The sequence below is a fragment of the Mesorhizobium loti R88b genome (assembly GCF_013170845.1).
GTDB classification, from domain to species: Bacteria; Pseudomonadota; Alphaproteobacteria; order Rhizobiales; family Rhizobiaceae; genus Mesorhizobium; species Mesorhizobium loti_B.
The window spans coordinates 3,441,149-3,497,269 of sequence record NZ_CP033367.1; the positions used below are offsets into that span (position 1 = coordinate 3,441,149).

Sequence of the window (56,121 nt, forward strand, 5' to 3'; positions counted from 1 at the left end):
CGCCGGCGCTGCCATGTCTGGGGCGAAGGAGGACCGCGTCGGCAGGCGGACGCCCGATGAAATGGTGGCGCAGGCGTTTGGGGACGACCTTCCGCAAGAAGAACAGGCCGCGCTGACCCGACAGGCACAGGCGGCCAGTACCGCTCAGCAGGTTGAACTTCGCACCAAAATCGGTCTCGCCGAACGGAACGCACCGGACGCCATCGCACGGAATGGCGCCTACGCCGGCAAGATGCCTGGTCGGGATGCGTTCAGGATCGCCTACGGCCTCGACGAGGGCGACAAACGCTTCCAGGATTTCGATTGGCGAGCGGAGGTCGGCAGGCAGGTTTTCGGCATGCGCACCATGCCGAGCCAGGCGATCCACGCAGCGCTACGCGATGCCGACCCCGGACCAGGCAGTTCCGAGGAAGAACGGGCACGATTTCGGACTACCGCTGCTGCCCTCAAAACACTGGGCATGAGGCGGGCAGACCCTGCTGGCTATGTTCGCGAGATCTTTCCCAATGTCGATGCCGCATGGAGTGCGGCGACGCGTCCGGACAGCAAGCCGGAGAATGGCGATGCGGAGGCGTACAAATGGGCCATTGCCCTCTCCGTTGCGGCCCAAAGGCAACTGGGCGTTGAAAATCCCCAACCCCTGCCAAGTGCCGTTCTCCAAAGCCTAGTCGAGGCCTTCGGCAACGAAGATGTCTCGCAGGCTGAAAAAGCGGGCGTCCTGCATGACCTTCTGGCAGCCGCGCGTGATCCGACAATTCGTGACGCCCTGTCTCAGCAATTCGATCAAGCTGGCCTTGCTGGGTCGGCTCAAGTCGACCCGATCGTCACAGCCGCGACAGGACGGCCTCCGTCAGCGCCGCCTGGCGAGGCCCGGTCTGCTTTCCAACAAGTTGCGGAGGACTTCGGCGACTATCTGAGCGAGGGGTTCGAGTCCTTAGGCCGCATCCCGCATGACATTAGGCTGGGTCTCCAGGATCTGCGCGATTCCCCTTGGGGCTTCCTTGAGCAACTGCCGGCTACCCCCGGCTCGGGGGCGGCTGCTGAAGGGCGCTTAGCATTAGAGGCAGTCAGCGAAGCCGTTGCAAAAGGCTTGGCCATAGTCCGTGGCGGAACGGGCAGGTTTGCCAAGCCGCTAGAGGAGTTTGCAACCAGCGGTTCGCGCGCAGCATCGGACCTCTCGGCAGAAGGGAGCGTGGCGCGCCAGGCTGTCGATGCGGAGTCTCGTGCAATAAATGCAGCAAATGAGGCCGCCTACCGCCTGAGTACTGGCGTAAAGGCCGACAAGGCTAAGCTTCTTGAGATAATAAAGTCAATCTCGAGAGACCCTTCAAAGATAAAATATGCAGGAGCATCGTTTGGCAAGTCTCTTTCAAAGAATTACCGCAAAACATTTCTCGACGCGAACCCGAAACTGGAGGGTGAAGTTGTGGTTCACCACGCGGCTGAGCAGCAAATCTTACACAGATATCTCGGGGTCGTGACCGAAGAGGAGATGCACTCACTTCAAAATCTGCGGGGAATTCCTAAGAATTTGGACAATCTTTTGCACAACAAAATTTTTTGATTCGAGTGGGACGAATTTTATGCGTCGCATCCTAAGCCCACTCGTCAACAGGTGCTGGACTATGTTGCGTATATCGACAAAAAATACGGACATCTGTTCAACCCTCCAATAGGTGGATAATGCAGTATTTCTATATCAGACCTGATGTGGCTGGTGGGCTTGGCAAAAACACCGTTTTGGACCCCAGTGTCCATCCTCCAATTGTGACCAAGCTTCATTATGTGGTAGAGGGCTGGAGCGGTGATGTGCTGATTACGACGTTCCCGTGTTACCTCGTAACCGAAGAAACACGGCGCGCATTGCGGAAGATAGGCTTTTCAGGTGCGACGTTCGCTGAAGCCGAAGTGACGACATCCGAAGAGTTTCATGAATATCAACCTGGGCAGGAACTTCCACCTTTCGTCTGGTTGAAAGTGAATGGGAAGGCTGGCCGCGACGACTTCGGGATCGCAGCAAACTATCGCCTTGTCATCTCGAAACGCATTCTCGATTTGTTGGAATCAATGGGGATACCGTTTGCTGTGGTCGAGCCTTACCAACAGTAACGAGATCGCGCTTTTGTTGTCGCGGCGACACAGCACTGACCGGCGTCTCCAGCGAAGTTTTGCGGTGGTTCGATCGACGCCTCCAACAAGACCTTTCTGCCTCGCGATGTTCATCGATAACAGGCTACGCCATGGTGGAAGCAGTTGCTGAAGTACCTGGGAGGATAGCAGTGGGATCTCGTTTGACCGAGGGCCAGTTCGATCCACCGGCTGAAGCTGCAATTGTCGATGGCCTGTCCGCAAGCCTGGGAGTGACGCTGCCCAAGGATTACACCGATTTCCTTAGGGAGCATAATGGAGGTGAAGGCTTCATCGGCGACAACTATATCATTTTTTTCAAAGCCGAAGAGTTGGCAGATTTCAATCGAGAATATGAGGTTGAGAAATACGCACCAGGCATCCTGTTGTTTGCGTCAAATGGAGGAGGGGAGGCCTATGGCTTCGACACCCACGATGTGGAAATGCCAATCGTGCGCATCCCTTTTGTATTTATGGAACGGCAATCCGCCGAGACGATAGCGCGAGACCTAGCCGACCTATTTGCTACGCTGGAGGACTTGAAATGAGCGTCCAAGATACAGATTCGCGCTCCAAGGGCATGGAATTGTTCGAGGTCAAACCGATTGCGGTTGGCGGCGATCCAGTCAGTTTGGAGAATAAGATCTGGTTGACCAGACAAGAGCATTTTCAAGTGGTGCGCTTCTGGAATCGAACTATTGAAACTCAGGGTAAGGCTGCGCAAGAAGGAGCGGCTCGGGCAGATGGATAAGGCGCGGAGAGCGCCGACGATGCGTTTTGGTTGATCGTTGCGAAAGTCTACGAACACCTAGTTTGATGCAACTCATCCCTAGATGTCGCCGCGACTAGGGTCGAACCAAATAAACTGACGGTTGGAAAATAGTGCGATTTCACTGTAGTCAGGGCCGGCCACATAAAGCGGCATAAGGATGCCGGTGACCACTCACGCTTGGCCAGACAAAGGTGGCAAGGGAGTTAGCCTGGAAAACAATGCCAAACCCGACTTGAGCAGCGTCACACGCCTGCCCCCGGCCAATATCAGCACCGGTGACGATGAGCTTGATTCTGCCCGGCTCGAGGCGCGCCATTATCTCGAATTCTACACCTGGGTGTTGTCCATCAAGGGCGAGTATCTCGGATATGGCGCTGAAGGCATTGTCTATATTTTTCTGTTCGAGATTGAGCCGGGAAGGCCAGACGTGCCGGAATGGATTTGGGTGATCGTGGGCGATGTGCCTCCGACATATATCCCGGCCGACGACACCAGGACGCCATTTGAGGCGTTGGATGGCTATATCGGCGCCCTTGAAGATTGGGTCGAAGCTGCACGCCGCGGGAAGTCCGTGGCGAAATTGATACCAGTCAATGTCGACGCGACGCCCGCCAATGCCGAAATGCTGGCCGGTCGCCTCAGATTTCTCGACGAGAAAATCTTGCCGGAGCTCAAGAGATAGGACGCACGGATGCGGCAGTTCTATCCAGACGTTTCCTAACCCCAAGCCTCGCTTTCGCGGGGCTTTTTTTCACGGAGCATAGCCCGCCCCGTGAGTGCCGTGCGGGGCGGACATCAAGGCGATCCAGTACGGCTCGCAGCTGCGCCAGAACAATCTCAACACCCAGGCCGCCATCTCGCGCTTCTCCGGCAAGCAGGCGGTGACGGCGTCGATCTTCAAGGCGGGCGGCAATCTCGTCGATGGTCTGTCGAAAATCTACGACCCATCCAAGGCGTCCGTGACCGGCTCCAGCGCCATCGCGGGCCGGTCGGTGATCTTCGGCAACTCGCCCCTGCGGGCTCCATGGGCAGGGAATAACTAGATGGCGACCAGCCCTCTTCAGCTCGCCCAGCGTCGGCTCAATGCGGGCGATGCTGTCTCCAATCTCCAGGAATCGCCTGTTGGCGACAGACCGCGAGCCGGTTTCGGCGGGCGACGAGACGACGCGCATGGTTGGCACGCGACGCACGGCGCAGCGGCAGCTGCATCGCCGCGGCCCGCTTCCCGACATGCACTAGCCGGTTCGGCCGGCCACTAGCGGTCCGTGAACGCTGGATCCTTTGAAGACCGCGACCCCACCAACAATCCGCCGATCCACCCTCGGGCTTCTCGATCGCGCTCCGCAAGGAGCGTGTCCGCGCGCGCAACCAACGGTGCAAAGCACTTGACCATTTTCACCGAAACCACATTCCGACGCCCGCCGCAGGGCGGGATGTACGCAGATGCGACAGGGCCATTTGCCGGAGCGGCGATGCAGCGGCAGCCGATGCTCGGCGCGCAGCCGCCGCAATCGAATTCCCTCGCGGACGACCTGCTCACCAGGCTCGCCGGTCAGCGTGGAGCGGCGACGCAGGAGGGATCGGGGTTCTGGGGGATCACCAGCGCCGATGTACAGGCCGCCGCTGCTGCCATGTCTGCGAGGAGGGGTGACCGCGTCGCAATCGACGGAAGCGGCTCGACGACGCTGGATGACAAGACAGCCATCCCGCTCAATGCCATTACCTACCTGAAGCCTGGGGATGCCGCAGCGCTAAAGGATCCGGCCAACACCGCGACTGCGGCCCAGTTCGTCGGCGCGCGTGCGAGGGTTCAGCTTGCGGAGCAGAACGCGCCGGCTGTCATCGCGGCGACTGGCGAATATCCCGATGAGCAACCAACCGCACAGGATTTCGTCAACATCTACGGTGCCGAAGAGGGTTCGAAGCGTTTCGATCAGTTCAGGACAACGGCCGGCGTCGCCAAGTCTTTCTTCGACATGTATCGGGCGCCGAACCAGGCGATACATGCCGAGCTTCGGGATTTCGAACCTGGCCCCAACGGCTCGCCGGAAGAGCGTGAACGATATGAAATAAGAGCCGGCGCCGCTCAGCTGATCCTGGGCGCCCGCGATGCCGATCCTGTCGCCTACATCAGCCAGATATTCCCGGGCGAGGCTCCGGACTGGAGCAAGGTCTCAACACCCCAGGATTTTCAAGCCGCCATCACTTGGGCCAGGGCTGCTCAGCAGCAGATGGGCTTCGGCAGGGTTTTGGCGGTTCCCCAGGCGCTCTCGGACAGCCTCGGGGCGAGATACGTCGATGAGAGCGTGCCGTTGCAGCAGCGCATCATCGACCTGAGCGAGGTTCTCAAGGCCGTGCGCGACCCGAAGGCGCGCTTCGTCTTGGCCGGACAGGTTTTCCAGTCCGCCCTGGATCGGTTGCGCCAAAACGCGGCAAACAACCCGAAGATCACGCCGGCGGAGCTGGAAGCCCAGGGAAAGGTCCTCGAGGCTAGCTTGATCGAGATGGCCCAGCACCCTGCACGGGTGCGGTTCAATGCCGGCTCATGGTGGCAAAAGCCGATTGCGGCAGTGAACGACAGCGTCAGGCTCGTGGCCAACGGCGCGACATTCGATCAGGCCGACAAGTTCGCCGCGGGGATGAATTGGCTCTTCTCCGACAAGAGCTACGACGAGTTGCTGGCGGCCGAACAAGCCGAAAGCGAGGACGCGGAGGATCGTGCCGGCTCGGCTGGCTCGGCCGCGAAACTGCTCGGCGCATTCGCCACCGGCCATGCCCTTACCTTCACGGGGAAGTTCGGAGCCGAAGCCCTGGAGGGTCTGCCAGGGCTCGTCGCGCGAAGCGCTGGCATGGCTGCCGATGGCGCGGTGTTCGGCGGTGTCGATGCGGCACTCAACGGCCGGGATATCCTGCGCGACATCGGCACTGGCGCGCTCTTGGGGGCGGGCGGCAATGTTTTAGCCGAGGGCCTCGGTGCCATTGGCCGGCAAGTGTTGGCGAGGCTTGCCGAGCGTTCCGCCGATGCAAAAATCTCCACCAGAAGAGATGCCGAAATGTTGCCCGCCGGACAAGCGAGCCACGACGGGTATGTCCCGGGGGCGGGTGAAATCCCTGGTCACCGTCAGGGAGTCGATGAAGTCACTGCTGACGCCGGGACAACTGGCGACATCGCTGACGGCCACGTCCTGCATCTTGTGTATATGCCTCATTGGACCGCGATTCAAAGAGCAGCGGCTGACCTTAAAGTCGCGGCATTGAATCAGGTTGATAAGATTGTTAGCCCTTCGGTTCGTGCGAAGACGTCGGCCAGCACCACCTATAAACGGGCCGGCAACGAAGTGCCGACCGGCAATGACGTGGATCATGTGCACGATTTGCAACTGGGAGGGTCCGAAGGGATATCCAACATGGCTATACTGGATAGAAGCGTCAATCGCAGTTTGGGACCTCAGATACATCACCGAATAAAGCACCTGCCGCACGGAACGAGAATCACCAAGATTACGATCGGAGATCGCTAGTGTTCGAGACATTTCGTAGAAATTTTTCTGTGGACCCGGGGCGTAGACCAGGCACTGTCAATCTTGCTAGCGATATCCCTGGATTGAACGAGTTGCTGGCAGATTTTGGCGGAGCCTCGTTCAATCATGGCTTGTATAGAATTGTCTCTGCGCAAGATGTAGGAGCCTGGAACGCGAGGGTCGGCCTGGCTTTCTCGGAGTTTGCTGGGCGAATTACGTGCTTCGGTTATGATTGGCTGGGAAGAACCTTCGCGGTCGACAAAGGAAGGATCGAAGAAGGTGAACCGGGGATTTTGATGTTTGAACCCGGTACCGGCGAGGCGCTCGAGATACCTGCTAATATCAAGACTTTCCATGATGTCGAACTTAAAGAAAACCCAGATGCGGCATTGGCTTCTAGTGTTTATGCGGAATGGCGAGAGACAGGTGGCGGCGAGCCTGCCTATGATCAATGCGTCGGCTACAAAATACCGCTTTTCCTGAACGGGAAAGATGAATTCGAGAACTTGGAATTGTCGGACCTGGAGGTCTATTGGCACATCATGGGCCAGCTTGTAGCCAAGGCAAAAGGCTTGCCCCCCCGGAACTCCTGTTAACCTTTGAGGTTGACTGGCGTATTTCCTTCAAGGATTGTCGTGTCCGAGGGATTACCGGCGGAAATACGAAGCTATGGGCAAGGAATCTCGAAATCGCTCACGATAACGACGTAACACTGTCTCCACAGAAATTTTCCGAGATGTTCGTCGACGAAAATTTCGGAATTTGAGTGCTGTTTTATGGCCGACGTGGTTGGCCAAGTTGGCCGGCGCGCCCGTCCCGTCAGGCCATCGCCACCCCGCAACAGACCAGACACTCCAAGCCTCGCTTTCGCGGGGCTTTTTTCATGGAGCCCGCCCCCCGTGAGTGCCGTGCGGGGCGGACATCAAGGTGATCCAGTAGAGTTGCCGCGTCCGCTGCGCCTGTCCACGGCCGCGGTCGATGCGCTGTCGGACGCCGAGGTCAAGGCGCTGCTGGCGCATAACCGCAAGGGCGAAAAACTGTGCGGGTGGAAGCCATGACGGTCGTGGCACTTCCGCTGGACTCGGCCATGCTGCTCGCCGGGCTGGTCATTTTCGGCGCCGGATCGGTCTTTGGTTTCCTGATTGCAAGGACGATGAAGTGATGCACGACCTCTTCGATCTGCTCGGCATCAAGGGACCGGTCGTCGTCGCCGGCCTTGCCGGCGGTGTCCTGCGCGCCCTGTCGCGGCACCGCTACAAGCTGCGCGAAATGGTGGCGTCACCGATCTGCGGCGCGCTCGCCGCCGCTTATCTGACGCTGCCCGTGGTCCAGTATTCCCGCGCCACCGGCCTGCCGCTGGCCAATGACGACACGACAACGCTGGCGGCGGCCTTTCTCATCGGCGTCTGCGCCATGTGGATATCGGATATTCTGTTCGAGGTGATCGTGCGCAAGTTCAGGCCAGCCCCGGAGGACTAGTTCGAGACCTTGAACTGTCGGGAAACTGCATGTGACAGCTCGATCGAGTTAAAGCCCGCCTCGGCTCACGCCGGGGCGGGCTTTTTTGCGTTTGTGGCTCCTGATCGGCCGCTGCTATATCCGGTGCAAGGCTGCCGCACTCGCGGTGGCGTTGATCCAGTCCGGGCTTATGAATGCTTATTGAACGATACGACGGAAACCGGGAGGCTTTGCGGCCGCTGTTTGTCCTGGCCGACGATTCCCCCATGCAGATCTCCAGATATATCGACCAGGGCGAGGTGCTCGTCGCGCGCGATGGCGGGAGGATCGTCGGCCATGTGCAGATCATCGAGACAGACGAGGGCGATGTCTACGAGCTCAAGAGCCTTGCGGTCCGTCCGGCAAGGCAGAGCGAGGGGTTGGGGCGTGCCCTTGTCGCGGCGGCAATCACCCGCTGCCGCGAGCGCAACGGCCGGCGCCTGATAGTTTCCACGGCAACCGCCGATATCGGCAATCTGCGGTTTTACCAGCGGCAGGGCTTTCGGATGTGCCGCATCGTGCAGGATGCTTTCGGGCCATCGACCGGTTACCCCGAAGGCTTGGCTGTGAACGGCATTCCGCTGCGCGACCAGGTGGTCTTCGAACGCGACCTCGGCGCGGACTGAGGAATCTTCCGCCCGCGCTCCAGTCGCAGACAACCCAATAGCCCGCTCCGGTTCGCCGCACGGGCTATTTTGCGTTTTGACCCTAAAGCGCGCTGCGTCTGAAGGGATTCCTGCGGCGCGCTTTAGGTCTTTGTTTTCATGCATGTCGCCCAAAACCGGGGCCACTTTTGGGCGACATGCACTAAGCCAGGATGTTGACGGCGCGGGCAGCGACCAGCGCGATCGTCAGCAGCGAGATCATCGCTTCCGCCATCATCAGCAGCTTGGCGCGCTGGGAGAGCGGCAAGGTGTCGGTCGGCGAAAACGCCGTCGCATTGGTGAAGGCGAGGAAGAAATAGTCGACGAAACCGGGCAGCCAGTGGCTAAGCTCGCGGTCATTCAACGTCATCTGTGCAAACAGGAAATCGGCCTGCGCCAGCTTGACGAGGCCACAGGTCGGCGGCCCGCCCCGGTCGGTGCTCCAGAACCACAAGGCGAAGACGATAACGTTGGTGACCCAGATGTTGAGGGCATCAATCAGCAGTGTCGTGCCGCTGTTGCCGGCATGGCCCTCCAGCAACGCTCGCACCAGCAAGACCAGCGAACCGCAATTCATGACGCTGATGATCGCGGTCATGGTCAAGGCCGTCCGGCGGATCATGACGCGAAACTGGCCGATCGCATGCCATTCGTGATCCTCGACCGCCTTTCTGGTGGCGGCCTGTGTCCAGGCGGTCGCCACCGATAGGGGCAACAGCAGCGCGGCCTCGAGCGCCGGGGCCAGCCAGCGCGGCCCGAAGGAGAGGTTGTTGATGACGAGAAGCTGCAGGCAGATGATGACGAGGACGGCCGCACGCGCCATCCAGAAGTCGAGCGCGCGGTAGTGAATGACGGCGTGCTGGTGACGCATGATGGATCCAGAGACTTGGGGGACAGGGGGTGACACAGGCTGTCTGCCTGAGCATGGCAGGAAGCGGCGAATGTCGTGCTCAATCTTGGCCCCGCAATGGCGGTGCAAGTATACATTTTCGTAAGCTTTGATATCGGCACTATTCGGAAAACCGGACGATGTGGTTTAAGCGCCGCATGGCCGGAATAGATGACTCCATGGATGGTTGGATGCCGGCAGGACTGCCTGCTTCCGGTGTTGACTCGCCATCGGCCTGGGCTGTCCTGCTTCGTCATCCCTTGTATTTGCTGGCGCTTTTGTGCCTTGCACAGATTTTTTGCTGGACGCTGGTGCCGGCGCTGGTCGATCCGGCACCGCCCGGCGATGTCGTGGAAGGCTTCATGTGGGGCCGCGAATGGGTGCTTTTGACCTACAAGCATCCGCAGCTCCCCGGCTGGCTGCTCGAGATCAGCCATCTCCTGACGGGGTCGTTTCGCTGGCCGCAATATCTGCTCGCCCAGTTGACGATCTCCTCAACTTTCATCCTGGTCTATCTGCTGGCCCGCGACATGCTCGGGCAAAATCGCGCGCTGGCCGCCGTGCTGTTGATGCCGTCGGTCTATTTTTTTGGCTGGCCCACCCCGCAATTCAATCATGATTATGCGCAGATGCCGTTCTGGGCGGCCATCTGCTGGCTGTTGTGGCGCGCCGGCCGTGGGAGCGGGCCTGGTTGGTGGCTGGCGCTCGGGCTGGTGTCGGGCGTCGGGCTCTATGCCAAGTTCTCCACCGGCTTGCTGCTTGTGTTCGGCGCTCTCTGGCTGCTGTCCGACGCGCGAGCGCGCAGCCGGCTCGCGACGCCGTGGCCATGGCTAGGCCTTGTCGTTTTTCTCGCCGTCGCCGCGCCGCTGGCCATCGCGCTCTACCGCCTCGACTTCCTGCCGCTGACTTATTTCGCCGACCGCGATGCATGGGTCACCGAGCACCGTGCGCGCCTTTATTATATCGGTGTCCAACTGGCCGGGCTCTCCGGCTTTCTCCTGGTGTTGGCAATATCAGGGCTGCTGCGACGTTCGCCGGCCCCTGAAAGGCCTGTCGAGCGCGGCACGCTCGTCTACCTCCTGTGGATGGGAATTGGGCCGGCGGTGCTCGTCATGGCGGCCTCGTTGATCACCGGCACCGGCGAGGCCTGGGGCGCGCCGATGTACAATCTTGTCGGTGTCGTGGTGCTGGCCGTGGTTGGCCACCGGCTCGGTGCCTCCGAAATGCGCAAGCTGGCAATCTGCGCCTTCATCTGCATCGTCACCATGTCAGGCGCCTATGCGGCCATCCGCTGGACGGACTGCAATCTGCGAGGGCGCATGGACGCCGTCTGCTGGCCGGCGCAGCCGATCTCGGACGAGGCCGAAGCGGTCTGGCACGCGGCGGCGCCCGGCCGGCTCGACATCGTCGGCGGCGATACCAATCTCGCCATGCTGGCCGGCCTCGATGCCTATGACAAGCCGTCGATCTTCACCGACCTCAACATGCGGTTCGCACCCTGGATAACGAGGCAGCGGCTGCTTGATCACGGCATGCTTATGGTCTGGTCGGGGCGCGGCGTGCCGCCGCGGCTGCGGGCATGGCTGGGCAACGTTCCGGTCAAGACCGTTCTTTTCAACTGGTCGCGCGAAGCGCCGCCTGTGCCAATCAGTTTTGCCGCCATTCCACCTGGTGTGCGCAACCTGCCGGCTGCGATAGACAGCGGGACCCGGGATCCGGGCAGCTGAAGTCAGCGCACGGTTCAATCCCGTCTCGCGTCATGATCGTTCCTTCCCGCATGATCGCCGGGCCGCCGCGTTTCGGGGCGACTGGACGAAACAGGCGACAATGCCCATTTATGGAAAGATCCAATTTTGTTTGCGAATTCCGGACGGGAAACCGATACACAGCTGGAATTGCTTTGTGAGGAGACGTGACATGGCGACTTCGACCGAACGCGCAGTGCTTGCCGGTGGCTGTTTCTGGGGCATGCAGGATCTGATACGGCGCTATCCCGGCGTCATCTCCACCCGCGTCGGCTATAGCGGGGGTGATGTGCCCAACGCCACCTACCGCAACCACGGCAGTCATGCCGAAGCCATCGAGATCAATTTCGATCCGGCGGTGATCAGCTTTCGCACGCTGCTGGAGCGCTTTTTCCAGATCCACGATCCGACGACGCGCAACCGCCAGGGCAACGATGTCGGGATGAGCTACCGCTCGGCAATCTACTACACCAGCGACGAGCAAAAGCGCGTTGCCGAAGACACCATCGCCGATGTCGATGCCTCCGGCCTATGGCCCGGCAAGGTCGTCACCGAAGTCGCGGCGGCCGGCCCCTTCTGGGAGGCCGAGCCAGAGCACCAGGACTATCTGGAGAAATATCCCAACGGCTACACCTGCCATTTCGTCAGGCCGGGCTGGAAGTTGCCGGTTCGCGAGAAGGCGGTGTCGTAACATCTAAACTGATCGCAGGGCTGTGACCTGGCACAGCTGTCCTGTTAACAAAAAGCCGCGGAGCAAATGCTCCGCGGCTTTTTTGCGCTTGGCACCAAGCTTACTTGCCGCAGTTGTTGTCATTCACGGTTGGCGCCGTCGCATTGCCGTTGGCATCGGACTGCGCGCCCTGCGGGTTGGTCGGACAATTCTTGTCCGCATTGGAATTCATGTCACCAGGCGCAGTGTTCGTGCTGTTGGTCGCCGACGAGTCAACGTTGTTGGGGTCGACTGTGTTGGGCGAAGCAGGGGTGGCCGGGTCTACCGTCACGGACTTGCCGCTCCCGCCGCTGCTTCCATCAGTGCCGTTCGCGCCTGTGCTTTGCGCCATGGCGGACGTGGCAAGAGCAACGGTGAAAGCCGAAGCTGCGAGGATTTTCATGAACATGGTCTGTCTCCATTTCTGTGAATTCGTCGCTTCGCGACTGGTGAGACAACCTCTCGGGTCGATGAAGGTTCCCGATAAAATTCGACGTCCTGAGGCGGTGCCCGGTTCGCGTCCAACGTCAGACCTGGCGCAATGCTTTTGGCATAGAGGCTTGAAAAAAATGCTTTCCCGATCGACCGAATGGTGCTTTAACGCGCCCATCCACAGGGGTGCTCCGTACGGTCGGGGCTGAGACGGGGGCGGCAAGCCCACAGACCCTAGAAGCTGATCTGGGTAATACCAGCGGAGCGAGGCGGGCGATGTTTTCAGGCGCACAGATTTCCCTATATCCCATGGCCGACGATTTCGTCGGCGTCATCCTTGGCGCGCTCGGTGCGCTCGATCCCTGGCGGGACAGGCTCAGGATCGAGACCGACGACATCTCGACCTTGCTGGTCGGCCCGCCCGAAGTGTTGTTCCCGGCTTTGCGCGACCTGTTCGTGGCGGCGGCGCGCAGCGGCAAGCATTGCGTGCTGTCGGCAACCATTTCGCGCGGCTGCCCGGGCGAGCCGGACGATCCGATCTGCCGCACCGATACGCTTGGCGGGCCTGTCGGGCCGCTTGGCCCGCGCAAGGAAGCCGCCATCACCGCCGTGCGCAATGCTGCTGCCACCGGCCAGCCGGCCGCGGCGCAGTTCTCGCTTTATGTGATGGGCACCGGCGACCACATGGACGAGATCTATGGCTGCATCGATTTCCTGAAGCAGTCCGGCGTCTACGATCGCTCCAAGAATTTTTGCACCAAACTGCGCGGCGATACGGGCGCGATCTTTTCGGCGCTGAATGAGGCCTTCTGCCGCTTCGGGCCGGGGGCCGGCCACGTAACCCTCGACGTCACGGTCTCGGCCAATAGCCCGTCGGCTGTCTAGCCGGCCGCGCTTGCGCGCGACCCGTCAAAGGTTATCCCCGTGGTCTCATCATCAGTCGCGTTGCGCCCGCTCGCGGGTTCCCTTGCCAAGGCAATACCCGCTGTCCTCTCGGTTGGATTGCTCCTTGTGGCGTGGGAACTCTACGCGACCTATTCCGGCATCAAGCCGACGATCCTGCCGGCGCCGTCACGCGTCTTCCAACAGGCGATGCTCAATCGTGAGGCGCTGATTGACAACGCCATTCCCACCATCGGCGCCACGCTGATCGGCTTTGCCTGTTCGTTGAGCGCCGCCTTCGTTCTATCGATGCTGGTCGATTTTTTCCGGCCGTTGCGGCGCGCGCTGTTTCCGGTCTTCATCGTCAGCCAGACCTTGCCGCTGGTGGCGATCGCGCCACTGGTGGTGCTGTGGTTCGGCTTCGGGCTGATGCCGAAGATACTGCTGGTGGCGCTGGTTACCTTCTTTCCGATGCTGGTAGCTCTGGTGCAGGGTTACGATGCGACGGAGGCCGAGATCGGCCAGATGCTGCGCGCCATGGGGGCAGGGCGTTGGCGCGTCTTCATGCTGGCGCGGCTGCCTTCGGCGCTGCCCTATTTCTTCGCCGGCCTGCGGATCTCCATCACCTATGCCGTGGTCGGCGCGATCTTCGCCGAATATGCGGGCGCGGCCAAAGGGCTCGGCATCTACATGCTCAACGCCAAGAACAATTTCCGCCCCGATCTGGTGCTGGCCGCCGTCGGTGTCAGTGCCGCGCTCACGCTCACCCTGTTCGGGCTGACCGCGTTTTTGCAGCGCCTCGCCATGCCCTGGGAGCGGGCCGGCCGGCAGCCTACGCGAAAGGGGCCGCGGCGATGAGCCGGCTCGAATTGCGGCATGTGCGCAAGGCGTTTGGCGGGCTCGATGTGCTCGCCGACATTTCGCTCAAAGTCGGTGCCGGCGAGTTCGTCTCGATCCTTGGGCCTTCGGGCGCCGGCAAGTCGACGCTGTTCCAGCTTCTGACGGGTGCGGAGCACGGCGGGGGCGAGATGCTCTTCGACGGTGCGCCGCTCGACGACCATGGCAGGCATTTCGCCTTCATGCCGCAGCGCGATGCGCTGATGCCGTGGCGGCGCATCCTCGACAACGCGACGCTCGGGCTCGAGGTGCAAGGCGTCAGGCGCAGGGCGGCTCGGGCACGCGTCGCGCCGCTGTTTGCCGAGTTCGGGCTTGCCGGCTTCGAGCGGCATTTCCCGGCGCAGCTTTCGGGCGGCATGCGCCAGCGCGCGGCGCTTTTGCGCACCGTTGTGCAGGAGCGCGACATGCTTTTGCTCGATGAGCCGTTCGGTGCGCTCGACGCACTGACCCGCACCGCCATGCAGCGCTGGCTCGAACAGATGTGGCGGGAGCATCGCTGGACGGCACTGCTGATCACCCATGATGTGCGCGAGGCGGTGTTCCTGTCGGACCGCATCTATGTGCTGTCGGCACGCCCGGCCCGTGTACTGCGTGAAATCCCGGTGCCGCTGCCGCGCCCGCGCGATCCGACGGGCGCCGCCACGCTCGAGGCCGAAATCCTCGACATTTTGCTCAACCCTCAACCATCCAAAGGACATGACCATGACTGACCTGACGCGCCGGCAGGCCTTGCTGCTTACCCTTGCCAGCGGCCTTCCGCTGGTTACCGGATCAAGCCGCTCCTTGGCGGCAACGCAAAAAGTCACCGTCGCTCTCGACTGGACTGTCAACACCAACCACATCGGGCTGTTCGTCGCCCGTGACAAAGGGTTCTATGGCGAGGCCGGCCTCGATGTGGATATCCTGCCCTACAGCGATACCGGTGCCGGCACGCTGGTCGCCAACCGCGTTGCCGATTTCGGCATCAATGGCACCATCAGCCTGTTCACCCAGAAGACCGCCGGGGCCGATTTGAAGGGCGTCTATGCGGTGGTGCAGTCCGAAACCGGCAGGGTGGTGTTCAATGCCGCGCGCAGCGAAATCAAAAGCCCCAGGGATCTTGACGGCCTGACCTATGGCGGTTTCGGCAGTGCCTGGGAAAACGCGCTGATCTCGACCATCATCCGTCACGACGGTGGCAAGGGCAATTTCGAGACCGTGACGCTCGGCACCTCCGCCTACGAGGCGCTGGCCAATGGCTCGGTCGACTTCACGCTCGAGGTCTCGACCTGGGAGGGTGTGGAGGCCGAACTCAAAGGCATCAAGCAGCGCAGCTTCGTCTATGCCGACTATGGCGTGCCCGACGAGCACACGACACTGATCTCGTCGAGCGAAGCGTATCTCCAGGCAAACCCGGAACTGGCGGCGGCCTTCGTCCAGGCAACGCGCCGCGGCTATCAGTTCAGCGTCGATCATCCCGGGGAAGCCGCGGCGCTGCTGATCGCCGCCAACAAGGATGTCCTGACCAATCCGACGTTGATCGAGGCGTCGCTGAGGGCGCTGATCGACGGGCACTATCTGCGCGGCGAAAACGGCGCCATCGGCACATTGGATCCGGCCAAGATGGACGCGATCGGCGACTACCTCTTCAGCGCCGGCATTTTGCGCGATGCTGACGGCAAAGTGCTGACGCAACGCCCGGATTTCGCGAAGTATTTCAGCAATTCAACTCTAGGCTAGGCATGGTGCTTCGACGTCCAGGCAAGCTGCGAGGTCGCTCGCGCCCAGGGCCGCGGCGTTCTTGTGTTAGCCGCTGCCCATTTGTGTTTGACCTTGGTTTCCCCGGTCCGGCTTGCTGTCTTGCAGGCCCGCGCCCGACAATGTCCGAGCATGATCGCATACCCGACGCAGATTCCGATTGGCATCATTCCGATCTTGCCGGTTAACCGCCCGGCAATGCTTGCATGCAATGGTCCTCCCCTGAGGACCACCGGGGTGTTTGCCTTGCTCATGCCAAAAAGTGAAACGCTGTCGCGCTCCGATCAGGTCGCGATATCCGAAGCGCGCAAGCGCGAGATCCTGGTCGATCTTCGCGAAGGTTTCTTTCGCGCCTGTGCCCTGGTGTGCGCGGGGCTGTTTGTCTATCGCGGCGTACACCAGCTGTTAGAGGATCCCACGCGGCTCAATGCAGCGCTGGCGGCGATGTCCGAGATTCTTACCTTCACCTGGCTGCTGTTGTCGCGGCGCCCGGTCACGCGTGACTGGAATCCGCTCACGGTCATCGTCTCCATCACCGCCAGTTTCGGGGTTGTGCTGATCAGCCTGGAACCCGGCACAGCGTTTGTTCCCGTCGATATTGCCGCGCCGCTGCAGATCCTGGCGCTGTTGTTCGTCATCTGGGGCAAGGCTTCTCTGGGCCGCTCCTTTGCTATCCTGCCTGCCAATCGTGGTGTGATGACCGGCGGCGCATACCGGATTGTGCGGCACCCGATCTATGCCGGCTATCTTGCCGGACACGTTCTCTTCCTGCTGTCGGCCTTTTCCTTCCACAATTTCGCGGTCTATGCCGTCATCACCTACATGCAGCTGTATCGTATCATGCGCGAGGAGGCGTTGCTGTCCTCGCTGCCCGAATATCGCGACTATATGAAGCGCGTGCCCTACAGGCTGTTGTACCGGGTTTTCTAAGAACGGCACGGCCGGCAAAAACAGGGGGGCCGTTCCGTGGCTTCGACTGGTTTGGGCAGTTTTCCCATCCAAGCGGTGTGCGGATTGCCGATTGCCAGCGGCATGCATGATATCGACCTGGTCTGACGAGAGCGATCACATAGCGCCCATGGGGACATCTCCAGGCCACCGCTGAGCGGCTTCAGCGCTATCCAGAGCTCACGACAAAGCGCCACAGCCGCAGACTGGCGTGCTCAAAGGCGCAAGAGAGTCAAAAAAACGTTTTTCTTATCGATAGGTATAATATATCGATTATTTTGGTATTCTCCGAATAATATTTTTTACAATTAAATTATACGTCTATTATTATTGTCATTTGTTAATTTCAACAATTAATACCATTAAATTATCCCGTATTGGACAATTTGAAACTGAATCTCTTCTGTTGCGTAGTTGAGTTTGCAATCGGCCGTGTGCCGACTGCCTTAGCGCAACGACAACAGGAGAGTGTTATGGCTTTTACCATCAGAACAGTCGCCAGTGTGTTGGCAGGTAGTGCAATAGTCGTCGTTCTGTCCTTGCCGGCGCAAGCTGCAGGGCTCGGTGTTGGGGTCGGTGCCTCGATTGGCGGCAGCGGTGGCGTCAATGCCGGCGTCGGTGCCTCGATTGGCGGCAGCGGCGGCATCAGTGCCGGTGCCGGCGCTTCCGTCGGTGGCAGCGGTGGCGTCAACGCCGGAGCCGGCGCCAATGTCGGCGGCTCGAACGGCGTCAGCGCCGGGCTCGGCGCCTCGGTCGGCGGCAGCGGTGGTATCAATGCCGGCGCCGGCGCCAATGTCGGTGGAACCGGCGGCGTCACCGCCGGGCTCGGTGCCAATGTCGGCGGCACGGGCGGCATCGGCGTTGGTGTCGGCGTGGGCATCGGTGGTGGCACCAATCCCAGCAACCCGTCGAACCCCAGCAATCCGTCCAATCCCAGCAACCCAAGCAATCCCAGCCATCCTAATCTGCCGGGCGTGGTGGCTCAGATGTCGGATGGCAAGATCGCGCGGATGAAGAAGCGCTGTGCCGACGTGCTCAGCAGCGAAGGCACCTATGATCGCGACCTGCGGCAGCTTTGCCTGCTGATCGCGAGGCGCTGAGGCCAAGAGTGCGGGGATCGGAAGTGCAACACCAGCCGTGAGGCTATGACCGCACTCTCCTGGCCTCCGGCCGGTCGGAAAGCCCGCCATTTCGGCGGGCTTTCTGTTGTCGATATCCTAGCAACCCGGACGCTGTTGCTGGGGTGTCGATCCGTTTGAAGGTTGCGGATCTGGCGCCTATCCGCTGATACCTCTCGATGGGTCCAATTGTCTCGAATTGGCCGGTATGCGGGTAACTGTACCAGAGGTTGTCAAATGTATTTTAGCAACCAATGATGGAGACCGAAGGTTGGTCATACAGCCGGTTTTCAAGTCCGGTTTGTTAGAACAACCCAGGGAGAGACTCATGTTTGGTATCGCAAAAAGACTTTCCAAGATCCTCGCGGGCGGTGCTGTCGTGGCCGTTCTATGCATGCCGGCCCACGCCGCTGGAATCGGCGTTGGCACCGGCGCCTCTGTCGGCGGCAGTGGCGGTGTCAATGCCGGTGCCGGTGCTTCAGTCGGGGGTGGTGGCGGCGTTAATGCCGGTGCTGGTGCTTCAGTTGGCGGCGGCGGTGGTATCAATGCCGGCGCCGGTGCATCGGTCGGTGGCAGCAATGGCGTCAATGCGGGCGCAGGAGCCAGCATCGGCGGCAACAACGGGGTCAACGCAGGCCTCGGTGCGTCAGTGGGGGGCCAAAACGGTGTTGGCGTTGGCGCGGGTGTCGGTATCGGCAATGGCATCGGTGCCGGTGTCGGCATTGGTGTTGGCGGAACAAATCCGAGCACGCCAAGCAACCCGTCCAACCCCAGCAAGCCTGGCCTGCCAGGCGTCGTCGCCGAGATGTCGGACAGCCAGGTGGCGCGGATGAAGAAGCGCTGCGTCGATGTGCTGGCCAGTTCAGGCGGCTACGACCGCGACCTGCGGCAGCTGTGCCTGCTGATCGCGCGCCGCTAAGGCGGTAAACGTCATGAGGCCCGCTGCCGCAAGGTGGCGGGCCTTCATTTTGCCGGCGAACGGTCTGCGCGCGCGCCTCGTCATAATCACGCGGAACGGTAAGGCTGTTCGAACGTTCTCGTCTTCGAAACATCGCATGCGACGATGTTCAAACCGGCGTGTCAGCGCCTACAGGAGCGGGAAAAACACCATGAGCATCGGCACCATCCTCATCATCATTCTTGTCATCGCGCTGCTGGGCGGCTTCAGCGGTCTCGGCGGCGGGCCGTTCTATGGCACCGGCTATTATGGCGGCGGCGGCCTCGGGCTTGTGCTGCTGATCATTATCGTCCTTGTCGTGCTAGGGCGCATCTAACAGTCCGCAAGTCGTCGGGACGATCGCAATCCCGTGACCGCGTTGAGATCGAAGCGCACCGGATTGTGATGGAAGCAAGCCGGCTTGTGATCCAGAATTCTGCGCGACTCTCGTATTGTGAATTCGGTCCACACCCCCCGTGGAAACAAGAGGAGAGGGTCCCACCCCTTCATCCTCCTCCAAGGCCCGCCCCGGCATGCCGGAGCGGGCTTTTGCGTTCAAGCCGACGGAACCGGCTTGCGTCGAGACAGTTGAGTTGCGGAAGGCTGCCCAATGCCCGCAACACTCAGAGCAACCCTGTGCGAAATTCGCGATGATCTTCACCTCCTTAGGCGGATGGTGGCGGCCCGCGGCCATATAGAGACCATCCAGGGTATCGACGCGCTGATCGGCATCGCGGAAGCCGAGGCCATCAAGGGCATCAGCCGTATCGATCGCCGCAGCTGAAGGGAAAGAGGACCGGATGAACGTCACGGAGATGACGCGGCAGGACTGCATTGCCCTGTTGAAGACGCAACGCCTTGGCCGGCTGGCCTGTGTGCGCGACCTCAGGCCCTATGTGGTGCCGATTCATTTTGCCTTCGGAGATGACGCCATTTTCAGTTTCTCGCTTCCCGGCAGGAAGGTCGAGTGGATGCAGGCCAACCCCCATGTCTGTCTTCAGGTCGATGATGTGGGCGGTGCTCATGGCTGGAAGAGTGTCGTCGTGGAGGGTCTCTTCGAGGAGCTGCCCAAAGGGAATGATCTGGATGACAGTGCCGCCGGTGTCGAAAGGATGATTGCCCCGGTAGACATCGACCGCAAATTTGCCTGGTCGCTTCTTGCAGCGCACGCGAACTGGTGGGAACCAGGCGCGCTGAAGCCGGACCATGCCGCGACGGTCTCAGGCAGCCATCTATTTTATCGGATCAGGATCGAGGCGATATCCGGAAGGCAGGCCTCCTGGTAGCGGTTTTTACGCAGCGCGCGGCACCCGTGAGGTGAACGTCGCGCGGGTCACCGACACGCTGGTGCCGTCGGTGTCGCTGATCGTTTCCACCTTGGCCTCCAGCTGTCTGACCAGTGCCTCCACGATGGCCGTTCCAAGCCCGGTGCTCGGCAAGTCGTTTGCGATCTTGCCAACGCCATTGTCCGATACCGTCAGTTTCCAGTCGCTGCCCGCGGTTTCGAAGGTCACCTGGATACAGGCGCCGGCCTTCTCCCTTGGGAAGGCATATTTGATGGCGTTGAGGACGAGTTCGGTGACGATCAGCCCCAGGCTAACCGCCCTTTGCGAATCCATTCTCCCGCCTTCGGCCGTGACATTGACCGTGATCGGCTGGGCTTCGCCGATCATGGATGATGCGAGGCTGCTGCACAATTTCGGCAGGTAGGAGCCGACATCGATCTCGTCGATGCCGACAGAGGTATGGAGGTGGCGTTGCACCTCGGCCACGGACAGAACACGCTGGTGGGCGTCCTTCAGATGCTGGCGCGTCTCTTCCGAGGTGACGGAGCGTGCCTTCAGCAACAGGATGCTGGCGATGATCTGCAGGCTGTTGGCGACCCGGTGCTCCATTTCGCGCAACAGCACGTCCTTCTGCTGAAGCAGATCCTCGGTGCGGCGCAGCAATTCTTCCTTTTCGCGCTCGATGACGCGGCGCGCCGTTATGTCGTTAAAGGCGAGAAGGATGGTGATCGCCGAGCTGTGATCGTAAAGCACCTTGCGGGCGTTGAGCAGCATGGTGCGGCGGCCGATCCGCGGGAAATCATGCTCGACCTCGAAACCGTCCATGGCGGTCTTCTCGGGAATGATCGTCTCCAGCAACACACGAAGGGCGGGAATGTCCCACTGACCGTCGCCGAGGGCGTAGAGCAGTGTGCCCTGGGTCTGCTCCGGATCGACTTCAAATGTCTTGTAGAAGGAACGGCTGGCGGCCAGCACACGGAACTTCTCATCAAGCACGAGAAACGGCTCGGTGATCGTATTGACGATTGCCTGCGCCAGCGTCTGCGCATCCTCGATATTCGCGATGGGTTGAAACATGGGCGCAAAGCCAGACGAGCAGCGTTTTGCCACTCCAAGCACCAGCCCTATACCTTTGCTTGACCGTTGTCGCGAATTGAATCCGAGGGCACGGCGGTGTGATGATCCGTCCCGTCTCCGCTGACTGCAGTTTGCTATGTCAAATTTGAATGACGGCGCATCGGTAATGGTGCGATCGATGATCCGTTCGTGGCGGCCGGTCTTTCGGATGCCCTCACCGGTCGCGCGAGGAACCCGCTGCCTTCGGGGGAGGCGGCGGGTTTCTGTTGCCGCCGCTGAACAGAAAAAGACGGACACTTGGCCCGCCTTTTCCGGCTGTTCCATTTGGGCATGCGCCCAAAGACGTCAGTTGGCGCCGCCGAGCTGCTTGGTCATCTTGCAGAAATTGTCATGCGACTTGCCGATGACGTTGTCGCCGCAATCCTTCTTCATGGAAGCGCGGTCTTCTTCCTTCATCGCCATCCAGGCTACCTTGAATTCCTTTTCGGACTTCATGGTCTTCATGCCGGAGTCCGTATAGAAGGGCGCCATCTTTTCCGGATTGTCGAGCGCGGATGTGCCGGTGCTGCCAGCGGCCAGCGCCGAGCCAGTCATCATTGCAAGCGCCATCGCGCCCATCGTGAGCATCTTGAAGTTCATCGGGGGATTCCTCTCTTTGGAGGTCATTGGAATAAACGACCTGCAGACAAACGGGATCGAGAGAAAACCGTTCCTTTGGATGAATATATATTAAAACGCGTTTTATTTTTTCGACCCTGCTTAGGATGCCGTCGAGTCAATATCGATAGCCTGGCCTCCGACAGTGGGTGCGTGCCAGATCCTGGCCCCAATAGATTACTCCATGTCCGGGACGTCGCCGCTGACAAACAGCGTGGTCGGCGGGCCGTAGTCCCCGAGTGTCGGGTCGGCATCGCGGCTCCAGGCGATGACGCCGACATGTTTTGCCGCCAGTCCTCGGGCTGTACGTATGGCGCGGTCTTCGCTCTGCTGATCGGCGGGGCCGAAGGCTGGAAACAATTCACCGTCATCGCCGCGATCGAACGCGACCACGACGATCAGCTTGGGGTTTTTATGCTCTGTTGAATGGGACATGGTGCTCCTTCGAGGGGGAACCTATCACACTACCGGACCAAGGGGTCGGCTGTCTGGCTTGCCACCGTATTTTGCGGGGATCTCTGGAGCTCGCTGCCTGCTTGAGCAGTCTTCCGCATCGGATTGACTCGCGCTTTGTCACCGTATATTGAACAGGATTATACAGGTTCACTGAACAGGTACGAATATGAAGCGGCGCACGGTTCAATTGTCTCCCGGCACGGGCAAGCCCGAGCAGATCGCTACCGTTCTGGAACATGAAATCCGCTCCGGCGTGCTCGGTTTCGGCGACCGCCTGCAAAGCGAGAACGAGCTCGTCCAGCGCTTTTCCGTCAGCCGCAACACCGTCCGCAAGGGCCTCGAGGAACTGTCCAGCCGCGGGCTGATCACCACCAAGGTCGGCATCGGCTCCTTCGTCACCTTCGACGGCAAGCCGGTCGACGATTCGATCGGCTGGTCGCGGGCGCTGGCCAATGCCGGGGCCAATGCCGAGACGCGGACGCTGCGGCTGGAGGTCATCGAAGACCCCGATCTGGCTGCCTTGCTAGGGATCGAAAGCCCGTTCTTCATCGCTGTCGACCGCGTACGCACCAATGCCAGTGACGGCCATGCGATCTCCATCGAGCGCAGCCGCCTGCCGCTATCGCCGGAGCTGGAGGATGTGCCGCTGCGCGGCCTGCGCGAAGGTTCGCTGCACCAGACGCTGCGCGGCGCCGGCCTCATCCCCGACCATGGCGAGGAATGGGTCGGCATCGAGATGCTCAATGCCGAGGATGCGGCCATACTCGGCTGCCCGCAAGGCACGCCCTTCCTGCGCGGACGGCGGCTGACGCGCGCCGCCGACGACCGGCCGATCGAATATGTCACCAGCCTGCTCAATCCCGCGCATTTCGCGCTGCATATGAGGTTTTGAGCGATGCCAAACAGCACCACCAACAACACCATGCTCGATCGCGCTATCGGCGCGCTTGTCGGTGGGGCGCTGGGAGATGCGCTCGGCATGCCGACGCAGCTTCTGTCGCCGACCCGGATTGCCGAGCTCTACGGCCATGTCGAGGATTTCATCGCACCCTTCGCCGACCATCCGGTGTCGAAGGGACTGCTGGCCGGCACCATCACCGACGATACCGAACAGGCGCTGCTGCTCGGCCGCATTCTGGTCGAATCGGGCGAGCGCTTCGACCATGCACGCTGGGTCAACGCGCTGCTTGACTGGGAGCGCGAGGTCAAGGCGCGCGGCAGCTACGATCTCTTGGGGCCATCGACCAAGCGTGCCATCGACGCCATCAACAATGGCGTGCCGGCAGAAGAGGCAGGGCGCAGCGGCGACACCAACGGGGCGGCCATGCGCATCGCGCCGGTCGGCATCATGATGGCGCTGGAGCCGCTCGAGGCGTTCGTTGCCAAGGTGGCCGAGACTTGTCGGGCCACCCACAACACGTCGATCGCCATAGCCTCTGCCGCCGCCGTCGCGGCCGCCGTTAGCCACGGCGTCTCCGGTGGTGACTGGCGCGCTGCCTCCGACAGCGCGGTCGCGGCGGCCAGACGAGCGGCGACGCTTGGCCATTGGGTGACCGGTGGCGACATCGCTGCACGCATCGTCTGGGCGCAGGACCTGGTGCGTGGCAAGATGAAGAAGGACGCGATAAGGCTGATCACCGATCTGGTCGGCACCGGCGTCGCCAGCCAGGAATCGGTTCCGGCGGCCTTCGCGGTGCTGGAGGTTGCCGGCGGTGATCCCTGGCAAGCGGCCGTCATCAGCGCCAATCTCGGCGGCGACACCGACACGATCGGTGCCATCGCGGCCGGCATGGCCGGCGCCTGCACCGGCTTTTCACGGTTGCCACAGCAGCATGTCGCCCGGCTCGTCGGCATCGACATGTCGGAGGTTCGCGCGCTTGCGGGCGACCTCGTGGCGGCAAGGGTGGTGAAAGCCGGTTCCGGCAAGGACGCGGCGGCATGAGCGGGCGCCTCGTCCATATCGGAAGTGCGGTGGTCGACTATGTCTACCGTATCGACGCCTTGCCGGCGCCAGGCACCGAGAAGACGGCATCGAGCTTTGCCCAGGTCGCCGGTGGCGGCTTCAACATGATGGTCGCTGCCATCCGCACCGGCATGACGGTGGTGTTCGGCGGCAAGCTCGGCAGCGGACCGAACGGCGATTTTTTGCGCGCTGCTTTCACTGCGGAAGGCATCGAGACGCTGACACCGCCAGCGCCCGCCATGGACAGCGGCAATTGCGTCGCCATGATCTCAAGCGATGCCGAACGCACCTTCGTCTCATGGCCAGGTGCTGAAAGTGTGCTCAGCCTCGACATGATGGCGCCGGTGGTGGTTGCGCCGGATGATTGGGTGTTCACCTCGGGCTATACGCTGAGCTATCTGGGCAGCCGCGAAGCGCTCACCGACTGGATCGAGGCGCTGCCGGCAAAAATTCCCTTTGTCTTCGACCCGACGCCGGTCATTTCCGATATTCCGCGCCCCATCCTGTCGCGGGTGCTCGCCCGAACCACATGGCTGAGCTGCAACGTGACGGAAGCCGCCGACATTGCCGGCCCCGGTGACGTCGAGACACTGGCGGCGCGGCTCCTTGCCGACCATTGCCCGCAGGCCGCCGGTGTCGTCATCCGCTCCGCAGCCAAGGGCTGCCATGTCAGGCTGGCCGATGGCACGGCGCAAACCGTAGCCGGCTTCAAGGTTGCGGCAATCGACACCAACGGCGCCGGCGATACCCATATCGGCGCTTTCGTCAGTGCGTTGGCGCGTGGCATCACGCCCTTCGAGGCGGCGCGCTACGCCAACGCGGCAGCGGCGATTTCGGTGACGCGCCATGGCGGGTCATCGGCGCCGAGCGACGCTGAAATCCAGACTTTCCTGAGCCAGGCCGCCGCGACCGGCGCGCCAGGCCAGACCCAGAAGGCCCATCAGACAGCCTGACAAGCCCGGGAAGCGGGCAAACAAAGAGAGGAACCAACCATGCGCATGCCAAGACTGACTGCTCTCTTGACGGCGACTGCCGTCTTCACCACCGCACTCACGCTGGCCGCCAGTGCCGCCGAAGTGCATGTGCTCAACTGGAAAGGCTACGGCGCCGACGAGCCATGGGCCGTTGAGGCTTTCGAAAAGGCGACCGGCAACAAGGTCGTCAACGATTTCTTCAATTCCGAACAGGAAATGCTGACCAAGATCCGGACCAATCCCGGGCTCTATGACGTGGTCATGATCAACGCCGCCTTCAACGACCAGGCGATGGCGGAAAAGCTGATCCAGCCGATCGACACCTCCAAGCTGCCGAACTATGCCGACATCAGCAAGGACAAGGCCGGGTCGCCGATGCTCGACCATGACGGCAAGGTCTATGGCGTGCCGTGGGTGTGGGGCCTCACCGCGCTCGCCATCAACGAAAAGTCCTTCGACAAGCCGCCGACGTCGATCGCCGAAATGTGGGATCTCGCGCACAAGGGCCGTGTCGTCATCCGCGACGACGCCGTCGAGGCGGTGCAGTTCGGCGCCATCGCCACCGGCCAGAACATCAACGACATCAAGGATATGGATGCGGTCAAGACCAAGCTCACCTCGCTGATGCCGCAGATCAAGACCTTCTGGAGCTCGGAGAACGACTGGAACCAGATGGTCGCCTCCAACCAGATCGACATCGGCACCTATTGGAGCGGCTCGGCCGACCGCGCCAAGACCCACTTCAAGCTGCCGGTCTCGCTGGTCATTCCGCAGGAGGGCGCCGTCGCCTGGCTCGACGCCTTCTCCATCCCGGTGGGCTCGAAAAATGTCGAAGGCGCGCAAGCCTTCATCAACTACATGATCGACCCGAAATTCTATGTCGAATGGGTCACCAAGGTCGGAGCTCCGGTGTCGGCCAATACCAAGGCGGTGGAAGCGCTGCCGGAGGACGCCTTCAACCGCAAGGTCATGGGTGATCCCGAGGTTGCCAAGCGCATCCAGTTCCAGGCGCCGATCACCGACGCCCAGCGCGAGGCCTATCTGGCACTCTGGCAGCAGCTGAAGGTCGACGTGAAGTAAAGTTCGCGTCCGGACCAGCCGGCGGTTCGCGCCGGCTGGTTCTTGCAATCCTGGGGAGGAGGGTGCCATGGCAGTAGAGGGAGCGATTGCGTCGCGCAGCGGGCTGAGATCGGCTCTGCCGCTGCTGGCGCCCGCCTATCTCTGGCTGACGGTGGCGATCTTCCTGCCGCTCTCGGCCATGGTCTTTTTCTCCTTCATGACCGATCTGCCGCTGACGGGAAAGCCGTGGGCGTTCACGCTCGGCAACTATGCCGCCTTCTTCTCGCAGAGCCTTTATCTGACGTTGCTGCTCGCCTCGTTGCGGCTCGGTCTCGAAGTCACGCTGTGGTGCATCGTCATCGGCTATCCCGCGGCCTATGTGCTCGCCAAGGTGCTGAAGGGGCGCAGCCGCGAGGCGATCTTCCTGCTGGTCATCCTGCCGTTCTGGTCGAACGGGCTGGTGCGCATCTTTTCCTGGGCGATGGTGTTGCGCGAAGGCGGCATTCTCGACACGGCCCTCAATGCCGTGCTGCCGTTCAAGATCAACATCGATCTCATGTATTCCTATCCGGCCGTCATTATCGGCCTGGTGCACTCCTACGTGCCCTACATGGTGCTAACCTGTTATCTCACCTTGCAGGCGATCGACGACTCGTTGATCGAGGCTGGCCGCTCGCTCGGCGCCTCGCGGCTGCAGGTGCTGAAGCGAGTGATCATTCCGCTGTCGATGCCCGGCCTGGTGGCGGGTGCGGCACTGGTCTTCGTGCCGGTCGTCGGTTCGTTCATGGAGCCGCGCATCCTCGGCGGCCGCACCGGCACCTTCTACGGCACTGTCATCGAGGACCAGTTCGTCGCCGTCTTCAACTGGCCATTGGGCGCGGCACTCTCCTTCATCCTGCTGGCCGTCGTGCTGGGCATCCTGGCTGTTGCCTCGCCGGTGCTGCGGAGGGCTGCGTGATGATGACCACGCGTATCCTGGAAGGGCTTGGCCGCCTCTATGTCGGACTGCTGCTCGCCTTCCTCTATCTGCCCATCATCATCATGGCGCTGATGTCGTTCAACGTCTCGCCCTTCTACCAGTTGCCGTTCGAATGGACGACCGAGTGGTACACGTCGCTCTGGCAGGACGATCAGATCATCGCCGCGACCTGGAACAGCCTCGAGATCGCGGTCATCACCACCATCATCGGCGTGGTGCTCGGCTCGGCGGCGTCGCTGGCGCTTTTCCGCTATGAATTTCGCGGCAAGAAGGTGCTGCAGGCGCTGCTGTTCCCGCCGATCGCCATTCCCTGGCTGATCACAGGCACGGCGATGCTGATTTTCTTTTTCGGCGTCGGCATCGGGCGCGGCCTGTTCGCCATCCTGCTCGGCCATGTCGCGCTGGCGCTGCCCTATGTCATCGTCGTCGTCTCGGCGCGGCTGCAGACTTTTGCGCCGGAGCTGGAAGAGGCGGCGCGCTCGCTCGGCGCCAACCAGTGGCAGGTGACGAGGCGTGTCACGCTGCCGTGGATCATGCCGGGCGTCATTGCCGGCGGGCTGTTTGCGTTTGCGGTGTCGTTCGACCAATTCGTCGTCTCCTACTTCCTGGCGACGCCCGGGCAGACGACGCTGCCGGTCGAAATCTATGCCGCGATCCGCAAGGGGTTCACGCCCGAGATCAATGCGGTGTCGACAATCATCATTGTCGTGTCGATGGCGCTGATGCTGCTCACGGCGCGGTTCTTCAAATTCGGCGGAGAGAAATAATGGCCGGTGTGCAGGTATCCAACGTCTCGCGCAGCTTTGGCGCGCACAAGGCGCTGGACAACGTTTCCATCGATTTCGCCGATGGCGGCTTCTATGCACTGCTCGGCCCGTCGGGCAGCGGCAAAACCACGCTGCTGCGCCAGATCGCCGGCTTCGATTTTCCAGACAGCGGCCGCATTTCCATTGGCGGCGAGAGCGTCGAGCGGGTGCCGGTCGAGAAGCGGCGCATCGGCATGGTGTTCCAGAACTATGCGCTGTTTCCCAATATGAGCGTAGCCGACAATGTCGCCTTTGGCCTGTCGGTCCGCGGCGAGGCCAAGGCGGTTATTGCGACGGAAGTGCAGCGTGCGCTCGATCTCGTGCAGTTGGGCAAGCTCGGCGGCCGCCGTCCGCACCAGCTCTCCGGCGGCCAGCGCCAGCGCGTGGCCTTAGCGCGTGCCATCGTCACCAAGCCGCGCGTGCTGCTGCTCGACGAGCCGCTTGGTGCGCTCGACAAGGCGTTGCGCGTCGACATGCAGATCGAGCTCAAGCGCATTCAGCGCGAGATCGGCATCACCACCATCTTCGTCACCCACGACCAGGAAGAAGCGCTGACGATGAGCGACCGCATCGGCATTCTGCGCGACGGGCGGGTGGTGCAGGAAGGGCCGCCGGAGGAGATCTACGACCGGCCGAAAAGTGAGTTTGCAGCCACCTTCCTCGGCGATGCCAACATCTTTCGCGGTGACTCGACCGGCAATGGCATCCGGTTGCCGGACGGTACGGCAATTGCCGCTGGGGTGGGGGAGACAATTGCGGCGGGAGCCAAGGCGAGCTGCGCCGTGCGGCCGGAACGCATCCGGATTGCCACGGATGGAGGAGCTTCGGACGGCAATGCAAACACGCTCAAGGGTCAGGTGTCCAAGCGCATCTTCGCCGGCAACAACAGCACGTATTTTGTCGAGCGTGCCGGCCAGACGCTGAAGGTCATCGTGCAGAACACCGGGTCCGACCGGCTGGCTGAGGGGCAGGATGTGGTGCTGCGCTGGTCACCGGAGAGCACGGTGTTGATCACGGCGGGGTAGGTGGCGCTGTCGCTAGCTGGGACCGGTTTCATTCCTTGTCGCCCCCCTCTGTCCTGTCGGACATCTCCCCCTCAAGTGGGGAGATTGGCAGCCTCAACGCCGCCGCTCTTTCTTCAACGCAGCTAATTTGCGAAGCCGACAATGATAGCTAATCTCCCCCCTTGAGGGCCTGTTGCGTAGTTAGCGAGAGCAGACTTGCGGAGCGATTTGACCGAGAGGTCTCGCTTGGCTTTGGGTTTTGGGGTGGAGTTCGATGGTAGTGCGGCCCTTGAAGCCGGATACCGGGCGCACCTATCCCGAGATGGCAATCCATCGGCGCATGTTGAAGGCGATCGCCGCCATCGTCACCTGGGCAGTGGCCTTCGCCAGCCCGACATAGCGGATCGTGGTCAGCTTCATGCGGTTCTTGAGCGTGGCGAAGGTGGTCTCGACTGCGGCACGCCGTCTGGCGATCAGACGGTTGTAATGTTTGAGCCGCGGCGGCAGCGCATGGTGCTTGTTGGGGCGGCGCGCGATGCGGGGCTTCTTGCCTGCAGCCTTGAGCCGAGCACGGCGGGCATGGGTGTCGTAGGCGGCATCCGCCCATACCGTCTTTTCGTCGCCGCAGATCAAGGCATCGGCCACCACGGTGTCGTTGACGTTGGCTGGAGTGGTGATCACCGTGCGGATCAGGCCGGAGCCCTCATCCACCCCGACATGGGCCTTGTAACCGAAGGTGAAGTCGCGCTTACTCTGTCTTACGGTGGGACGGGCATCGGCATCCCTCGACGGCCGCTCGTCCGTCGGCGGCAATGAGACCGCGTCGATTAGCGTGGCATCCAGCATTGTGCCGCGCTTTAAGATCACGCCGGCCTTCTCCAACTGCCGATCCAGTTCGCCAAACAGCTTCTCCATCAGCCCTTCGCCGACAAGAAGGTTGCGAAAGCGCGACAGCACCGTGTGATCGGGAATGCTCTCCTCAAGACCAAGCCCGACAAAACGCCTGAATGACAACCGGTCGCTCAGCGCCTCCTCCAGTTCGCGATCAGATAGGCCGTAGAGCGACTGCAGCAGCAGTGCCTTGAACAGCACCAGCGGCGGCCATGCAGCCCGACCCGGTCCGCCATCGCGCAGCGGGTTGAGCAGCTTCTCGAAGCGGTACCACTTCACCAAACCTGACAGCCGGTCGAGCGGCGAAGAACCGCCCACCAGCTTGGTACCCAGAAAGGCTTCCGCCAAGCTCAACTGACCCGTCTGCTTCACTGCCATCGTGATTCCCTCCGAGCGTCCGCATCAGAGAATCACAACCAGCGAATTACGCAACAGGCCCCTTGAGGGGGAGATGCCCGGCAGGGCAGAGAGGGGCGCTGTCCCGCCATCCCTTTCGGGCAACGCGCCGGAGCTGCAATGACTTTGGAACTAACCACGCACGACCGATCCATGCTCGATGGCGAGCAAGGCCCATCCGCAGCCGCCGCGATGAAAATCCTCGTTGCCTTTTCCAACGCCATCGGCGCAGGCAGTCTGCTCGACATATCAGGCGCTCATATCGATGGTTGCCTCTACCACGGCAAAGCCGGCCTCGATTTTGTCGAAAGGCTGGTCGAGGGCGGCGGGCGTGTGCAAGTGCCGACGACGCTCAATGTCGGCTCGTTCGACCTCATCCATCCCGGCATGGTGAAGATGCCGGCGGCCGAGGAGGTGCCGGCGCGGCGGCTGATGAAGGCGCATATGGAGCTGGGCTGCCAGGCGACCTTCACCTGCGCGCCCTACCAGACGCGCTTCCGGCCTGAATTCGGCCAGCAGATCGCCTGGGGCGAATCCAACGCCATCGTGTTTGCCAATTCCGTGATCGGCGCGCGCACCAACCGCTACGGCGATTTCATCGACCTGTGCTGCGCCATGACCGGCCGCGCGCCAGCCTGGGGCCTGCATCTGAGCGAGAACCGGCGCGGTCGCATCCTGTTCGAACTGGACATCTCCGAGGCCGAACCAAGCGACAGCCTGTTCGTCGGTGTCGGGCTGATCATCGGGCAACCCAGTGGCGACCGCGTTCCGGTCATTGCAGGCCTGCCGCAGCCGCGTGACGAGGATCAGTTGAAGGCGCTGGGCGCGGCGGCCGCGACGACGGGGGCCGTGGCGCTGTTCCATGCGGTCGGTATCACGCCCGAGGCCGGAACGCTCGACGAGGCGTTTCATGGCCAGGCGCCCGAACAGACGATCCATATCACCCGGGCAGACATCGACCATGCGTTGGCCAGGCTGTCGATGGTGCCGGACGGCGCGCGGCTGGCAGCAGTCTCGCTCGGCACGCCGCATTTCTCGCATGAGGAGTGGATGCGCCTGTTGCCGCTGCTGCGCGAGGCGGCTCCCGGCCGGGGCATCCCGATCTACGTCAACACCGGCCGCGCGACACTGACGCGGCTGCAGGAAGAAGGCATGCTCACAGGCATGGAGGCGTTCGGCCTGATCCCGGTTGCCGACACCTGCACCTATGTCACCTCGATTCTCGAGCGGCTCGACGGCGTGGTGATGACCAATTCCGGCAAATGGGCGCATTACGCGCCGGGCAATATCGGCGTGACCGTCGCTTTTGCCGAGATGAAGGATTGCATCCGCTCCGCCGCGGTCGGGCATGTCGTACGGGGTGCATCATGACGCGGCTCGTGGAAGCCTTTGAAAGAGCCGGCGCCTTTCAACTGGCCGGCGAGGCACAGGGCGAGGCGCTGGTGTTTTCGCAACCGCTCAGCTTCTGGGGCGGTGTCGATGCCGAGACTGGCGAGATCATCGACCACTCTCATCCGGGGCTCGGCCAGAATGTCGCCGGCAGGATTCTGGTCATGCCGAGCGGGCGGGGATCGTCCTCGTCCTCCTCGGTGCTGGCAGAAGCGATCCGCAGGGGCACGGCGCCGGCTGGTATTCTATTGGAGTGGCCGGACCCGATCCTGGCGGTCGGTGCCATCGTGGCGGAGTTTCTCTACGAGATACGCATGCCGCTGGTGGTGTGTGAGATTGCGGGCATTGTGTCCGGCGACAGGATAGCGATCGGCACCGGCGCGGACGGCCGGGCGATCATCAGGGTTAGAGCAGAAAGCTAGCCGCTCAAATCTCCGGAATGTTCTCCTTGAAGATCACCTGCAGCCTCGGCTGATGCAGTTCATAGGGCAGGCCCCGAACCGCATGGGTCAAGGTGTTGAGTGCCTCGCGGGCCTCGACACGCGGGTTCTGGTCGATGACCGCGTCAAGCGTGCCGTCGAGCAGAAGGTCCTTGGTGCCATCCGTCACCTCATGGCCGAGGAAGACCATGGATTGCGCGCGGCCGCGCTCCTTGAGCGCGCGGGCGATGCCGGTATTGCCGGCGCCGACATTGTAGATCGCGGCAAGGTCGGGGTGCCTGTCCAGAAGCGCTGATGCCTCCGAATAGGCTTTTTCGCGATCGTCGAGCATTTCGCGCATTTCGACGATCTCGAGATTGGGCGATTCCTCGGTCAATATATGCCGGAACCCCATCTCGCGTTCCTCATGGCCGCGATAGGACAGCGAGCCGGCGAACAGCGCCACCTTGCCGGGGCGTTCCGACCCCATGAAACGGTTGAGCAGATAACCGGCCAGCCGCCCGGCGGCGCGGTTGTCGATGCCGATATAGGCGACCCTCGGCACATGCAGGATGTCGGAGGCGATGGTCACCACTTTGATGTCGTTGGCCGACAGCGAGCGGATCGCCTCGCGCACCGTCGGATGGTCGAGCGCGATGACGCCGACGCCTTGCGTCTGTCCGCGCAAGTCCTGCAGCAGGCGGGCGAGCCGATCGGGATTGAAGCCTTCTATGGTGGCGATGTGGACATCGAGGTCGGGGCGGGCCAGGGCCTGCGCCTCGATGTGGCGGTGCAGCATCTTGATGAAGGAATTGGTGCCGGCCGGCAGCGCGAAGTCGAGCCGGATGATTTCGCCGGGTAAGGCGCGCGGCGGCGTTCCGTTCGGGCCTTCGGCGATGTAGCCGAGACGCTGCGCCATTTCGAGCACGATTTCGCGCGTGCGCGCCCGCACACCGGGGCGGTTGTTGAGCACGCGGTCGACGGTGGCGGCGGAAACGCCGGCTTCCCGGGCTATATCAGTCAGGGTGGAACGCACCGTCTTTCATCTCCTCAACGCATCAGGATCGCGCAATGCCGGCAGCCGGCCTGATGGCCACGACTCCTCGCCATCGGCGATTCTGATGGGAAATGATGTATCTGGCCTTGGCCGAAGCGCAAGCCATCGGGCTAAATCAGGTCGACCGGCACGGCTATTCCGGGGCGGGAGGATACATTTCCCGTCAAATCGAGGCATCTGGAGCGATATATGGACCCCGATATGACGCATTTCCTCGCCTCATTGCGATGTTGTGAGGTATTTTGATTATTTATGATGTTGACAGCCTTCCGATCCTGCCGTCAATATCCCTCATGGGCTCGTGGAGGAACATTGAGCCCTGAGGGAGGAATTCCAATGTCTGATCTGATCCGCATCTCGCGACGCCGGTTGCTGGCGTCTGGAGGAAAGGCGGCGGTGTTCGTTGCCGCCACGGGTATCGCGCCGCAATTCATTCGTCCCGGCCGCGCCTATGCCGCCGACGCACTGGCGCCGGGCATGATCGGCGGCCCAACCGGCTTCGAGGGCGCCGAGCGCTACCAGTATGGTGCCGACACGCCGGAAGGCCGCGCCATCGAGGCGGCCAAGGCGCTGAAGGGGGCCGGCAAGGCGCCGGCGAAGATCGTGCTCGGCCTGTCGGACGGCTCGATCGGCCAGCTGACGCAGCCTTTCCCGGCCGGCGCGCCGTCGATCAAGGAATTGTGGGAAAAGGAAACCGGTATCCCGATCGAAATCGTCGGCCTGCCGAACGGCCAGGAATTCACCAAGACGATGCAGGACATCTCCACCAAGGGTGGGGCCTATGACATCTATTCGACCGAATGGAACCGCCTCGGCGACCTCGCCGAAACCGGCGGTATCGCCAAACTCGACGACTTCGTCGCCCAGTACAAGCCGGAGTGGGACGATCCCAAGACCGGCTATGTCGACGGCGCCAAGGGCGTGTCGCTGCTCAACAAATATCGCGGCTCGAACTATGGCGTGTCGCTGGACGGCGACTTCCAGACCTGGGTCTACCGCACCGACCTGTTCGGCGACGCAGCCGAGCAAAAGGCTTTCAAGGACAAATACGGCTACGACCTGGCACCGCCGAAGACCTGGAAGCAGCACGGCGATATCGCCGCCTTCTTCCAGCGCCCGGACAAGGGCCTGTTCGGCTCGACCGACCTGCGCAACCAGGGCTGGGGCTACACCAACTGGTATCAGCGCTATGTCTCGATGGCCTCGCCCAACCAGTTCCTGTTTGGCGATGACGGCAAGCCGCTGATCAATTCAGAGCACGGTATCGCCGCCACCAACGAATATGTCGAATCGCTCTTCCATCACTCGCCGGATGCGATCTCGTGGGGCTGGCCGGAGCAGTATGGCAATTTCGCCAAGGGCGGTGCGGCGATGACCTGCGCCTTCTCCAACTTGCCGAAATTCCTCGACAATGCCGGCAATAAGGATTCCCAGGTCACCGGCAAGATCGGCTCGATGCTGCCGCCCGGCCGCGAGATCGACGGCAAGCTGATCAGCCGCTCCGTGCTGTGGTTCTCGCTGACCGGCATGGTCTCGTCGCAGTCGAAAAACCAGGAGGTCGCCTATCTTCTGCTGCAATGGCTGGGCTCGGCCCGCATCTACGCCTGGATGAGCGCCAACCCCGGCGGCTATCTCGATCCGTTCCGGCTGTCGGATTTCTCCGATCCGCTGGTGCGGCAGACCTATCATGCCTATCACATGGATGTGGTGCGCGAGACGGTCGCCCGCACGGTGCCGACCATCAACTATCCCGGCGCCACCGCCTTCCACAACGCGCTCGACGAAAACCTCATGGCCTCGCTGACCAAGGCCAAGACCGCTGAACAAGCGATGGCCGACACAGAGACCGAGTGGAAGAAGATCGCCCGGCGCATTGGCGAGGACAAATTGCTTGAAGCCATCAGAACCAACAAGGAGGCCTGGCCGACCGTTCTTGATCCGATCAGCTGATCCGTCTCCCTGGATCAGAGCCGGAGGGGAGGGGCGAAAGCTCTTCCCCTCCGCACTAGAGCATGATCCCGAAAATTGGGACCCGGTTTTCGGAAAAGGTCATGCTCCAACAAAGAGTTAGATCAGGATGACGATTCAACGAAATGTCATCTTGATCTAACGCCACCAGCAAAAGCAGCCAGATGAAGCGTTCCGTTCCTTTCGAGATATTCCGCTACGCCGCGATCCTCGCGGCGATGGCGGTGACGCTGGTGCCGATCCTGTGGATGGTGTCGATGGCCTTCAAGCCGATCGCCGAATGGTCGGCGACCGGTGCCGACCTGACATGGTGGCCGAAGAACCCGACGCTCAGCAATTTCCAGTTCGTGTTCGGTGAGTCCACCAACAGCCTGATCGTGGCGCTCGACCGCACCGCGCTGAAGCCGATCCTGTCTTCGCTGCTGTCGGCGGTGTTCGGCACGGCCATCGCCATGTCGGCGGGTACGGCGGCCGCCTACGGACTGTCGCGTTTCGGCTCCGGACAGAACCTGCCGCTGGCACTGATCCAGCTCAGGCTGTTTCCGCCGATGGCGGTGATGATCCCGGTGATGATCATGTGGGCTTTCCTGAACTTCACCGACAGTTGGTGGGGCCTTGCGCTGATCTACGGCATCGTCACCTTGCCGTTCGCCTTCTGGCTGATGAAGACCTTCTTCGACGACATGCCGCGAGAGATCGAGGAGGCGGCTCTGGTCGAAGGCTGCTCGCGGCTGCGCGTCTTCACCCGCATCACGCTGCCGATGATGCGCGCGCCGCTCGCCAGTGCGGCCCTCTTCGTCTTCATCCTCAACTGGTCGGACTATCTGATCGCGCTGCTTTTGACGACGCGCGAATGGGTGACGATCCCGGTCTACATGGCGTCGCTGTCGTCCTCGATGACAGGCCAGCTCTATGGCGCCAAGGCAGCGCTCGGCCTGATCGCCGCCGTGCCGCCGGTGATCATGGGCATCGCCATCCAGCGCCATCTGGTGCGCGGGCTGACATTCGGGGCGCTCAAGCAATGAGCGCGGTGACCGTGACTGTTTCGGAGGACGACATGAACGCCGTCCGGGCAAAGCCGGCCCTGCGAGACGAGGGCGCGCGGCTGGGCTTTCGGCTGACGCTGCCGGCGCAGATCCTGGTGCTGTTCATCTCGGTGTTTCCACTGCTGATGCAGCTCTACATCAGCGTCACCGACTGGTCGCCGCTTTCGGGCCTCGGCTGGTGGAACGCCTGGGAGATGTGGAACAGCTTTGCCAACTACACCGACCTTGCCGCCGATGCACGGTTCTGGAGCGCGCTGAAGCGTACGGCGATCGTCATGATCGTCTGCGTGCCGGCCGAGTTCCTGCTGGGCCTCGCCCTGGCGACGCTGTTCGCCGACGATTTTCCAGGCAAGCGCATCTTCTATTCGATCCTGCTGATGCCGATGATGGTGGTGCCGGCGGTGGCCGGCTACATGTTCTTCATGCTGTTCCAGTCGGGTGGTCCGGTGAACGACATCCTGTCGGCCATCACGGGTACACGCGTCACCATCGCCTGGCTGTCGGACCCGACGCTGGCGCTGATCGCGGTGATGATCGCCGACATCTGGCAGTGGACGCCGCTGATGTTCCTGATCCTGCTTGCCGGGCTCGTCGGCGTGCCTGAGGATCAGATCAAGGCGGCGACCTTGCTCGGCGCCAATCCCTGGCAGCGCTTCGTCACCATCGTGCTGCCGAAGATGAAGACGATCATCATCATCGCGCTGGCGATCCGCGTGATCGAGAACTTCAAGATCTTCGACACGCTCTACATCATGACCGGAGGCGGTCCGGGCGTCGCCACCGAAACAATCTCGGTCTACATCTACAAGGTCACCACGCAGGACCTGATCTGGGGCTATGTCGCGGCGATCGCGCTCGCCATCCTGATCGTGCTCTCCATCGTCGCCGTGTTCGCCATGAAGCGCATGGCGCGGGCAAGGCAGGTGGCGGCATGAGCACGATCCAGCTGCGCAACCTCACCAAGACGTTCGGCGACTTCACCGCGCTGAAGACCATGGACCTCGACATAGCGGATGGCGAGTTCATGGCGCTGCTTGGACCCTCGGGCTGCGGCAAGTCGACGACGATGAACATGATCGCCGGCATGGAAGAGCCGACCAGCGGCAGGATCCTGTTTGGCGAACGCGACATGGCCGGCGTGCCGATGGGCCGGCGCGGCGTCGGTTTCGTCTTCCAGAACTATGCCATCTTCACCCATATGACGGTGCGCCAGAACCTCGCCTACGGGCCGAGGATGCGCGGTGCCGCCAAGGCCGAGATCGACCGCCGCGTCGGCGCCATCGCCGAACTGCTGCAGCTGACGCCGCTGCTCGACCGCAAGGCTGACCGGCTGTCCGTCAACATCCTGCAGCGCGTGGCGATCGGCCGCTCGGCGATCATGGAGCCGGCGATCTTCCTGCTCGATGAGCCGCTCTCCAATGTCGACGCCGCCTTCCGGGCTATCATGCGCACCGAGCTCAAGCAGCTGCAGCGCCAGTTCAGGCAGACCATGGTCTATGTCACCCACGACCAGCTCGAAGCCATGACCATGGCCGACCGCATCGCCGTCATGGACCATGGCGTGCTGCAGCAGGTCGGCACGCCGCTCGAGGTCTACAACAACCCGGTCAATGTCTTCGTTGCGCGCTTCATCGGCGCGCCGGGCATGAACCTGCTCAAGGGCAGGCCGGCGGAAAGTGACCGGGGGCTGGTCGTCGATCTCGGGCCGCTGGGCGTCACACCGCCGCTGCCGGATGAACTGGCGGCGACCTTGCGCGGCGCGCGCGGCGACGTGCTCTACGGCTTCCGACCGGAGCAGGTGGCTCTGGCGCAGGAGGGGCGTGGGCTTGCCATGCCGGTCACCTTCGTCGAGCGCATCGGTGCGCGCACCATCGTCCATCTCGGTGACGGCGAGGGCGCCGTGAAGGCGGTCTTCGACAATGATGTCGGGCTGGCGATCGGGCGAATCGCGGTCGTCGCACCCACCGCGTCGTCGGTGCGTGTCTTTGATGCGGCCAGCGGCCTTGCGATGAAAGCGGTGAATTATGGCTGACATCGTCTTTCGCAATGTGACCAAGCGCTACGGCAACACGCTCGCCGTCGACGATGCCTCGTTCACCGTCAACGACAATGAGTTCTTCTGTTTCTTCGGGCCGCCGCTGTCGGGCAAGTCGACGATCCTGCGCCTGGTGCTCGGGCTGGAGACGCCTGATAGCGGAGACATCCTGATCGGCGGCAGACCGGTCAACGCGGTGTCGCCGGCCGAGCGCAATGTGGCGATGGTGTTCCAGAATCTGGCGCTGTTCCCGCATATGAGCGCGCTCGACAATGTGCGCTTTCCTCTGGTCGAGCGCGGAGTCGCCGAGCTCCAGATCAAAAAGCGGGTCGCCGATGTCGCGGCCAAGCTGCATATCGGCCACATCCTGCACAAGCCGCCGGCGCAGCTTTCTGGCGGCGAGCGGCAGCGCGTGGCGATCGCGCGGGCGCTGGTGCGCGACCCCAATGCCTATCTGATGGACGATCCGATCTCGGCTCTCGATGCGCGGCTGCGCGAGGAAACACGCGTCGAGCTGAAGCGCATCCAGCGCGAGCTCGGCAAGACCCTGATCTATGTCACCCACGACCAGGAAGAGGCGATGTCGATCGCCGATCGCATCGCCATACTGGAGAACGGCAGCATCCGACAGATCGGCGCGCCGGCCGAGATCTATGATCGTCCTGCCAGCACCTATGTGGCACGGCTGCTCGGTTCGCCTGTCATGAACATCCTGAAATCGGCGCGCGGCGAGGGCGGCGTCGAGGCGGCCGAAGGCACGATCCGGATTGCCGACAAGGCTGCGCCCGTTGATGCCGTCGAGATCGGGCTCAGGCCCGAAGACATCAAGGTTAACCCATGGCCCAATGATGGAAAAGAAGGCGGGGGTTCGGGCCGCCCGGCGCGCGTGTTCGAGGTCGAGCCGCTTGGCGGCTACACCGTGGTGACACTCGCCGCCGGGCAGGCGCGGCTGAAGGCGCTGCTGCGCGGCCAACCTGACATCAGGCCTGACGCTATGGTGGCGATATCCTGCGAGCCGGCCCGCGTGCATTATTTCGGGCAAAGCGGAGGCGCGTTGGCGAGATGATTGCGGCCGCGAGGACAGAGTTTCGGGAGGAAGACATGACAGCCAAAGGCTTCGAGCCGGACGTGAAGGTCCGCACCAAGGAATACAGGATCGGCTGCGTCGGCGCCGGCATGATCATGGCCGAGTGCCATCTCGCCGCCTATCACGAAGCGGGCTTTCCGGTCGTGGCGATCGCCTCGCGTACTCCCGCCAATGCGCAAAAGGTCGCGACACGCTGGGGCATCCCGACCGTGCACGACACGCCGGAACATCTGATCGAGGACACCAACGTCGAGATCATCGACCTGGCCTTTCCGCCCGACCTGCAGCCGGCGCTGATCCGCCATGCGCTGAAGCAGAAGCACATCAAGGCTGTTCTGGCGCAGAAGCCCTTGGCGCTGTCGGTCGAGGAAGCCGTCAAGCTGCGCGACGAGGCGGCGAAGGCCGGCAAGATCCTCTCGGTCAACCAGAACATGCGCTACGACCAGTCGATGCGCGTCTTGAAGCAGATCATGGACAGCGGCGCGCTGGGCGACATTGTCTTCGCCCAGATCGACATGCACGCCATCCCGCACTGGCAGAGCTTTCTCGAGGATTACGACCGGCTGACGCTCGCCAATATGAGCGTGCATCATCTCGACGTGCTGCGTTTCCTGTTTGGCGATCCCGATGAGATCACGACACTCACGCGGAAAGACCCGCGCACCAAATTCGACCATCTGGACGGCATCACCATCTCGACGCTGCGCTTCCCGTCAGGCGTTCTCGCCTTGTCGCTGGAGGATGTCTGGTCCGGCCCGCGCCAGGACGGTTACAAGGACGACCAGCACATCAACTGGCGCGTCGACGGCACCAAGGGTGTCGCCAAGGGCACGATCGGCTGGCCGACGGGTGCTGCCTCGACGCTGACTTATGCCTCGTCCGAGACCACCGGCGGCGAATGGGTCAGCCCGAGCTGGGAGACGATGTGGTTCCCGCATGCTTTCATCGGCGTGATGGAGCAGCTGCAGCACGCGGTGAAGGCCGGCACGCCGCCGGCGCTGTCCGTTGCCGACAACGTCAAGACCATGGCGCTGGTCGAAGCGGGCTACCGCTCGATGGCGGAAGGTCGCACGGTCAAGCTTTCCGAAATCGCTATCTGATCACCGCAACCGAAACACCAGACAACTGAATCGCTTACAGGGAGGAATTCACACCATGATGCAGGCAGGTATTTTCACGGGCTATTTCCCGTACGGCCTCGAAGAGACGGCAAATAAGATCCGCGGGCTCGGTTTCAACACGGTGCAGCTTGACCTGCATTTTCGGGATGTCGACCTGTCGGCCGGCCATATCACCAAGGACAAGGCGAAGAAGGTGCGCGACGTCTTCCGCGACCACAATCTGCCGGTCTGCTGCGTGTCGGGCTACACCAACATCATCCATCCCGACAAAGCGGAGCGCGACAAGCGCGTCGGCTACCTCAAGGAGATCATCCGCAACGCCCGCCATTTCGGCTCGCCTTACGTGATCTCGGAGACCGGGACCTACAACACCGAATCCGACTGGGTGCATCACCCCAAGAACAAGACCGAGGAAGGGTTCGAGGAATGCCGCAAGGTGATCGCCGACCTCGCGCAGACGGCGTACGACCATGGCGCGGTCTTCCTGCTCGAAACCTATGTCAACAACGTCGTCGGCTCCGTCGAGGAGACGGTGAAGATGTTCGCGCAGGTCGACCATCCCGGCCTTGGCCTGCTGATGGATCCGACCAACTATTTCGAGACCCACAACATAGACCGCATGGACCGGATCCTGAACCAGGTGTTCGACACGCTGACCGACAAGATCAAGATAGCCCACGCCAAGGACGTCAAGCGTTCGGGCGACGACAAGTCGGAGAAGCATGCCGATATCGGTGACGCCGATGCGATGGAAAGCCACACCTTCCGCGGCGTTGGCGAGATCGAACTGCCGGCGCCGGGCCTTGGCTCGCTGAACTACGATCTCTACCTCAAGCGGCTGGCGGAAAAGCATCCGAATATCCCGGTCATCATCGAGCATCTGTCGGAAGACGACGTGCCGCGCGCCAAAAAATTCCTCGACGGCAAATTCCGCGCCAACGGGCTTTGAGACGCACGCGGCGCAGCGAGGAACGACAGCAAAATGAAGGACGCCGTCGTCGCATGGTAGAGCTTTACGGCAAGACGCTGTCGCGTCGGCAAGTGGCCGAGCGGTCCGGCATGCTGTCGCAATTCGCCGGCGTGCGGCTGATGACGCTTGGCGACGGCGTCGAGCGCGGCATCCGCATGCTGGAGTTCCGCACCGGCTCGGGCCTGCGCTTCACCGCGCTGGTCGACCGGGCGCTTGATATCTCGGACTGTGACTTCAAGGGCCAGGCGATCGGCTGGCATTCGCCGAGCGGCTTTCGCCATCCCGGCCTGCACGACTATGAGGGGGAGAGCGGGCTCGCCTGGGCGCGCTCCTTCTCCGGCCTGCTCGTTACCTGCGGGCTGGATCACATATTGGGCCGGGAGGAGGTGCCGGCCGAGACCTACAATTATCCGGGCAAGAAAGCCGTCACCCATTCGCTGCACGGTCGCGTCGGCACGATCCCTGCGCGGCTGACCGGCTATGGCGAGCGCTGGGAGGGTGACCGCTGCGTGCTGTGGGCCGAAGGTGTCGTTCAGCAGTCGGCGGTGTTCGGCGAGGATCTGCATCTCATCCGTCGCATCGAGGCCGATGTCGGCGGCAACGAGATCCGGCTTTCCGACCGTGTCGTCAATCACGGCTTCAACCGCACGCCGCATATGTATTTCTACCACATCAATGTCAGCCATCCCTTGCTCGACGCGGGCTCGCGCTATCTGGCGCCGATCCGCGATGTGGTCTGGGCAGGCCATGCCGGCGAGCGCTATGAGGCGCAGAAGGTCGGCTACCGCACGGCGCCGGAACCGCAAATGCAATTCAGCGAGCAGGTCTGGCAGCACGAAATGGGCGCCGACGGGAAGGGCGAGGTGCCGGTGGCTGTCGTCAACGACCGGCTTGGCCTCGGCTTCGAAGTGGTGACGCGCAAGGACCAATTGCCTTGCGCCTATCAATGGCAAAACTTCCAGGCCGGGCAGTATGCGCTGGGCATCGAGCCTTCGACCCATCATGTGCTCGGCGATCTTGCCGCGCGTGAACGCGGCGAGATGATCTGGCTGGAGCATGGCGAAAGCCGGGCCTACGATTCGGTGTTTCGCGTCCTCGATGGCGTCGGGGAGATTGCGGCGGCGGAAGGCAGGATCTGCGCGATCGCCAGGCAGCCGCAGCAGGATTATCCCAGGCCGTCGGGAAATTTTCTGGGATTGGGGGCATGATGCGACAGGAATGCTCCGGCTGGCGGGCCGGAAACCGGAGGTCGGTGTGATGGGCAACAAGCGCGACTATAGCCTGGTCGGCGAAAGCACGCGGGCCGCGATCGAGACCGGCCTGGCGTCGGCCGAGTGGTACCACACCGACGTGCCGCGCAAGGCGATGAAGGAATTGATGCAGCGCTCGGACGGCCCGGCGATCCGCGACACCATCATCTGGATCGCCGCGATCCTGGGTTCCGCCGCCGGCATCGTCTGGTTCTGGGGCACGTGGTGGGTGGTGCCGTTCCTGTTCGTCTATGGTGTGCTCTACGGCTCGTCGAGCGACTCGCGCTGGCACGAATGCGGTCACGGCGCGGCGTTCCGCACGCGCTGGATGAACGATGTCGTCTACCACATCGCCTCCTTCATGCTGATGCGCAATCCCGTGCAATGGCGCTGGAGCCATGCCCGCCACCACACCGACACCATCATCGTCGGCCGCGACGCGGAGATCGCCGTCATGCGTCCGCCGGACCTGTTGAAGGCGGGACTGGCCTTCACCGGCATTCTCGACTTTCGCTATTCGCTGCCGACGCTGGTGCGCCAGGCCTTTGGCACGCTGTCGGACGACGAGAGGAGCTATATCCCCGAGATGGAGCAACACAAGGCCGTGGTCGCTGCCCGCTGGCACATTGCCGTGTACGTTGCGACGATCGCTTTCGCGATCGCGCTGGGGTCATGGATACCGCTGGTGCTGATCGGCCTGCCGCGCCTCTATGGCACCTGGCACATGGTGACGACAGGCCTGCTGCAGCATATCGGCCTCGCCGACAATGTGATCGACCACCGGCTCAACACCCGCACCGTCTACATGAACCCGATCAGCCGGTTCATCTACTGGAACATGAATTATCACGTCGAGCACCACATGTTCCCGATGGTGCCGTACCACGCGCTGCCCAAGCTGCACGAACTGATCAAGCACGATCTGCCCGAGCCGAACCCGTCAATGTGGCATGCCTATCGCGAGGTCTGGCCGGTCCTGCTCCGGCAGCTGAAATACGAGGATTATTACCTCAAGCGCGAATTGCCGCCGACGGCGAGGCCCTATCGCGGCGAGTTCCACGAGGTCGACATGTCGGCTGCGGCCGAATAGCGGTGCCGTCAGCTATCCGGTCAGCCTCTCGGCCGGTAAAGTGATGACATCAACTGAACGCCTGCTGCCAAACAAGGATATCCGATGAGCCGAAAGAGACCGACCGTCGCCGATTTGCGGGCGATGAAGGGCAAGCGCCAGCTGACCATGCTGCGTGTGCTCAACCTGGACGAGGCGGAGGCCGCCGAACGGGCAGGGGTCGACATCGTCTCGGTGCCGCCCGAGCTGGTGCTCAACCCGCAATACCGCGATGCGGCGCCCAGCCTTTTCACCATGCCGGGCGAGAATTTCTTCGAGGTCGGTACGGCGGATGATTTCGTCCGCTGGGCTTTCCGGCTCTACAAGGCAAGCGCCGATGCGGTCTATTGCAGCGCCGGCTATGCCACGATCAAGCGCATGGCCGACGACGCAATCCCGGTGATCGGCCATGTCGGGCTCATTCCTTCCCGCGCCACCTGGACCGGCGGCTTCAAGGCGGTCGGCAAGACCGCTGACACCGCCATGCAGATATTCGAGGCGGTGAAGCAACTGGAGGCGGCCGGCGCCATCGGTGCCGAGATCGAAGTTGTGCCGGTCGAGGTGGCCAAGGCGATCTCGGAGCGCACGCCGCTGATCATGCTGTCGATGGGAGCGGGCACAGGCTGCGACGCGCAATATCTGTTCGCCGACGACATTCTTGGCCAGAACCGGGGCCACATGCCGCGCCACTCCAAGGTCTACCGCAATTTCGCCGCCGAATATGATCGGCTGCAGGCGGAGCGGGTGGCTGCATTCTCCGAATATGTCGGCGACGTCAACAGCGGCGCCTATCCCGAGGACAGGCACATCGTGCACATGGACCCGGCCGAGCTACGCCTGTTCCTGGACAAGGTCGGCCGGAAGTAGACCCGGCTGCCAATTGCCGCCGGCAAGCGCGGCGTGCAGCGCTTCGGCGTCTATGCCGAGCGGCCGATCCTCCTTTAGCGCTGGCACGAGCGCACGGATCGCCGCTTGGACAGCCGATGTGCGTGGCGCCAGCTTCAATCCTTCGCGCAGGTCGACCGCTTGCGCGGCCGCCATCAGTTCGAAGGCGATCAGCCGCCGCCACAGCGCGATCATCCCGGCGCATTTCGCAACGGCAAGGGGTGACTGGGTTGCGTGATCCTCGACGCCTTCCGAAACGGGCAGAAAGTCGAGCATCACCGGATTGGCCTTGTGGCGAATGCTGGCCAGGATCGACGTCGCCGTCTTCTGCAGCGGCACGAAACCGGCCGACGCGCCACCGATGGGCGACAGATATTTCGGCAGGCCGTTGCGGCCCGAGCCGGTGAGCTGAATGAAGCGGGCGACGCTCGCTGCGGCGCATTGGGCGATGGCCAGGCCAAGCGTCTCGAAGGCGAGCGAGAGCGATGCGGTGTGGAAATTGCCGGTCGACAGCACCAGTTCGTCGTCGCCTAGCACCAGCGGGTTGTCGGCGGCGGCGTTGAGCTCGATCTCGACGGCACGTTTGGCCTGGCCGATCGCCTCGATCAGCACGCCATGGATCGACGGCATGCAGCGGATCGACAGCGGATCCTGTATCGTGGTCGGCACCGGCGCCTCGTCGCGAGCGAGCAGATCATGCAGAGCCTTGGCTGCCTCCTGTTGGCCGGCGGCCGGGCGCGCCATCTGCAGGCGCGGATCGAGGATGGTGCGGTTGGCGCCTAAGCCTTCCATGGTCAGCGCGCCGGCCTGCTGCTGCTGGGCCAGAGCGGACAACGCATCCGTCACCGCCAGCGCACCGCTGCCGGAGGAGACCGCCGAGGCATTGATCAGCGACAGCCCGTCCTTGGGCGCCAGGTTGATGGGGGCGAGGCGCCCCATCATAAGCGCCTTGGCCGCCGGCATGCGCCTTCCCTGATAGTCGGCTTCGCCTTCGCCGATCAGCAGGCGGGCAAGCGCCGTCATCAGCACGAGGTCGCCGGCGCCGATCGAGCCGAGCGACGGCATCACCGGATGAACGCCTGCATTGAGCGCATCGACCAGAGCGATGAAGACGGCGGGCGACAGGCCGGAGCCGCCGGCGGACAGCATCGCCAAGCGGGCGAGCATGGTGGCCCGCACGATTTCGACCGGCAAGGCTTCGCCGACCGCGCCGCTGCGGCCCTCAAGCAACTGGCGTTGGAAGGCGCTGGCGTCGCCTTCCACGGAGGTGCCGAGATTGGCGCCTAGCGCGGTGTTCAGGCCGTAGATCTGCTGGCCGGAGGCGGCGGCTTGGTCGAGCACCTTTCGCGCCTTTTCCAGCCTGCCGATGATTTCTGGCCCGATCTCCACCTTGCGCGCTTCGCGGGCGACGCTGGCGACATCACCGACACTGACGCCGGCTCCGGTGAGGACGAGCGCGCTCATGCGAAACGCAGCCTCTGGCCGATGCCGTTTTCTCCGGCCTTGGCGAGCATCGCCTTGCCCAGTGCAATGTCGGAGAGTGACAGCCCGCGATGCCAGAACAGGATGGTTTCGTCGTCGCTTTCACGCCCGGACTTGAGGCCGGCGGCGATCTGGCCAAGCTCGGCATGCAGCGTCTTTTCGGAGAGCCTTCCGGTCTCGACATGGGCGCGCAGCGAGCCGAACTTGCCGCCCTTGCACTGGCCCCAGTCGTCGACGACCATCTTCTGCATGATGTCGGTCAGCGACAGCTCCACCGCGCTCATCGTGCCGTAGGGCACGACCAGCGCACCGGGCTTGATCCATTCGGTCTTGAGCAGCGGTTGCGGCTCCGGCAGCCGCGAGGCCTCGACGACGATGTCGGCACCCCTGACGCAGCTCTCCCAGTCGGCGACCGCCGTGACTTTCTTGCCGAGATCGGCGGAGAGCTTGGCGGCAAAACCGTCGCGGCTTTCCGGGCGGCGCGAATGGACGCGGACCTCATCGAAATCGAAGAGATGGTCGAGCAGCCGCACATTCCAGTAGGCGGTGCCGCGCGCGCCGATATGGGCAAGCACCTTGGAATTCCTGCGCGCCAGATGCTTGGCGCCGATGGCGGTTACGGCGCCGGTGCGCATGTCGGTGATGACGGTGGCATCGAGGATGGCGCGCGGCGTGCCGGTGCGTGGATCGAACAAATTGAGGATGCCGAATTCGGAGGGCAGGCCGTGCAGATAGTTGTCGACATAGTCGCCGACGATTTTCACGCCTGCCGTGTCGAGCGGCGCCACATAGCCGCGCAAGACATTGAAATGGCCGTGGAAGGAAGGGTCCGGTTCCAGGTGGACACGCGGCTCGATCACCGTCTGGCCCTTGCCCTGGGCGACAAGGCCAGCTTCGACGGCGGCAATGATTTCACCATCGGTCATGGCAAGCGCTTCGATGTCGAGGGCATTGAGATAGTCGATATAGATGGGCTTCATTTTACGCGCGCACTTTCCTCGGTCGCCCCGTCCCTCCCATAGCAGGCCACGACGCGACACGAAAGTTTGTTGCGCTGTGTCTGGACGCGGCCGGCCATATACTGTTCAAACCGGTTCCGTCATGACTGCCATTCCCGAGACTGAAGCCTTACCCGAAACGGCCACCAATGCGCGGCGCGTGGCGCTGATCGTCGCCATCGCCTTCTTCATGCAGCTGCTGGATTCGACCATCATCTCGACCTCGCTGCCGCAGATGGGCGCCTCCTTCGGCGTGCCGGCGGTGGCGATGAGCATCGGCATCACCGTCTATATGCTGACCATGGCGGTGTTCGTGCCGCTGTCTGGCTGGCTCGCCGACCGTTTTGGCGCGCGCAACATCTTCCTGCTGGCGATTGTCCTGTTCACGCTGGCTTCGCTCGCCTGCGGTTTCTCGCAAAATCTGACGCAGTTCGTCGTTGCCCGCATCGTGCAGGGGCTGGGCAGTGCGCTGATGACGCCGGTCGGGCGCATTCTCGTGCTGCGCAACGCTTCGAAATCCGAGCTGCTCAACGCCACCGCGCTCATCACCTGGCCGGCGCTGTTCGCGCCGGTGATCGGGCCGGTGCTTGGCGGCTTCATCACCACCTATTTGTCCTGGCACTGGAATTTCTTCATCAACATACCGCTTGGGCTGATCGGGCTGGCGCTTGTCGCGCGCTTCATTCCGGGCGATCGCGAGCCCGATCCCAAGCCTCTCGACTGGCCGGGCTTTTTCCTGACATCGACTGGGCTGGCCTTGCTGCTCTACGGGCTCGAGCGTATCGCGCATCCGGAGGACGGTGCGTTGCCGACCGTGCTGTTGATCGTTGCCGGTATCATCGTCTCCTGGCTGGCTGTGCGGCATCTTAGGCGCGCGCCGCATCCGCTGCTCGATCTCTCTTCGTTCAAGGTGCTGACCTTCGCCATCTCGACGCTCGCTGCCGGCACCATCTTCCGGGTGGCGATCAATGCCACGCCGTTCCTGCTGCCGCTTTTGTTCCAGGTCGGCTTCGGCCTGTCACCCGTCGATGCCGGCCTGATGATCCTGGCCTATTTCCTGGGCAATCTCGGCATGAAGACGGTGACGACGCCAACGCTGCGGCGTTTCGGTTTCCGCTCGGTGATGGTGGTCAACGGTATCATCGCCTCGGCCTCGATCATGGCTTGCGGGGCGATCTCGCCGCAGACGCCGCAGGCGCTGGTGGTGGCGCTGATGCTGATCGCCGGCCTGTCGCGCTCGATGCAGTTCACGGCGCTCAACACGCTGGCCTTCGCTGATATCGACGCGGCGCAGCGCAGTTCGGCGGCGACGCTGTCGTCCATGCTGCAGCAGGTGGCGATGCTGTTCGGCGTCGCTGTGGCGGCGGCGATCCTCAACCTGTCGCAGATCGCGAGAGCGAAGCCGGCCCTCGACCTCGTCGATTTTCGAATCGCCTTCCTGGTGATCGGTGCCGTCGGGCTGGTGGCGGCGCTCCGTTTTCTGGTGTTGCCGCCCGCCGCCGGGGCAGAGGTTTCCGGCCATGCGCCGGGGAACTGAAATCGAATTTCTGCGGCCTTGGCGGAGATAAATTCCGCCTCATCCTTTCGCCTTGATGCAGCCCTTTCGCGAAACGCGGTGACCGCGCAATCGATTGCCAAAAATGTAGCAGTTTCCGCGCATTGCGCCAGCTTCGGCAATCGATGCGTCCACTCGGTGAATATCGACAGGAAGCGTCTTTCTGAACGCGGATTCAGTTGACGAACCGACGCTGAGCCGCTTAGCTCTGCTTTCGGGATGGCAGCGCTGCCATCGGGGCAAATGCAGACATGAACGCGATTGGCTGGCTAAATCTCAGGAGCCTGAATCAGGAAGGCATTGTCTTTGCCATCGCGGTGGTGCTGTTCGTCGCCGCTGCCATTGGCCTGCCCGGCTTCATCGACCCCAACAATCTCGTCGCCATCGTCAGATCCGTGTCGGTGCTGGGCATATTGGCCCTCGGCATGGCCGTCGTCATCATCGGCCGTGGCATCGACCTCTCCGCTGTGGCAATCATGGCGATGTCGGTTGCCTGGTACCTGCAACTGCTCAACACCGGAACTCCCGATGGGCTGGCATTCGCCTATGTGCTGGCAGGCGTGCTCGCCATCGGTCTGCTCAATGGTTTTCTCGTTGCCTATGCCGACGTGCCGGCGATCTTCGTGACACTCGCGACCGGCTCCTTCGTCTTCGGCTATGTGCGCTCGCAACTGATCACGCAGGATGCGGTGCCGGTGCCGCAGGGCCATTGGGTAGAGCTGCTCGGCGGCCTGCGCTTCCTCGATATCCCGATCGAAGTCTTCGTCTTCGCCGGCCTTGCCTTCCTGTTCTTCCTGTTCCTGCGCTACACCAAATGGGGGCGCTACATCTATTTCGCCGGCGACAATCCGGTCGCCGCGCGCAACATCGGCATTCCGGTGCGGCCCATGCTGGTGCTGCGCTATGTACTCTCCGCTTTCGTGGCGCTGGTCGCCGGCTTGCTGACGGCGGCCAGCCTGCACTCGATCAACACCCGCATCGTCAATTCGACGCTGCTCTACGACATCGTGCTGGTGGCGGTGATCGGCGGCATCGGCCTGTCGGGCGGGCGAGGCGGGGTGCGCAACGTGCTGGTCGGAGCCGCGCTGATCGGCATCCTGCTCAACGCCATGACCATCATCGACATTCCGCTGCTTTACCAAAATCTGATCAAGGCGGCGATCCTGCTTGGCGCCATCATCGTCGACGGCATCATCAATCCGCGCGACGAACAGACCGCGCAACAGGGCGACATTTAGACCGGAACTGCGGCGGACGGTTGGAGCCGGCCGCCGATAACAAAACCAAACCAGAGGATGTGACATGAAACTGATCAGAACACTCATGGCCGCCGCAACGGCGCTCGCTGTTACCGCCTTCGTGGCGCCGACCTTCGCCGCCGACGATCCCGGCCCGGCTGCGTACGCACAGGCGCTGAAGGGCAAGCGCGTCATGCTGGTGCCGCTGGCGATGGGCTTCGACCTGGCGCAGGGCTGGGCGCATTACCTGAAGAAGGAAGTCGACGCTTGGGGTGGCACGTTCGAGACGCGCGATCCGAATTGGGTCGTCGATGCCGGCGCGCAGGCGATCACCGACGCCATCTCGTCGGACACCAGGCCTGACGTGCTGATCATCCACGCGCCGGACCTCAATTCCTATTCCAAGCTGATGAAGAAGGCGCAGGCCGCCGGCACCTATGTCATTCTGGTCGATAACCCCGCCAACTTCCCCGCCGATGCCTTTGTCGGCAGCGACTGGGACCGGCTTGGCCAGCTTGAGGCCGAAGCGGCGATCAAGGGCTGCGGCCCGAACTCGTCGAAGAAGATCGGTCTGGTGCAGGGCGACCAGGCGAACTCTTCTAGTCTCTATCAGTATGCCGGTATCATGAAGGTGCTGGACAAGCATCCCGACTTCAAGGTGGTTGCCAAGCCCGACTCCAACTGGGATGCGACGACCTCGCGCAATGTGACGACGACGATGCTGCAGCAGAATCCGGATATCTGCTCGATCATCGATTTCTGGGATGGCGACGCCACCGGCGCATCCGCCGCGATCCGCGACGCCAAGCTCGACGGCAAGGTGTTTCTGGTCACCACCGGCGGCGGTGAGAAGGCTGCCGATTGCGACAAGTTGGCCGACGGCACCTATGGCGCCGTGGTGATGACCGATCTTGCCCGTCAGTCGGGCGACATGAACGCCATCATCAAGTTCCTGCTGCAGAGCGGCCAGCCGGCCGGCACCTCGCACACCTACATCTACACGCTGGAGAAGGCGACGACCAAGGCTGACCTCAAGCCCGACAGCTGCTGGGATTTGAAGGCGCTGCAGGCCGAAGCGGCGGCGAAATAAGCCCGACGTTTCCAATCGATATCAACGAGGTGGCCGGATTGCCCCGGCCGCCTCTTTCTCTTGCTGCAGTGACCTGATGTCCTTTCGTGAACGCCTTCAGTCCTGGCGCTACAATCTTGTGCCCGACCATCTGGTCGGCGAGATCCTGACCAAACGCTGGACCGACAACGCCATCCCATTCCTGGCGCTGGTGGTGACATTGGCGACCTTCGGCTCGATCATTCCGGGCTTCTTCAAGCTGACCTCGCTGCAGGAATCGACCCGCCAGCTCGGCGAGTTCTCGATGGTCGTCACCGGCATGACAGTGGTGATGCTGGGCGGCGGCATCGATCTCTCGGTCGGCTCGATCTTCGCGCTGTCGTGTTTCTCCGCCGTCTATGTCTTCTTCATCCTCGAACAGTCGATCTGGCTGGCGCTGGCCGCTTCACTCGCCACAGGCCTTATCTTCGGTGCGGTCAACGGATACCTCGTCGGATATCTGCGGCTGCGCGCCTTTCTCACCACGCTGGTCACCTTCATTTTCGGGCGGGCGCTGTTCGACATTCTCGTCACCACCTATGCCGCCGACGTGCAGCTTTCGCAGGCAACCTCGGATGTGCTCGATTTCATCGGCGACAGCACGTTCTGGGGGCTCTCGGTCTCGGTGTGGCTGGCGATCATCCTCGCCATCGTCACGCATATCGCGCTGACGCGTTCGCGGCCCGGCTGGCACGTGCTGGCGGTCGGCGGCTCACGGCGCTCGGCGCACAATGCGGGCATTCGCGTGCGCCGCACCGTGTTCATGACCTATGTCTTCTCCGGGTTTTGCGCCTCGATCGGTGGCTTTCTCATTGCATGCCGTTTGAGCGGGGCAGGGCCGGGAACCGGCCTCAACCTCGAAATCATGGCGCTCACAGCGGCGGTGGTCGGCGGCGTCAGCCTCGGTGGGGGGCGCGGCTCGGTGATCAAGGGGCTGATGGGCGCCATCATCGTGTTGACGATGACCAACGGACTGATCCGGTTGGGCTATGGCACCGGCACCAACCAGATGGTGCTCGGCATCATGCTGGCAGTGGCGGTGACCATCGACATCCGCTGGCTGAAGAACCGCCACAAGGTGCTGAACGAAGTCTATGTCGCGCCGGTCTATCTCAAGATGGGCGAGACGCAGTCGGCGGTGCCGGGCTCCGGCACGCCTTACGCGCTCGACAACAGGTTGTCTGCGGCCGACCATATCGGGCTCGGTGAGCTGGAGGGGCCGGAAGATGTCATCCTCGACCGCGACGACCATCTCTATTGCGGCACCCGCCATGGCGAGATCGTCCGCTTCTTCGCGCCGGACTATGTCAGGTCGGAAGTGTTTGCTCACATTGGCGGTTTTCCGCTGGGTCTCGCTTTCGACAAGGCAGGCAATCTGATCAGCTGCGTCGGCGCCATGGGGCTTTATTCCGTGTCTCCGGAGCGCGAAGTGAAGCGCCTGTCGGCGGAGACGTCGCGTTCCTGGACCTCGATCGTCGACGATGCGCGGCTGCGTGACCCCAATGACTGCGATATTGCGCCCGACGGCCGCATCTATTTCACCGACTCGACGAAGCGCTATGACGCCCATGACTGGGCGCTGGACTCGATCGAGAACCGCGCCACCGGCCGGTTGCTGGTCTACGATCCCAGGGATGGGTCGACCAAGACGCTGCTCGACGGCTATCGCTACACCAATGGTGTCTGCATGGCGCATGACGGCAAGTCGCTGTTCTTTGCCGAAAGCTGGGCCTGCCGCGTGCATCGTTACTGGCTGGAGGGGCCGAAGGCCGGCACCGCCGAATGCGTGATCCGCGACATGCCGGGCTATCCCGACAACATCAACCGGGCATCGGACGGCAATTACTGGATGGCGTGGCTCGGCATGCGCACGCCGAGCTTCGACCTGTCGCTGCGACATCCCGACATGCGCAAGCGCATGACGCGCCGGCTGCCGCAGGACGAATGGCTGTTTCCCAACATCAACACCGGCGGCGTGGTGAAATTCACGGAGAAGGGCGGCATCGTCGAGGCGATGGGCGACCTCTCCGGCGGTGCGCACCCGATGGTCACCTCGATGCGCGAGCACAAGGGTTTTCTTTTTGTTGGCGGCATCCTCAACAACCGCATTGGCCGCTACAAGATTGAGGGCGCTGACCCGAATTGGACCAGCCCGGCTTCCTATTGGGGAGCAAAGCCATGATCCTCGATCCGATCCTGGATATGTTTCGCGGCAAGGCGGTCACCATCCCGCCGCTTGATGGCGCCTTCCGACCCAATACGCGGCTGGATGATGCGCCGGCATTTGCCGAGCTGACCGAGCCGGATAATTTGCTGGTCTCTGGCGATAGGCTGCTCGCCTCCAGCGGCAACGCCGTCTATTCGCTTGCCGGTGGAAGCGAGCCCAAAATTGTCGAGACCCTCCCGTCCCTCGTGACGGCACTAGCGCTGTCGCCATCGGGTGAAGTGACGGTTAGCCTCGAAAGCGGCAAGCTGCTGATGTCAGGCAAGGAGGTTTCGCTGCCGGCGGAGGTCCGCTGCATCACCGCACTTGCCTATGCCGAAGACGGCACGCTGTGGCTGGCTAATGGTTCGGCCGAGCATGCGCCATCGCAGTGGGCGGCGGACTTGATGAAGAAGGGCGCGTCCGGTTCGCTTTGGAAACGGGATGTGGCAGGCGGCGAATTCCGCAAGGTCGCCGGCGATCTCGCTTTTCCCTATGGGCTCCACCCCATCGGCGGTGATGTGCTGGTCAGCGAAAGCTGGCGCCATCAGCTCATCCGTTTCGATGGCACGACCGGCAGCCGTTCGACAGTGCTGACGCATCTGCCCGGCTACCCGGCGCGGCTGTCACCGGCCGCCGCTGGTGGAGCCTGGCTGAGCCTGTTTGCGCCGCGCAACCGGCTGATCGAATTCGTGCTGCAGGAAACGCACTACCGTCAGGACATGATCGACCAGGTGCCGCCGGCCTACTGGATCGCGCCGGCGCTGGCCTCCAGTCGCAGCTTCCTTGAGCCGCTGCAATGCGGCGGCATCCGCACCATGGGCATCCACAAGCCGTGGTCGCCGAGCCGTTCCTATGGGCTGGTCGTCAGGCTCGATCCAAAAATGCAGCCGCAATTCAGCCTGCACAGCCGCGCCAATGGCACGCGCCATGGCATTTGCAGCGTGGCGGAAAAGGATGGCAGGTTGTTCATCGCTTCCAGGGGCGGTGATTGCGTGCTGGCTGTCGACATTGCTCCGGGAGGTTTCTGATGGAACCGATCGTTCGTCTGGAAAACGTCACCAAGAACTATCGCGGCGTGCCGGCAGTGAAGAACGTCACCTTCGAGTTGCGCAAGGGCGAAATCCACGCGCTGCTCGGCGAGAATGGCGCGGGAAAATCGACGCTGACCAAGATTATCGCCGGCGTCGTCGACGCCACCTCAGGCAAGATGTTCCACAAGGGCCGGGAGATCGCCTACGCATCGCCGCATGCGGCGCTCGAAGCCGGCATCGCCATGGTGTTCCAGGAGACCAGCCTGGTGCCGTCGATGACGGTGGCGCAGAACCTTTATCTCGGCACGGAAAAGTTCCTGAACCGGCTGCGCGGCACCTACATCTCCGCACAGCAATTCCTGCAGTCGCTGAACTTTCCGGTCGATCCGAACGCCATGGTGGCGACGCTGGGTGCAGCCAAGCGGCAGATGGTCGAGATCGCGCGCGCCGTGCACCACAATGCCGAGATCATCATCTTCGACGAGCCGACGGCGACGCTGACGCCGGAGGAAAAGCGCCACTTCTTCGCGCTGATCCGGCGGCTGAAGGCGAGCGGTGTGTCCATCGTCTTCATCAGCCATGCGCTGGAAGAGGCGCTGATGATTGCCGACCGCATCACCATCCTGCGCGACGGCGAGCTTGTCATCACCGACGACACATCGGCCTTCGACCGCGACAAGATCGTCGCTGCCATGGTCGGGCGCACGCTTTCGGGGCAGATCTATCGCCAGCGCGACGAGGCCAAGCTGCGCAAGGCCGGCAAGAAGGTGCTGTCGGTGCAGGACATTTCGATGAGCAATGTCGTGCGCAACACGTCCTTTTCTATTTTCGAGGGTCAGATCACCGGCGTGTTCGGGCTGATCGGCTCCGGCCGCACAGAGACCTTCAAGATCGTCTCCGGCATCTACAAGCGCGACTTTTTGCGTGGTGGCGCGATCGAGCTGGACGACAGACCGGTACGCTATCTCGTGCCGAGTGAAGCGGTGGCCGACGGCATCGTCTACGTCACCGAGGACCGCAAGAGTGAGGGCATTTTCGAGACGATGGGCATTGCCGAGAATTTGTTTGGCGGGCTGCTGGCCGCTGGCCGTGAAAAGGCCTGGGTGATCAACCAGCAGGAGATGCGTACGCTTTCAGCCGAGTGGACGAAGACACTGAACATCAAGGCGATCAATGACAATGCGCGCGTCGTCGAACTCTCCGGCGGCAACCAGCAAAAGGTGGTGATCGGCAAGGGGCTGGTGCAGCTGCCGCGCATCGTCATCTTCGACGAGCCGACGCGCGGCGTCGACGTCGGCGCCATCGCCGAGATCCACCAGATCATCAACCGGCTGGCCGACGAGGGGCTCGCCGTCGTCGTCATCTCGTCCTACCTGCCGGAGATCATGAACCTGTCGGACCGGATTCTCGTCTGCCGTCAGGGGCGCATCGTGGAAGAATTCTCGCCGGCGGAGGCGACGGAGGAGAAGATCATGTACGCGGCGGTGCATTAGATTCAGGTGAGGCCGGCCTGCAAATGGCGGCTTCCTGCGCTTCCCCGTTCTACTGCGTTGCAGTAGAACTGTGCTCACGTACGAAAAGTACGCTCCGCTCCGGTTCTCGGAAGCCACCATTTTCGACTCGGCCCGACCTGAATCTCCACGCCAGCGCTGGAAAAGTGAATCGGGCGAGTGGATTGGCCGCGATTGCTCAAGACCTGATTCAATTCACACACGAGAGGAAACACCATGGCCACCACGAAACTCCTCAGCGATGCCGACGTCGA

Annotated in this window: 57 protein-coding genes and 1 riboswitch (2 of these 58 only partly in view); of the genes, 48 read left to right on the top strand and 9 right to left on the bottom strand. The window is 62.4% G+C overall.

Annotation, left to right across the window (positions count from 1 at the left end; translation table 11 throughout):
• The 10 genes from EB235_RS16865 to EB235_RS16910 form a co-directional block, all read left to right on the top strand.
• A protein-coding gene (locus EB235_RS16865; RefSeq protein WP_155256319.1) for a hypothetical protein crosses the window boundary here: on the top strand, nt 1–1,564 show its 3' portion. The gene continues 230 nt to the left of window position 1, outside the view; 1,564 of the gene's 1,794 nt are visible here — the last part of the coding sequence; its start codon lies off the left edge, out of view; its stop codon occupies nt 1,562–1,564.
• 119 nt (nt 1,565–1,683) lie between these two features.
• On the top strand, nt 1,684–2,109 hold the full coding sequence (locus tag EB235_RS16870) for a hypothetical protein (RefSeq protein WP_027029890.1): 426 nt from the start codon (nt 1,684–1,686) through the stop codon (nt 2,107–2,109).
• Between the two features lie 131 nt (nt 2,110–2,240).
• Nucleotides 2,241–2,675: an SMI1/KNR4 family protein gene (locus tag EB235_RS16875; protein WP_051429600.1), complete on the top strand. Its 435-nt coding sequence runs from the start codon at nt 2,241–2,243 to the stop codon at nt 2,673–2,675.
• The gene (locus EB235_RS16880; protein WP_027029888.1) at nt 2,672–2,878 is read left to right on the top strand and encodes a hypothetical protein; all 207 of its coding nucleotides are present in this window, start codon (nt 2,672–2,674) and stop codon (nt 2,876–2,878) included. Before EB235_RS16875 ends, EB235_RS16880 begins: the two co-directional genes overlap by 4 nt.
• Before the next feature lie 178 nt (nt 2,879–3,056).
• Nucleotides 3,057–3,581: a hypothetical protein gene (locus tag EB235_RS16885; protein ID WP_245268785.1), complete on the top strand. Its 525-nt coding sequence runs from the start codon at nt 3,057–3,059 to the stop codon at nt 3,579–3,581.
• 94 nt (nt 3,582–3,675) lie between these two features.
• The gene (locus tag EB235_RS16890) at nt 3,676–3,942 is read left to right on the top strand and encodes a hypothetical protein (RefSeq protein ID WP_245268783.1); all 267 of its coding nucleotides are present in this window, start codon (nt 3,676–3,678) and stop codon (nt 3,940–3,942) included.
• Nucleotides 3,943–4,284: 342 nt separating this feature from the next.
• Nucleotides 4,285–6,420, top strand: coding sequence for a hypothetical protein (locus EB235_RS16895; protein ID WP_155256317.1), 2,136 nt, complete (start codon nt 4,285–4,287; stop codon nt 6,418–6,420).
• 83 nt (nt 6,421–6,503) lie between these two features.
• A complete protein-coding gene (locus EB235_RS16900) occupies nt 6,504–7,016 on the top strand; it encodes a T6SS immunity protein Tdi1 domain-containing protein (protein ID WP_245268782.1) in 513 nt (170 codons plus the stop codon).
• Between the two features lie 565 nt (nt 7,017–7,581).
• Nucleotides 7,582–7,899 carry a hypothetical protein gene (locus EB235_RS16905; RefSeq protein ID WP_027029884.1) on the top strand — a complete coding sequence of 106 codons (318 nt, stop codon included), beginning with the start codon at nt 7,582–7,584 and terminating at the stop codon, nt 7,897–7,899.
• A gap of 245 nt (nt 7,900–8,144) precedes the next feature.
• A complete protein-coding gene (locus EB235_RS16910; RefSeq protein WP_245268780.1) occupies nt 8,145–8,543 on the top strand; it encodes a GNAT family N-acetyltransferase in 399 nt (132 codons plus the stop codon).
• 181 nt (nt 8,544–8,724) lie between these two features.
• Here the strand turns inward: EB235_RS16910 and EB235_RS16915 are convergent, their stop codons facing one another.
• A complete protein-coding gene (locus tag EB235_RS16915; RefSeq protein WP_027029882.1) occupies nt 8,725–9,432 on the bottom strand; it encodes a hypothetical protein in 708 nt (235 codons plus the stop codon).
• Between the two features lie 209 nt (nt 9,433–9,641).
• On the opposite strand from EB235_RS16915, the gene EB235_RS16920 reads away from it, so the two are divergent.
• The gene (locus EB235_RS16920) at nt 9,642–11,177 is read left to right on the top strand and encodes a glycosyltransferase family 39 protein (protein ID WP_245268779.1); all 1,536 of its coding nucleotides are present in this window, start codon (nt 9,642–9,644) and stop codon (nt 11,175–11,177) included.
• Between the two features lie 190 nt (nt 11,178–11,367).
• On the top strand, nt 11,368–11,886 hold the full coding sequence (msrA, locus tag EB235_RS16925; RefSeq protein WP_027029880.1) for a peptide-methionine (S)-S-oxide reductase MsrA: 519 nt from the start codon (nt 11,368–11,370) through the stop codon (nt 11,884–11,886).
• 100 nt (nt 11,887–11,986) lie between these two features.
• Here msrA and EB235_RS16930 read toward each other — a convergent pair whose 3' ends face one another.
• Nucleotides 11,987–12,313, bottom strand: coding sequence for a hypothetical protein (locus EB235_RS16930; protein WP_027029879.1), 327 nt, complete (start codon nt 12,311–12,313; stop codon nt 11,987–11,989).
• Nucleotides 12,314–12,508: 195 nt separating this feature from the next.
• Nucleotides 12,509–12,622, top strand: a riboswitch (TPP riboswitch).
• Between EB235_RS16930 and EB235_RS16935 the strand changes: the two genes are divergently transcribed.
• From EB235_RS16935 to EB235_RS16980, 10 genes are all read left to right on the top strand, one after another.
• Nucleotides 12,613–13,221 (top strand): YkoF family thiamine/hydroxymethylpyrimidine-binding protein, encoded by a 609-nt coding sequence (locus EB235_RS16935; RefSeq protein ID WP_027029878.1) that lies wholly within the window; start codon nt 12,613–12,615, stop codon nt 13,219–13,221. (Overlaps the previous riboswitch by 10 nt.)
• A 39-nt stretch (nt 13,222–13,260) precedes the next feature.
• Nucleotides 13,261–14,076 (top strand): ABC transporter permease, encoded by an 816-nt coding sequence (locus EB235_RS16940; RefSeq protein ID WP_051429599.1) that lies wholly within the window; start codon nt 13,261–13,263, stop codon nt 14,074–14,076.
• Nucleotides 14,073–14,825 carry an ABC transporter ATP-binding protein gene (locus EB235_RS16945; protein ID WP_027029876.1) on the top strand — a complete coding sequence of 251 codons (753 nt, stop codon included), beginning with the start codon at nt 14,073–14,075 and terminating at the stop codon, nt 14,823–14,825. Before EB235_RS16940 ends, EB235_RS16945 begins: the two co-directional genes overlap by 4 nt.
• A complete protein-coding gene (locus EB235_RS16950) occupies nt 14,818–15,834 on the top strand; it encodes an ABC transporter substrate-binding protein (protein ID WP_027029875.1) in 1,017 nt (338 codons plus the stop codon). Before EB235_RS16945 ends, EB235_RS16950 begins: the two co-directional genes overlap by 8 nt.
• A gap of 120 nt (nt 15,835–15,954) precedes the next feature.
• Nucleotides 15,955–16,782 carry a methyltransferase family protein gene (locus tag EB235_RS16955; protein WP_245268778.1) on the top strand — a complete coding sequence of 276 codons (828 nt, stop codon included), beginning with the start codon at nt 15,955–15,957 and terminating at the stop codon, nt 16,780–16,782.
• A gap of 491 nt (nt 16,783–17,273) precedes the next feature.
• Nucleotides 17,274–17,900: a hypothetical protein gene (locus EB235_RS16960; protein WP_027029873.1), complete on the top strand. Its 627-nt coding sequence runs from the start codon at nt 17,274–17,276 to the stop codon at nt 17,898–17,900.
• A gap of 346 nt (nt 17,901–18,246) precedes the next feature.
• A complete protein-coding gene (locus EB235_RS16965) occupies nt 18,247–18,837 on the top strand; it encodes a hypothetical protein (protein ID WP_027029872.1) in 591 nt (196 codons plus the stop codon).
• A 190-nt stretch (nt 18,838–19,027) separates the two neighbouring features.
• Nucleotides 19,028–19,192, top strand: coding sequence for a DUF3309 family protein (locus EB235_RS16970; RefSeq protein ID WP_080680761.1), 165 nt, complete (start codon nt 19,028–19,030; stop codon nt 19,190–19,192).
• Nucleotides 19,193–19,465: 273 nt separating this feature from the next.
• Complete coding sequence (locus EB235_RS16975; protein ID WP_155256315.1) at nt 19,466–19,639, top strand: hypothetical protein; 174 nt, start codon at nt 19,466–19,468, stop codon at nt 19,637–19,639.
• A gap of 16 nt (nt 19,640–19,655) precedes the next feature.
• Nucleotides 19,656–20,141, top strand: coding sequence for a pyridoxamine 5'-phosphate oxidase family protein (locus tag EB235_RS16980; protein ID WP_027029871.1), 486 nt, complete (start codon nt 19,656–19,658; stop codon nt 20,139–20,141).
• A 6-nt stretch (nt 20,142–20,147) separates the two neighbouring features.
• On the opposite strand, the gene EB235_RS16985 is transcribed toward EB235_RS16980, so the two are convergent.
• From EB235_RS16985 to EB235_RS16995, 3 genes are all read right to left on the bottom strand, one after another.
• Nucleotides 20,148–21,218, bottom strand: coding sequence for a sensor histidine kinase (locus EB235_RS16985; RefSeq protein WP_027029870.1), 1,071 nt, complete (start codon nt 21,216–21,218; stop codon nt 20,148–20,150).
• 345 nt (nt 21,219–21,563) lie between these two features.
• The gene (locus EB235_RS16990) at nt 21,564–21,857 is read right to left on the bottom strand and encodes a hypothetical protein (RefSeq protein WP_027029869.1); all 294 of its coding nucleotides are present in this window, start codon (nt 21,855–21,857) and stop codon (nt 21,564–21,566) included.
• A gap of 195 nt (nt 21,858–22,052) precedes the next feature.
• The gene (locus EB235_RS16995; protein WP_027029868.1) at nt 22,053–22,310 is read right to left on the bottom strand and encodes a hypothetical protein; all 258 of its coding nucleotides are present in this window, start codon (nt 22,308–22,310) and stop codon (nt 22,053–22,055) included.
• Nucleotides 22,311–22,497: 187 nt separating this feature from the next.
• Here EB235_RS16995 and EB235_RS17000 point away from each other — a divergent pair, with 187 nt between their 5' ends.
• From EB235_RS17000 to EB235_RS17030, 7 genes are all read left to right on the top strand, one after another.
• Nucleotides 22,498–23,223, top strand: a complete 726-nt coding sequence (locus EB235_RS17000) for a GntR family transcriptional regulator (RefSeq protein WP_027029867.1) — start codon at nt 22,498–22,500, stop codon at nt 23,221–23,223.
• Between the two features lie 3 nt (nt 23,224–23,226).
• Entirely contained in the window at nt 23,227–24,273 is a 1,047-nt protein-coding gene (locus EB235_RS17005; RefSeq protein WP_027029866.1) for an ADP-ribosylglycohydrolase family protein, read from the top strand.
• On the top strand, nt 24,270–25,247 hold the full coding sequence (locus EB235_RS17010; RefSeq protein WP_027029865.1) for a PfkB family carbohydrate kinase: 978 nt from the start codon (nt 24,270–24,272) through the stop codon (nt 25,245–25,247). The genes EB235_RS17005 and EB235_RS17010 overlap by 4 nt, the downstream gene beginning before the upstream one ends.
• A 39-nt stretch (nt 25,248–25,286) precedes the next feature.
• Entirely contained in the window at nt 25,287–26,348 is a 1,062-nt protein-coding gene (locus tag EB235_RS17015) for an ABC transporter substrate-binding protein (RefSeq protein WP_027029864.1), read from the top strand.
• Nucleotides 26,349–26,415: 67 nt separating this feature from the next.
• A complete protein-coding gene (locus EB235_RS17020; RefSeq protein WP_027029863.1) occupies nt 26,416–27,285 on the top strand; it encodes an ABC transporter permease in 870 nt (289 codons plus the stop codon).
• Nucleotides 27,285–28,073: an ABC transporter permease gene (locus EB235_RS17025; protein WP_027029862.1), complete on the top strand. Its 789-nt coding sequence runs from the start codon at nt 27,285–27,287 to the stop codon at nt 28,071–28,073. The genes EB235_RS17020 and EB235_RS17025 overlap by 1 nt, the downstream gene beginning before the upstream one ends.
• Nucleotides 28,073–29,137, top strand: a complete 1,065-nt coding sequence (locus EB235_RS17030; RefSeq protein WP_027029861.1) for an ABC transporter ATP-binding protein — start codon at nt 28,073–28,075, stop codon at nt 29,135–29,137. The genes EB235_RS17025 and EB235_RS17030 overlap by 1 nt, the downstream gene beginning before the upstream one ends.
• Before the next feature lie 291 nt (nt 29,138–29,428).
• Here the strand turns inward: EB235_RS17030 and EB235_RS17035 are convergent, their stop codons facing one another.
• Entirely contained in the window at nt 29,429–30,385 is a 957-nt protein-coding gene (locus EB235_RS17035; protein ID WP_027032034.1) for an IS5 family transposase, read from the bottom strand.
• A gap of 138 nt (nt 30,386–30,523) precedes the next feature.
• Between EB235_RS17035 and EB235_RS17040 the strand changes: the two genes are divergently transcribed.
• Both EB235_RS17040 and EB235_RS17045 read left to right on the top strand, forming a co-directional pair.
• Nucleotides 30,524–31,774: an aconitase X gene (locus EB235_RS17040; protein ID WP_027029859.1), complete on the top strand. Its 1,251-nt coding sequence runs from the start codon at nt 30,524–30,526 to the stop codon at nt 31,772–31,774.
• Nucleotides 31,771–32,214, top strand: a complete 444-nt coding sequence (locus EB235_RS17045) for an aconitase X swivel domain-containing protein (protein WP_027029858.1) — start codon at nt 31,771–31,773, stop codon at nt 32,212–32,214. The genes EB235_RS17040 and EB235_RS17045 overlap by 4 nt, the downstream gene beginning before the upstream one ends.
• Before the next feature lie 4 nt (nt 32,215–32,218).
• Here EB235_RS17045 and EB235_RS17050 read toward each other — a convergent pair whose 3' ends face one another.
• The gene (locus EB235_RS17050) at nt 32,219–33,247 is read right to left on the bottom strand and encodes a LacI family DNA-binding transcriptional regulator (RefSeq protein ID WP_027029857.1); all 1,029 of its coding nucleotides are present in this window, start codon (nt 33,245–33,247) and stop codon (nt 32,219–32,221) included.
• A 357-nt stretch (nt 33,248–33,604) separates the two neighbouring features.
• On the opposite strand from EB235_RS17050, the gene EB235_RS17055 reads away from it, so the two are divergent.
• From EB235_RS17055 to EB235_RS17100, 10 genes are all read left to right on the top strand, one after another.
• The gene (locus tag EB235_RS17055; RefSeq protein WP_027029856.1) at nt 33,605–35,218 is read left to right on the top strand and encodes an extracellular solute-binding protein; all 1,614 of its coding nucleotides are present in this window, start codon (nt 33,605–33,607) and stop codon (nt 35,216–35,218) included.
• Between the two features lie 182 nt (nt 35,219–35,400).
• The gene (locus tag EB235_RS17060; protein ID WP_023779805.1) at nt 35,401–36,261 is read left to right on the top strand and encodes a carbohydrate ABC transporter permease; all 861 of its coding nucleotides are present in this window, start codon (nt 35,401–35,403) and stop codon (nt 36,259–36,261) included.
• On the top strand, nt 36,258–37,217 hold the full coding sequence (locus EB235_RS17065) for a carbohydrate ABC transporter permease (RefSeq protein WP_027029855.1): 960 nt from the start codon (nt 36,258–36,260) through the stop codon (nt 37,215–37,217). The genes EB235_RS17060 and EB235_RS17065 overlap by 4 nt, the downstream gene beginning before the upstream one ends.
• The gene (locus tag EB235_RS17070; RefSeq protein ID WP_027029854.1) at nt 37,214–38,314 is read left to right on the top strand and encodes an ABC transporter ATP-binding protein; all 1,101 of its coding nucleotides are present in this window, start codon (nt 37,214–37,216) and stop codon (nt 38,312–38,314) included. The genes EB235_RS17065 and EB235_RS17070 overlap by 4 nt, the downstream gene beginning before the upstream one ends.
• On the top strand, nt 38,307–39,383 hold the full coding sequence (locus EB235_RS17075; RefSeq protein WP_027029853.1) for an ABC transporter ATP-binding protein: 1,077 nt from the start codon (nt 38,307–38,309) through the stop codon (nt 39,381–39,383). Before EB235_RS17070 ends, EB235_RS17075 begins: the two co-directional genes overlap by 8 nt.
• Before the next feature lie 35 nt (nt 39,384–39,418).
• Nucleotides 39,419–40,504: a Gfo/Idh/MocA family protein gene (locus EB235_RS17080; RefSeq protein WP_027029852.1), complete on the top strand. Its 1,086-nt coding sequence runs from the start codon at nt 39,419–39,421 to the stop codon at nt 40,502–40,504.
• Between the two features lie 55 nt (nt 40,505–40,559).
• Nucleotides 40,560–41,474 (top strand): sugar phosphate isomerase/epimerase family protein, encoded by a 915-nt coding sequence (locus EB235_RS17085; protein ID WP_027029851.1) that lies wholly within the window; start codon nt 40,560–40,562, stop codon nt 41,472–41,474.
• 53 nt (nt 41,475–41,527) lie between these two features.
• Nucleotides 41,528–42,703, top strand: a complete 1,176-nt coding sequence (locus EB235_RS17090) for an aldose 1-epimerase family protein (RefSeq protein WP_027029850.1) — start codon at nt 41,528–41,530, stop codon at nt 42,701–42,703.
• Nucleotides 42,704–42,752: 49 nt separating this feature from the next.
• The gene (locus EB235_RS17095) at nt 42,753–43,835 is read left to right on the top strand and encodes a fatty acid desaturase family protein (RefSeq protein WP_027029849.1); all 1,083 of its coding nucleotides are present in this window, start codon (nt 42,753–42,755) and stop codon (nt 43,833–43,835) included.
• Between the two features lie 84 nt (nt 43,836–43,919).
• A complete protein-coding gene (locus tag EB235_RS17100; RefSeq protein WP_027029848.1) occupies nt 43,920–44,720 on the top strand; it encodes a 3-methyl-2-oxobutanoate hydroxymethyltransferase in 801 nt (266 codons plus the stop codon).
• Here EB235_RS17100 and EB235_RS17105 read toward each other — a convergent pair.
• Together EB235_RS17105 and EB235_RS17110 are read right to left on the bottom strand one after the other, a co-directional pair.
• Nucleotides 44,685–46,202 carry an HAL/PAL/TAL family ammonia-lyase gene (locus EB235_RS17105; protein ID WP_027029847.1) on the bottom strand — a complete coding sequence of 506 codons (1,518 nt, stop codon included), beginning with the start codon at nt 46,200–46,202 and terminating at the stop codon, nt 44,685–44,687. The two genes, EB235_RS17100 and EB235_RS17105, sit on opposite strands and share 36 nt — an antisense overlap.
• A complete protein-coding gene (locus EB235_RS17110; RefSeq protein ID WP_027029846.1) occupies nt 46,199–47,200 on the bottom strand; it encodes an ornithine cyclodeaminase family protein in 1,002 nt (333 codons plus the stop codon). Before EB235_RS17110 ends, EB235_RS17105 begins: the two co-directional genes overlap by 4 nt.
• Nucleotides 47,201–47,321: 121 nt before the next feature.
• On the opposite strand from EB235_RS17110, the gene EB235_RS17115 reads away from it, so the two are divergent.
• The 7 genes from EB235_RS17115 to EB235_RS17145 all read left to right on the top strand — a co-directional run.
• The gene (locus EB235_RS17115) at nt 47,322–48,755 is read left to right on the top strand and encodes a DHA2 family efflux MFS transporter permease subunit (RefSeq protein WP_027029845.1); all 1,434 of its coding nucleotides are present in this window, start codon (nt 47,322–47,324) and stop codon (nt 48,753–48,755) included.
• 269 nt (nt 48,756–49,024) lie between these two features.
• Nucleotides 49,025–50,011, top strand: coding sequence for an ABC transporter permease (locus EB235_RS17120; RefSeq protein WP_027029844.1), 987 nt, complete (start codon nt 49,025–49,027; stop codon nt 50,009–50,011).
• A gap of 64 nt (nt 50,012–50,075) precedes the next feature.
• Nucleotides 50,076–51,101 (top strand): sugar ABC transporter substrate-binding protein, encoded by a 1,026-nt coding sequence (locus EB235_RS17125; protein WP_027029843.1) that lies wholly within the window; start codon nt 50,076–50,078, stop codon nt 51,099–51,101.
• Between the two features lie 76 nt (nt 51,102–51,177).
• A complete protein-coding gene (locus EB235_RS17130) occupies nt 51,178–53,301 on the top strand; it encodes an ABC transporter permease (protein ID WP_027029842.1) in 2,124 nt (707 codons plus the stop codon).
• The gene (locus tag EB235_RS17135; protein WP_027029841.1) at nt 53,298–54,353 is read left to right on the top strand and encodes a hypothetical protein; all 1,056 of its coding nucleotides are present in this window, start codon (nt 53,298–53,300) and stop codon (nt 54,351–54,353) included. The genes EB235_RS17130 and EB235_RS17135 overlap by 4 nt, the downstream gene beginning before the upstream one ends.
• Nucleotides 54,353–55,849 (top strand): sugar ABC transporter ATP-binding protein, encoded by a 1,497-nt coding sequence (locus tag EB235_RS17140; RefSeq protein WP_027029840.1) that lies wholly within the window; start codon nt 54,353–54,355, stop codon nt 55,847–55,849. Before EB235_RS17135 ends, EB235_RS17140 begins: the two co-directional genes overlap by 1 nt.
• A gap of 234 nt (nt 55,850–56,083) precedes the next feature.
• A protein-coding gene (locus EB235_RS17145) for a carboxymuconolactone decarboxylase family protein (protein WP_027029839.1) crosses the window boundary here: on the top strand, nt 56,084–56,121 show its beginning. 370 nt of this gene lie beyond the right edge of the window; 38 of the gene's 408 nt are visible here — the first part of the coding sequence; it begins with the start codon at nt 56,084–56,086; its stop codon lies beyond the right edge, outside the window.

Excerpts from the sequence above, each read along its gene's own strand:
- EB235_RS16975 (WP_155256315.1), top strand. The coding sequence starts at position 19,466 with ATGCCCGCAACACTCAGAGCAACCCTGTGCGAAATTCGCGATGATCTT.
- EB235_RS17075 (WP_027029853.1), top strand. The coding sequence starts at position 38,307 with ATGGCTGACATCGTCTTTCGCAATGTGACCAAGCGCTACGGCAACACG.
- EB235_RS16935 (WP_027029878.1), top strand. The coding sequence starts at position 12,613 with ATGTTTTCAGGCGCACAGATTTCCCTATATCCCATGGCCGACGATTTC.
- EB235_RS17025 (WP_027029862.1), top strand. The coding sequence starts at position 27,285 with ATGATGACCACGCGTATCCTGGAAGGGCTTGGCCGCCTCTATGTCGGA.
- EB235_RS17015 (WP_027029864.1), top strand. The coding sequence starts at position 25,287 with ATGCGCATGCCAAGACTGACTGCTCTCTTGACGGCGACTGCCGTCTTC.
- EB235_RS16875 (WP_051429600.1), top strand. The coding sequence starts at position 2,241 with ATGGTGGAAGCAGTTGCTGAAGTACCTGGGAGGATAGCAGTGGGATCT.
- EB235_RS16905 (WP_027029884.1), top strand. The coding sequence starts at position 7,582 with ATGCACGACCTCTTCGATCTGCTCGGCATCAAGGGACCGGTCGTCGTC.
- EB235_RS17060 (WP_023779805.1), top strand. The coding sequence starts at position 35,401 with ATGAAGCGTTCCGTTCCTTTCGAGATATTCCGCTACGCCGCGATCCTC.
- EB235_RS17030 (WP_027029861.1), top strand. The coding sequence starts at position 28,073 with ATGGCCGGTGTGCAGGTATCCAACGTCTCGCGCAGCTTTGGCGCGCAC.
- EB235_RS17125 (WP_027029843.1), top strand. The coding sequence starts at position 50,076 with ATGAAACTGATCAGAACACTCATGGCCGCCGCAACGGCGCTCGCTGTT.
- EB235_RS17080 (WP_027029852.1), top strand. The coding sequence starts at position 39,419 with ATGACAGCCAAAGGCTTCGAGCCGGACGTGAAGGTCCGCACCAAGGAA.
- EB235_RS17065 (WP_027029855.1), top strand. The coding sequence starts at position 36,258 with ATGAGCGCGGTGACCGTGACTGTTTCGGAGGACGACATGAACGCCGTC.
- EB235_RS17135 (WP_027029841.1), top strand. The coding sequence starts at position 53,298 with ATGATCCTCGATCCGATCCTGGATATGTTTCGCGGCAAGGCGGTCACC.
- EB235_RS17120 (WP_027029844.1), top strand. The coding sequence starts at position 49,025 with ATGAACGCGATTGGCTGGCTAAATCTCAGGAGCCTGAATCAGGAAGGC.
- EB235_RS17020 (WP_027029863.1), top strand. The coding sequence starts at position 26,416 with ATGGCAGTAGAGGGAGCGATTGCGTCGCGCAGCGGGCTGAGATCGGCT.
- EB235_RS16980 (WP_027029871.1), top strand. The coding sequence starts at position 19,656 with ATGAACGTCACGGAGATGACGCGGCAGGACTGCATTGCCCTGTTGAAG.
- EB235_RS17105 (WP_027029847.1), bottom strand. The coding sequence starts at position 46,202 with ATGAGCGCGCTCGTCCTCACCGGAGCCGGCGTCAGTGTCGGTGATGTC.
- EB235_RS17110 (WP_027029846.1), bottom strand. The coding sequence starts at position 47,200 with ATGAAGCCCATCTATATCGACTATCTCAATGCCCTCGACATCGAAGCG.
- EB235_RS17070 (WP_027029854.1), top strand. The coding sequence starts at position 37,214 with ATGAGCACGATCCAGCTGCGCAACCTCACCAAGACGTTCGGCGACTTC.
- EB235_RS16920 (WP_245268779.1), top strand. The coding sequence starts at position 9,642 with ATGCCGGCAGGACTGCCTGCTTCCGGTGTTGACTCGCCATCGGCCTGG.
- EB235_RS16915 (WP_027029882.1), bottom strand. The coding sequence starts at position 9,432 with ATGCGTCACCAGCACGCCGTCATTCACTACCGCGCGCTCGACTTCTGG.
- EB235_RS17035 (WP_027032034.1), bottom strand. The coding sequence starts at position 30,385 with ATGGCAGTGAAGCAGACGGGTCAGTTGAGCTTGGCGGAAGCCTTTCTG.
- EB235_RS16970 (WP_080680761.1), top strand. The coding sequence starts at position 19,028 with ATGAGCATCGGCACCATCCTCATCATCATTCTTGTCATCGCGCTGCTG.
- EB235_RS16910 (WP_245268780.1), top strand. The coding sequence starts at position 8,145 with ATGCAGATCTCCAGATATATCGACCAGGGCGAGGTGCTCGTCGCGCGC.
- EB235_RS16880 (WP_027029888.1), top strand. The coding sequence starts at position 2,672 with ATGAGCGTCCAAGATACAGATTCGCGCTCCAAGGGCATGGAATTGTTC.
- EB235_RS17055 (WP_027029856.1), top strand. The coding sequence starts at position 33,605 with ATGTCTGATCTGATCCGCATCTCGCGACGCCGGTTGCTGGCGTCTGGA.
- EB235_RS17005 (WP_027029866.1), top strand. The coding sequence starts at position 23,227 with ATGCCAAACAGCACCACCAACAACACCATGCTCGATCGCGCTATCGGC.
- EB235_RS17045 (WP_027029858.1), top strand. The coding sequence starts at position 31,771 with ATGACGCGGCTCGTGGAAGCCTTTGAAAGAGCCGGCGCCTTTCAACTG.
- EB235_RS16930 (WP_027029879.1), bottom strand. The coding sequence starts at position 12,313 with ATGTTCATGAAAATCCTCGCAGCTTCGGCTTTCACCGTTGCTCTTGCC.
- EB235_RS17000 (WP_027029867.1), top strand. The coding sequence starts at position 22,498 with ATGAAGCGGCGCACGGTTCAATTGTCTCCCGGCACGGGCAAGCCCGAG.
- EB235_RS17100 (WP_027029848.1), top strand. The coding sequence starts at position 43,920 with ATGAGCCGAAAGAGACCGACCGTCGCCGATTTGCGGGCGATGAAGGGC.
- EB235_RS17040 (WP_027029859.1), top strand. The coding sequence starts at position 30,524 with ATGACTTTGGAACTAACCACGCACGACCGATCCATGCTCGATGGCGAG.
- EB235_RS16885 (WP_245268785.1), top strand. The coding sequence starts at position 3,057 with ATGCCGGTGACCACTCACGCTTGGCCAGACAAAGGTGGCAAGGGAGTT.
- EB235_RS16945 (WP_027029876.1), top strand. The coding sequence starts at position 14,073 with ATGAGCCGGCTCGAATTGCGGCATGTGCGCAAGGCGTTTGGCGGGCTC.
- EB235_RS17010 (WP_027029865.1), top strand. The coding sequence starts at position 24,270 with ATGAGCGGGCGCCTCGTCCATATCGGAAGTGCGGTGGTCGACTATGTC.
- msrA (WP_027029880.1), top strand. The coding sequence starts at position 11,368 with ATGGCGACTTCGACCGAACGCGCAGTGCTTGCCGGTGGCTGTTTCTGG.
- EB235_RS16990 (WP_027029869.1), bottom strand. The coding sequence starts at position 21,857 with ATGAACTTCAAGATGCTCACGATGGGCGCGATGGCGCTTGCAATGATG.
- EB235_RS16985 (WP_027029870.1), bottom strand. The coding sequence starts at position 21,218 with ATGTTTCAACCCATCGCGAATATCGAGGATGCGCAGACGCTGGCGCAG.
- EB235_RS17085 (WP_027029851.1), top strand. The coding sequence starts at position 40,560 with ATGATGCAGGCAGGTATTTTCACGGGCTATTTCCCGTACGGCCTCGAA.
- EB235_RS17140 (WP_027029840.1), top strand. The coding sequence starts at position 54,353 with ATGGAACCGATCGTTCGTCTGGAAAACGTCACCAAGAACTATCGCGGC.
- EB235_RS17090 (WP_027029850.1), top strand. The coding sequence starts at position 41,528 with ATGGTAGAGCTTTACGGCAAGACGCTGTCGCGTCGGCAAGTGGCCGAG.
- EB235_RS16995 (WP_027029868.1), bottom strand. The coding sequence starts at position 22,310 with ATGTCCCATTCAACAGAGCATAAAAACCCCAAGCTGATCGTCGTGGTC.
- EB235_RS17095 (WP_027029849.1), top strand. The coding sequence starts at position 42,753 with ATGGGCAACAAGCGCGACTATAGCCTGGTCGGCGAAAGCACGCGGGCC.
- EB235_RS16960 (WP_027029873.1), top strand. The coding sequence starts at position 17,274 with ATGGCTTTTACCATCAGAACAGTCGCCAGTGTGTTGGCAGGTAGTGCA.
- EB235_RS16870 (WP_027029890.1), top strand. The coding sequence starts at position 1,684 with ATGCAGTATTTCTATATCAGACCTGATGTGGCTGGTGGGCTTGGCAAA.
- EB235_RS16965 (WP_027029872.1), top strand. The coding sequence starts at position 18,247 with ATGTTTGGTATCGCAAAAAGACTTTCCAAGATCCTCGCGGGCGGTGCT.
- EB235_RS17115 (WP_027029845.1), top strand. The coding sequence starts at position 47,322 with ATGACTGCCATTCCCGAGACTGAAGCCTTACCCGAAACGGCCACCAAT.
- EB235_RS16950 (WP_027029875.1), top strand. The coding sequence starts at position 14,818 with ATGACTGACCTGACGCGCCGGCAGGCCTTGCTGCTTACCCTTGCCAGC.
- EB235_RS17130 (WP_027029842.1), top strand. The coding sequence starts at position 51,178 with ATGTCCTTTCGTGAACGCCTTCAGTCCTGGCGCTACAATCTTGTGCCC.